Raw genomic sequence first — 44,321 nt, forward strand, 5'->3', positions numbered from 1 at the left:
GGTGGCGAACTGCGCGACTCTCCGAGTCGCAAAAGCTCGGCCCAGTTCGCCGCCCCAATTCTGTCGGGTTCGGGCTGCGGCGTCCGGCCCGGGCATCGAAGATGCCCCGCCGCAGGCCCGGCGGTTCGAAGAACCGCAAAAGCACGGCCTCTTCCTCTGCGCTATGAGGTTCGTCCTCGGCGCGCCCCCCTCGCGCCGCTAAAGCGTCGCCCGCGCCGAGGACGGCGATTCTGCGAATCGTGCTACTCGCTCTCGGCCCAAAGCTCGGCAAAAAAGCACAGCCCAACTCACCGCCCGATTCTCCGCCTCGTGTCCGCCTCACTACGGCTCCGCTATCGCCCGCCGCCTTTGGTCGCCCGCGGCAATTCTTGCCGGATTGGCCAAGTGCCAACCGGCAGAATATGCCCTCTTTAGGCGGGCGACGGATTTTTCGTGGGTGGGGTCAAGTTTTTTCGCACGTCGTTCTTTTTTCGCGCGCCTTGCGCGATTCATTCTATTTCGGCTCACCGCCGAAATGATTGAATCGCTTCTTTAGGCGACGGCGCGCGGCTTCGCCAACAGGAGGGTACTGCGCTCGGGCCGCGCGGGCCCCACGTCCCGTGGACGGGAAATGCTTACGCATTTCCACTGGCAGCCTCTACCCCAGCTTTCGGAACAGTAACCGAATCACCGTTCCGGCCAAAACAACTTGGTTCCGAAACCCAAAGTGTTGTCGGTATACTTCATATTCGAAACTTCCAACAGCCACAAATCGCTCAACATCGGCGCCGCAAACGGAAACCGTTTCAGATAGCCGCTGCGCGCCGCCGACAACCATTCGGCAGAGCTGTCCGCCCGATGCACCGTACCCTGAAGCTGAAGCCCCTGCAACCGCCCTACGACTTTCGATTCCAGGACGACAGAAGCTGCCACCCGGCCGTGAGCCGTAAACTGAGCGGCATGCCGCGTCTCGGTCGGAGAGGTAAAGACGAAAGCCCCGCCCGCAAAACCGAGCGTGCCGGGGGCCAGATAAGCATAAAAGAGATTGCAACACCACAATTCGCCCCCTGCCGAAGCGTCGGCAGTGGCCAGCGTCATCACCCGATGGCGTCCCACGAAACGGACGATCCGGGCGTCGACGACCGACAAAGCCGACTCTTTATTTTTTTGCTGCATAAGCGTCCATCACTTTCCGCACATCTCGCTTCGCCTGTTCGAAAGCGGCCTTGTTGCCCGACCGAATCGGCGTGCTGGGTTGCGAGGTGTTGGTCAGCGGATTGATATACTTGCCGTTCTTTTTCAACCGGTAGTCGAGGTGCGGGCCGGTCGAACCGCCGGAGTTTCCCGAATAACCGATCACCTGTCCCTGCGAAACCCGCTGCCCCTGCTGCACGGCGAAACGGCTCAAGTGCAGATAGGCCGACTCGTATCCCCCCGCGTGTTTGATCCATATGCGCCAACCGCCGCCGAACGGATCCCAGCCTCGTCGGGTCACCACGCCGCTCGCCACGGCATGCACCGGAGTCCCCACCGGACAAGCATAGTCCACGCCGTTATGCTGTCGCCGAATCCGCTTGATCGGATGAATCCGGGAGCCGAAACGGGAGGTGATCCGCGCGCTGAAGCTCAGCGGGGCCTTCAGCATGGCCTGCTTCAGGTTGACGCCCTTGTCGTCCCAATAGCCCCACTCGTCGTCCTGATTGAACCGGCAGGCCCAATAGCTCTTCCCGGCATGAACGAACTCCACGCCGTAGATCGTCCCCACGCCGACGCTGGCGGTGTCGATAAACTGCTCTTCGTACAAGACGCGGAACTTGTCTCCTTTCTGCAAGGCGAAGAAGTCGATCACTGACTGGTAGATTTTCGCCATCCGTTCGCCGAGCACTACCGGCAGGTTGTTCTCGTAAATGGTGGCGTACAGCGAACTGCTGATCGTCCCTTCGGCATAACGCTCTTCGGTGACGACCTCTTTCTTGTCCACCCGCACGTAGATGCTGTCGCACAAGGAGAAAGTAACGTAGTCGGTCTGGTTCCGCTCGTACACCAGGTAGCACAAGGTCTGGGCGCTATCCGGCGTCAGAAAAGCGGTGTAGGTGCGTCCGGCCCGGATATCGCGGGGCTCGAAACGCCCCTTGGAAAGGGCGAGGAGGCGATTGACGACCGCGATATTGACGTTGTAACGCTGATTAAGCAGCCGCGAGAAGGTCTCTCCGCTTTCGATCTCGCCGGTCTGGACTTCGAAGGCTTCGATGGGCAGGCCGTAGACTTTGCTTTGAGAGCGCATGACGATGGAGTCGAAACGCGCACTGGCAACGAGTGTGCCGTCCGTCTCGCCGCCGTAGCCGTTCGAGGGCCCGGAACAGCGCCGGATGGCGAGCAAAATGCCGAGCACGAAGATGACGCAGAGCAGAAAAAGAAAGACGACGACCAGAGGATGTCGACGGAAGATCTTACGGAAGATCAGACGAAAGGAGGGTGTTTGGGTCTGGGCCATCGCGCTTGTGGAGGTTCTATTTGGTTTTCAGAGCGTCGAATCCTTCGCCGAATACGCCCATGACGCTGGCCTGAGTAATGAAGGCTTTCGGATCGGTCTCTTTGATGATGCGGTAGATGTCGCTGGCTTCGCCGCGGCGGCAAATCACCATCACGACTTTCTGGGGGGATTTGGAGTAGGCTCCGGTGGCGTCAAGAATCGTCACGCCGCGGTTGACATCGCGCATAATGCGTTCGGCAATTTCGGCGTATTTCTGCGAGAAGACCATGATCTGTGACGAAGATTTGCTCCCCGACAGCACCCAATCGACGGCCGTCCCCATGGTGAACATGGTGACATACCCGTAAACGACGGCCGGCAAATCCCGCAGCACGATATACGCGCTGCCGACAATGACCACGTCCATGAGCATGATGAGTTTCCCGAGGCTGACGTTCCGGTATTTGTTGATGATCATGGCCAGAATATCGGTCCCGCCGGTTGAGCCGCCGACCGAGAAACAAAGGCCGACGCCGGCTCCGGCAATCCCCCCCCCGAGAATCGCGGAGAGGAGTTTATCATTGGCCAGCCCCATGAGGTCGGGCGGCAGCACCTCCTGTAACAAGGTGAGGGCGGCGGAGTTGAAGAGCACGCCGAAGATGGTTTTGGCGCCGAACCGCGGCCCGAGGATCCAGAAGCCGAAGGCGAGCAGGAATACGTTCACGACCATATAGGTCACCCCGAGCGGAATGCCGGTGGCGTAGAAAACCAGCGCGCCGACCCCGCCGACGCCTCCGCCGGCCACTTCGGCGGGCACGAGCAGGGCTGTCCAGGCGAACGAATAGAGCAACAGCCCGAAGATCATAATCAAATAGGCCCGTACTTCGCGTTTCACGTCGGCCGCGGTGATTCGGGGTTTCGACAGAGAGAGTTTCATGGGTTCAATCTGCTTCTTGATGGATGGATCAACATACGACGTTTATGATCTTGCCGGGCACGACGATCACTTTCCGAATGGGCCGCCCGTCGGTGTATTTGGCGGTCTGTTCGTCTGCCTGAATGGCGGCCGTGATCTCGTCCGGCGTCGAAGAGCGGTCGAAGGTGCGTTTGAACCGGGTCTTGCCGTTGAACGACACGGGATATTCGAAAGTCGATTCGACGAGGTATTTTTCGTCGCACTCCGGATAAGGGGCATCGCAAACCGACTCGTCGGCGGCATGTCCGAGCGGCCCATGCCACAGCTCTTCGGCAATATGCGGTGCAAACGGAGCCACGAGCGCCACGAGCGGTTCGAGTATCTCCCGCGAGGAGGTCTTCCGGTCGCACAGCTCGTTGAGGCAGATCATAAAGGCGCTCACGGCGGTGTTGAACGAGAAGTTTTCGATGTCTTCTCCGACCTTTTTGATGGCTTTATGCAGGGTTTTGCGTTCGGCATCGGTCGCCGGGGCATCGGCGACTCCCTCGACGAGCCGCCACAGCCGTTTCAGAAATTTGTGCACGCCGTCGATCCCGTTGGTATCCCAAGGTTTCGACTGCTCCAGCGGCCCGAGGAACATCTCGTACATCCGCAGGGTGTCGGCTCCATACGTATCGACGATAAAGTCCGGATTAACCACGTTGTACATCGATTTGCTCATCTTCTCGACGGCCCATCCGCACACGTACCGCCCGTCCGGTTCGAGCACGAATTCAGCATCCGCAAATTCCGGCCGCCAAGCCCGGAAGGCGTCGATGTCGAGCACGTCGTTCTTCACGATGTTGACGTCCACATGGATCTCCTGCGTATCGTACTGCTCCTTGAGACCCAAGCTGACGAAGCGGTTGGTTCCCTTGATGCGGTAGACGAAGTTCGACCGCCCCTGGATCATCCCCTGGTTGACGAGCTTTTTGAAGGGTTCGTCCTCGCATACATACCCCAGGTCATACAGGAATTTGTTCCAGAAGCGCGAGTAGATCAGGTGTCCGGTAGCGTGCTCGATCCCCCCGACATACAAATCCACGCTCCGCCAATAGTCATTGGCCTCTTTCGAAACCAGCGCGGTGTCGTTCTTCGGATCCATATAGCGCAGGTAGTAAGCACTCGACCCCGCAAACCCCGGCATGGTGCTGGTCTCGTAATGCCACCCGTCGATGCGGGCCAGCGGCGGCCGCCCGTCCGCGGTCGGGGTAAAGTTATCGGTCTCGGGCAGCACGAGCGGCAGCTCCGCCTCCGGCACGAGCCGGGGAATGCCCTCCGAGTCATACGAAACGGGGAACGGCTCGCCCCAATACCGCTGCCGGCTGAAAATGGCGTCCCTCAACCGGTAATTCACCTTCTTACAGCCCACACCCCTTCGCTCGATTTCGGCGAACATGGCCGGAATGGCCTCCTTGACATCGAGTCCGGTGAGAAAATCCGAGTTGATGAGCCGTCCCTCCTTGGCGTCATAAGAGCCCGCGGTCACATCGCACTCGATGATCGGAATGATCGGCAGATCAAAATGTTTGGCAAAGGCCCAGTCCCGAGAGTCATGCGCCGGAACGGCCATAATGGCACCCGTCCCATATCCGGCCAGCACATAGTCGCTCACCCAGATCGGAATCTCGACGCCGTTGAACGGATTCACCGCATACGCCCCGGTAAACACCCCGCTCACCCGACGGGTGTCGGCCATCCGTTCGCGTTCGCTCCGCTTCTTGGTCTCCGCGATATACGCCTCCACCGCCTCCCGCTGCTCCGGCGTAGTAATCTCCCGGATATATGCGTGCTCCGGCGCCAAGACCATGAAGGTCACGCCGAAAACCGTATCGGCCCGGGTGGTGAAAATCTCCAATAATTTAGCCTCGGGACCCGTAGTCGCAAAGCCTTTGATCGGGAAGTACATGGTCGCGCCGGTCGACCGCCCGATCCAGTTGCGCTGAATCTCTTTGAGCGATTCGCTCCACTCCAGTCCGTCGAGCCCGGCCAGCAGCCGTTCGGCATAAGCGGTCACCCGCAGGAGCCACTGCCGCATCCGCTTCTGCTCCACCGGAAATCCCCCCCGCACCGAGAGCCCGTCCTTCACTTCGTCGTTGGCCAATACGGTTCCCAGCCCCTCGCACCAGTTCACCACGGTATCGGCCTGGAAGGCCAGCCGGTAGTTCATCAGCACATCCGATTTCTCCTTCGGCGAATAGGCGTTCCACTCTTCGGCCGTAAACCGCAACTCCCGGCCGCACGCGGCATTCAGCCCCTCGTTTCCATACTTGCCGAACGCCTCTTCCAGCTCCGCAATGGGCCGCGCCTGCTGCGTGTCGTTGCAGTAATAGGAGTCGTACATCTTCTCGAAAGCCCACTGCGTCCATTTGTAGTACCCGGGATCACAAGTCCGCACTTCGCGCTCCCAGTCGAAACCGAAACCGATCTTGTCCAGCTGTTCGCGATATCGGGCAATATTCTGTTCGGTGGTCACCGCCGGGTGCTGGCCGGTCTGGATGGCATACTGCTCGGCCGGTAATCCAAAAGCGTCGTAGCCCATCGGGTGCAGCACGTTGAACCCTTTTTGCCGCTTGTACCGGCTGTAGATGTCCGATGCAATGTATCCCAGCGGATGCCCCACATGCAGCCCCGCTCCCGACGGATAGGGGAACATGTCGAGGACGTAGTATTTCGGTCGCGAAGAGTCGACGGCGACCCGGTACGTTCCCGCTTCGGCCCACCGCCGTTGCCATTTGCGTTCGATTTCTCTGAAATCGTATTCCATGTGCGTATGTCGTGTTATTTTTTCTCCGTGTCCTGCATCGTGACGATGCGTGTGTATGCCGGCTTGTCGAGCAGCAGCTCCGCCGCCCGCCAGACGACTTTGTCGCGCCGCAGCTGTCGGGCGATCCGTCCGGCGTCATAAAACCACCGGGTGGCCACGGCATCTCCCAGCGCCTCGCGAATCTCAGGCCCGAAAACCTGCAATTCTGTCCGTTTGTCTTCGCGTATCTTCACGGCGAGGGTATCGAGCTGCGGCGCAATCCGATCGGCATATTTCTCCCGCTCGGCCATCCGGCGCAACTGCTTCAGCAGGCGCTCGGTACCCGACTCGAAGGCGATGGGTTTGTCGTCCATAAAGTCGCAGAAAGCGGCATAGGTCGCATCGTCGACCGCGAAATCCGCCGCCGGGGCATGGGTCACCGCATACCGGTTGGCAAAATCGTCCACATATCCCAAGCCGATCAAAATGGCGGTAAACTTGCCGAGGTATTCGGCCGCGAGCCTCACGTCGGGCATAATCCCGCCTCCGTCATAGACCGTCCGGCCTCCGGCCGTGCGGAACGAGGCGATCAGCGAGTCAGGTATGGCCCCCACGCTCCCGTCTTCGTTCCGGTGGCTGTAATCGAGTGCCTGGATACACCGCCCGCTCGGGGTGTAGTATTTCGCCGAGGTGAGTTTGACGTATCCGTTCTCGCCGACCGGCCGGGTGGACTGCACGAGCCCTTTGCCGAAGCTCCGCTGGCCGATCACCACTGCGCGATCCAAGTCCTGCAACGCGCCGGCGACGATCTCGCTGGCCGAAGCCGACGAGCGGTCGATCAGCACAGCCAACGGCACGGTGGGGGCAATCGGTTCGCCGACCGTCCGGTAGGTGGAGTTCATCTGGGGCATCCGCCCGCGGGTCGTCACGACGACGGTATTCCGGGGGACGAAAAATCCGACGATCTTCACCGCTTCGCCCAGAATCCCGCCGGTATTGCCGCGCAAATCGAGCACCAGCCCCCGCATCGCTCCTCCGCTCTGCTGCTGAAGCGCGTTCAGGGCCGTCCGCACTTCGTCCGCGCACTTATCGGTAAAGCTGTTCAGCCGGATATACCCCACGGAGTCCCTCCCGACGCTGTCGGAAACCCAGCCGTAATACGGCACGGCCGGTATGGCAATCCGCTCGCGCTTAACCCGCACCGTCCGGGTCACGGTCGTATCGGCGATCGGCGCAATCACCAAGGTCGCCACCGTCCCTGCCTTGCCCCGCATCCGGTCGCTGGCGAAGGCGACTTCCCGACCGGCCATATCGACGCCGTCGACGGACAATATCCGGTCACCGGCTTTCAATCCCGCCCGATCGGACGGCGTCCCGCGATAAGGCTCGGCGATCTCGACCCACCGCCCGTCGCTGGATTTCCGGATCAAGGCGCCCAATCCGGCGTATTTCCCGGTGGTCATAGTCTCGAAATCGGCCATCTCCTCGGCCGGCAGGTATTCGGTGTAAGGATCGAGCCCCTCCAGCATGGCATCGGCGGCGGTCTTTACGATCTTCTTCGGCGAGGTGGTGTCGACGTAATAGAGATTGACTTCGCGGAAGATATTGAAGAAGGTCTCCATCGACCGTCCGATCTCCAGGTCGCGCCGCTGGGCGGCGACCGTGGCACTATCCGCCGTATTCTGCAGCGGTGCCGGCTGCTTCTTCGGTGCGGCCTGAGCGGCCGATAACATCGCACAACCGATCCCTGTCAGCAGGGAGAGCAATCTTATTTGCCGAAACAATTTCATAAAAGCCTGTTATGCAATAAATGTCCCCAAGCGAAAAGCTGCTCGCACGGCCTCTTTCCGATTCCCTTCGATATAAGAAATCCCGTTGGCATCGGTCGTAATCTCGATGCGGTCTTCCCACATCATCGTCACTTTCTTCCCGGTCCAAGCGGCGACAAAGAGTAGATCGTCGGCTCCATGGGTATCGGCTTCGATCCGACGAAAACCGCACTGGGCCATCACACGCTCCACATCTTCCACCCGCGAGGCGGCGTTAAACGTAAGCCGTCGCCGGGTAAAGCCGAAGAAGGGGTACAACAAGGCGAATACCACGACGACACCCAAAAAGAGCCACCCTCGCGAGGTGGTCCACAAGATGTTTAACGAGGCTGCCCCATACCCGAGTGCACGCATCAGGGCAAAGAGCACAAAAAAGAGAACAATTAAATAGAGGGCGTATTTGGCTGCCCGTATCGGATATCGGTTCATGTCGTTTTTCTGAATGTGGGTTTACTCGGTTTTTTTCGTATCCGGTGGTCTGTCGGCCGTTTTTTTGCAACGCCGGAAATCCTGCCCCGGGCTACCGCTATCGGGATACGGGCGCATTGAGCGGCGTCGGCGACGGCGGTTACAGCTGGGGTGCCACGGTCAGCGGTACCAATGGCCTGCACTTGCGTCTCACCATGACGTGGCTCAATCCCAGCAGCGCGGGAACCCGTGCCAGCAGTTTTCCGTTGCGTTGCCTCTCGGAATAAACGGTGCCGCGAGCCCGCGGTGGACAAGGGGCTGGAGCTGCCCCACGTAGCCGAACTTTGTGCGGACGGACGCCCGGGAGGTGCCGCAATTCTCGGCGCGCGAGCGGCGTGTTGCGGGCCGCCCGTGGGCAGGCGGCCGGCCCGCGCGACTCTGCGAGTCGCAACTACAACGCCCCATTCACCGCCTCCGTTTTGCGAGATTCGTCCTCGGCGCGCCCCCTCGCGCCGCTAAAGCGTCGCCCTTGCCGAGGACGGCGATTCCTTCCGGAATCGCGCTACTCGCTCTCAGTCTTAGCTGTTCGCTGCCAGCGGAGGCACAACAAGCTCCGTCGAGTTGCAGAAGCTTCACCCAAAGCACCGCCCCATTCTGCAAAATGCGTTTTCGGCCGCAGCCAGCGGAGAACGAAGACGGAGCGAAAGCGGAGTATTTCGGCCCTCCGCATCCGGGGGCTGCGGGCCGACCGTTGTCACGGGGACTTAGCTATTCGCTCGCGCCCCAAAACTCGCTCCAGTTCTCCGCCCCGTGTCAGCCGCACTGCGGCTACGCCGCGTTTTCGCGCGCCTGGGGAAATCTTGTCAAAACACACAAGCGAGTTTTGACGATTTCCCTCTCAAGGCGTGGCGCGCGGCTGTACCTACGGGAGGGTACTGCCCTTACGCCGGGCGGGCGGTGCCTCCCGGCACTCGGAATGGGTAGCTTCGGCCCAACCCCTCGCCCAGTTCTTTGCCCGCGCGCTGGCCGGACGAGAAATGCTACGCATTTCAACTGGTAGCCTCTACCCCATTCTCTGTCCGCACATAAATCCCAAAGTCTCCCGCTATCCCCGCCCCAACAACTCCCGCGCCTGTGTCCTGGCCGCCTCGGTCACGGCACTGCCGCTCAACATCGCGGCAATATGTTCCACACGCTCCTCAGGGGTCAGCAAACGAATATGCGTCCCTCCCGCAGCAGCGTCACCACCCCCTTTCGAGGCCTCCTTATATACATAATAATGGTGCTCGCCCTTTGACGCCACCTGCGGCAGGTGGGTGATATTCAACACCTGCATCGAATCTCCCATCCCGGCAATGATCGCCCCCATTTTATCCGCCACCGAACCCGAAACGCCGGTGTCGATCTCGTCGAATACGATGGTCGGCATCCGCATACTCTTCGCCACCAACCCCTTGAGAGCCAGCATCACTCGCGACATCTCGCCCCCCGAAGCCACCTGCTCGATCGGTTGCGGCGCACTCCCGGCATTCCCGCTGAAGAGCATCGCCACGTCATCCGCTCCGGTAACCGTCAAACCGTTCTTGGCCGGAACAATCCGCACCTCGAACGTAGCCCCTTTAATCCCCAACTCACTCAAAGTCTTGGTCACGTGTTTTTCGATCTTCGGAGCCGCTTTCCGCCGCCCTTCCGTCACCCGCCCCGCCTCCTCGATAGCCGTAGTCTCCAAGGCTGCAATCTGCTGCCTGAGTTCCCCCATCCGCTCCTCGGCCGCATCGAACTCCTGTAACTGCACATCCAGCTCCTGCTGCAACCGCAACAGCTCCGCCTCGGCATTCGCCTCGTCGATCCGGTGTTTCCGACACAAGGTATAGATATCGTCCAGCCGCTGGCTCACCACCGCCAGCCGTTCCGGATCGATCTGCACTTCGTCGCGCCGCCGTTCGCACTCTTCGGCCATATCCTTCAGTTCGAGATATGCGCTCTCCATCCGCGCTGCCAACTCTCCGGCCGCCGGATAACGCCCCGCCAATTTGCTTAAAGTCTGCTGCATAGCCCGCGCTCCGATCGTAATCCCCCCTTCGAGCGGCCCGTCGTCCGCCGTCAGCATCCCGACGCAAAAATCCAGTCCCTGAGCAATCTCCTCGGCATAGGTCAGCAGGTTCTGCTCCTCTTCCAACTGCGCCACCTCGCCCGGCTTCAACTTCAGGGCCAACAGCTGTTCCAGCTGGTACTGCAAATAGTCCCGCTCTTTCGCCGCAGCCTCGTTCGCCGCCACCACCTTATTGAGCTCGGTTTTCAAGGCATTGAGATGCCGGAAATGCCCGGTGTACGAAGCCACGAGCGGCAGGTGTCCCGCCACGGCATCCACCAGATGGGTCTGAAACCCCGTCCCAGCCAACAACAACGTCTGATGCTGGGAATGGATATCCACCAGCCTGTCGGCCACAGCCCGCAAAGCGCTCAAATTCACCGGCGTATCGGAAATAAACGCCCGGCTCTTCCCCGCAGCGGTAATCATCCGCCGCACGGTAATCACCTCTTCCCAATCCAGGTCGTTCTCTTCGAAAACCGGCAAGAGATCCTCCTTATACGGCGCCACGTCGAACTCGCCTTCGATCACGCAGGAGTTCTCGCCGTCCCGGATCATGGCGGCATCGGCTCTCGCTCCTCCCAGCAAAGACAACGCCCCCAAAAGGATAGATTTCCCGGCCCCCGTCTCCCCGGTGATGATGTTCAACCCCGGGTGAAAGTCGATGTCGAGATGGCCGATAATGGCGTAGTTTTCTATGTTCAGATGTTTCAGCATATTTCCGCGAATTTCCGCGTCATATAGTCCGCAATATCTCCCGCCACTTCCGTTTTGGATTTCAAGGGGATAGCCGTCTCCGCCACGGCCGGATTCCGGTCGATGATCGTCACCCGGTTGGTATCGGTTCCGAACCCGGCCCCCGCATCGCGCAACGAGTTGAGCACGATGGCGTCCAGATTCTTAGTCTCGAGTTTATGTCTCGCATAAGCCCCCGACTCTGTGGCCGAAGTCTCCAGCGCAAACCCGATGGTCACCTGCCCGTCCCGTTTCAGCCGCCCCATCTCGGCAGCGATATCCCGGGTGGGTTTCAGCGTGAGGACGAACGGCTCCGCAGCCGAGTGTTTATACTTCTCGGTCCACGGAGCCGCGGGTGTGTAATCGGCCACGGCGGCGCAAAAAACCGCCCCGTCCATCTCCGGAAAGCACTGCCGGCAAGCCTCGTACATCTCCGCAGCGGACAAAGCGGTGACTACGGCGATATTCCGATACCCCCGCGACAAAGTCGCGGTCGCCTGTCCGCTCACCAAGGTCACCTCGGCCCCCCGCGCAGCCAGCGCCTCGGCGATGGCGTACCCCATCTTCCCGGTGGAATAGTTGCTGACGAACCGAACCGGATCGATCGGTTCGACCGTCGCCCCGGCGGTGACCAATATTTTCTTCCCCTGCAACAAAGCATCTCTTTCGGAAAAAACGGCGCGCAGATAGTCGATGATCTCCTCCGGTTCCGCCATCCGTCCCTTGCCGACGAGGCCGCTGGCGAGCTCCCCGTCGCCCGGTTCGACAATCCCCACACCGTCCCGCGCCCGAAGCAAGGCCAAATTGGCCTGCGTGGCCGGATGCCGGTACATGTCCAGATCCATCGCCGGCGCCACGCTCACCGGACACCGCGCCGACAGATAGGAACACAACAGCAGCCCGTCGGCAATTCCTGCGGCCATCTTCGCCAGCGTATTGGCGGTGGCCGGAGCGATCAGGTAGTGATCCGCCCACTCGCCCAAGGAGATATGGGAGTTCCACGCTCCATTGGTCGGGTCGAAGTTATCGACGAGCACCGGGTGCCGGCACAAGGTGGCCAGGGTCAGCGGCGTAATAAAATCCCGCGCGGCCGGAGTCATCACGACCCGCACTTCGGCCCCTTCTTTGACCAAGGCGCGTATAAGCATAGCCGCCTTATAAGCGGCTATGCTTCCGGTAACTCCCAACAGGATATGTCTCCCTTTCAATGACATGCCTTGTCTCTGTGGATTAAAATGCGTACGAGGGGTTCTGCTCGTCCCGCCAAGCGACTATTTTTCCGCCGCCTGCGGATTCCGTTCCCGAAAAGCGACCTCCCCTTCGAGGTACTCTTCGACGGCGATCAGGGTCGGTTTCGGCAAACGTTCGTAATGCCGCGAAACTTCGATCTGTTCGCGGTTCTCGAAGGTCTCTTCCAGATTGTCCGTGGCGAACGAAAATTCCGACAACTTAGACGCCAGCTCCTGTTTCAATTCGCTGTTGATCTGGTTGGCCCGCCGCGCGATGACGTTCACCGTCTCATAAATATTCCCCGTGGCCGCATCCAGTTCGCTGAGGGTACGGGTCACCGTATTGGTCGGTATCTGCTGTCCTTTGATTTCCATATGTCTGCTTGTAAATTCTGTGTCCGAATCCGAAAATTATCGCGTGTGCTCTACTTCTCCGTCTCCACCCATATCTTTTCCTCCTCTGCCGCCTCCTCGGCAACGGCCCCCTTCTTCTCGCGCTTGCGCAGCCGGGTGTCGTTCTTTTTCAACTGTTTGGCCTCGGCCTTGATCCGCCGCTGCTGCTCTTTGAGCAGCGCCTCGTCGGCCCGCAACTTCCGTTTGGCCGCATCGCGCTCCAACTGGTCGGTGATGGTGCGGAGTTTCTCTTTCTGCACCCGAATTTCAGCCTTGAGGCTCTCGGCATCAATGCGGTTCTTTTCGATATCGACCGCAGCCTGCTGGTTCTGGTCGACATAGGCTTTCGCGTCGCGGAACATCCGGTTGAGGCTCCGCAAGGCTGCCGCGCTCTCGGGATATTCGCTCCGGAAGTTGTAGTACGAGTCGACCATCTTCATATACCGATCCAGTTTCCGCGCCGGGACGCTGTTCTTGGCATAGTTGTACCACGACTGGCAGATCAGGTACATCATCTGTTCGCGGTACGGCGTTTCGGGCATCTCCTTGAGCGAGTAGCGCAGAGCGGCGACCGATGCCGGATAACGTTGCAGTTTGAAGTACAGCGATGCGTTGATGAAAGCCTTTTCGTAGAGTTTCTGTTGCAACTCTTCGAGCATCATCCGGATATCCTCGGCTTTGATACTCTCGGGATGGCGGTTGAGGTATTCGTTGAAGGTGGTGATCGCCTTGTGGGTCTCCGCCTGGTCGCGTTCGGCCGGCCGCGAGAGGTGATAATAGCACATCGGCAGGAGATATTCGGCCTCTTCGGCGAACGGCCTCCGGCTGAAGTTCTTGCGATACTGGTCGAACCCTTCGGCCGCCAGTTCGTAGAGCCCCTGCATGTAGTATGCTTTGGAGGTGTAGAACAGCAACGTGTCGGCCCGATCGGTGCTGTACAGGTCGTTGTACGCGGCTTCGAAATAATCGGCGGCCTGCCGGTACTTTTTGTGGCGATAGGCATCGATACCGGCCTGGTATATCTTTTCGGTATCCTTGCTCTTGAGCAGTCTGTTCATCTGGCTGCACGAAGCCAGCGCAGCAACGGCTGTCAGGAGCAGAAGGGTGATCCTCAGGTATCTCATAGGAAAGATGGGGTGGTCGTATCCGTTAATTCGCAAAGGTAATAAACTTTTTTGGAACGTAGGGCGCGCCCGCCGAACGGCATTTTTCACCTTCGACGAACCGAGGGCCGGGAGACCCCCGCCCCGGGCTACCGCGACTACGGCCGCACGGACTGGGAGGGCATAGCAAGAAACGTCGGCGGCGAGGGTACGGTCTGGTCTGCATCGGTGCCCAGTGGCACCCAAGGCATGAACTTGAATTTCCACGTATCATGGCTCTATCCCAGCAACGCGAATTACCGTGGCTACGGTTTTCTGTTGCGTTGCCTCTCGGAATAAACGGTGCCGCTCGGCACTCGAATACTGGCCGGGTCTACCCTACCTCTACCCCAAGAACCAACCGCTTCTACCCGAAAGATACCCCAAATAACCGGCAGCCTCCACCGTGTCAAATTATTTTTAACTTTGTTGTTATCTAAATCGAACCGAACGTGGAGCATTACGAAGAACACCATAAAGAGACTTTCAGCGACAGCGCGCTGGCGGTGGCATCGGGCATCGAGCAGCCGCCTGCGGTCAATCCGCATTACAAGCGGCCCCGGCGGCATCGGCTGTCGGCGGATGAATACGTGGAGGGGATTCTGGCGGGCAATACGACGCTACTCAGCCAGGCGATCACGCTGACCGAGAGCCTGTTGCCGGAGCATCATGTATTGGCGCAGGAGATTATCGAGCGGTGCCTGCCTCATTCGGGGCGGTCGGTGCGGATCGGCATTACGGGGGTGCCGGGCGCCGGAAAGTCGACCTTTATCGAAGCAATGGGCGGTCGGGTGACGGGACTGGGACACAAGCTGGCCGTGCTGGCGATCGATCCGAGTTCGGAACGGACGAAAGGGTCGGTGCTGGGGGACAAGACGCGGATGGAGACGCTGGTGCACAATCCGTCGGCGTTCATTCGTCCGTCGCCGTCGGCGGGGTCGCTGGGCGGGGTGGCGCGGAAGACGCGGGAGAGCGTGATTCTGTGCGAAGCGGCGGGGTTCGATGTGATTTTCATCGAAACGGTCGGGGTCGGACAGTCGGAAACGGCCGTGCACTCGATGGTAGACCTCTTTCTGCTGATCCAGATTTCGGGAGCGGGGGACGAATTGCAGGGCATCAAGCGGGGCATTATGGAGATGGCCGACCTGGTGGCGATCAACAAAGCGGACGGCGACAATGTGCAACGGGCCGAGTTGGCACGGCGTCAGTTCCAGAACGCCCTGTCGCTGTTCCCGATGCCGGAATCGGGCTGGAAGCCGCGGGTCTACACCCTCTCTTCGACCGAAGGGCGTGGGGTGACGGAGCTGTGGAGCGGAATCGAAGATTACCTGAAGTTCACCCGGGCCAACGGCTATTTCGACCGGAACCGGAGCCGGCAGGCAAAATATTGGATGTACGAGACGATCGACGCGGAGCTGCGGGATCATTTCTATAAGTCTCCGGCCATCGAGCCGTTGCTGGGCGAGTACGAGCAACGGGTTTTGGAAGACCGGATCAGTTCGTTCGCGGCGGCCCACGAGCTGTTGGATCGCTATTACAAGAAATAACAGAGCCGGTTCTATCCTATCCCCCATAAAGAGAAGTCCTTCCCCACGATACGATCGCAAGGAAGGACTTCTCTATTTTTATGGCAGTCTGTCGCCAGACTCGCATCTTCCGAATTACATCGGATCCGCCATATTCTGAATCGGTTTGTGGTATTCGCCCGATTCCAACTTGCTGCGGCAAGCTTTGAAGGCATTCAGCGTATATTCCACATCCTCCAGCGTGTGCACCGCCGTCGGAATGATACGGAGAATAATTTCGCCCTTCGGAATCACCGGATAGACCACCACCGAGCAGAAGAGGTTGTGGTTTTCGCGCAAGTCCACCACGATATTAGTGGCATCCTCTACACCGCCCTTCATATAGACCGGCGTCACCGGCGACTGCGTCACCCCGATATCGAACCCGGCGTCTACGAATCCTTTCTGCAACGCCCGCACGATGGTCCACAGTTTTTCGCGGTATTCCGGATGCTCCTGAATCAGGTCGAGACGTTTCATCGCCCCCTTGACCATCGGCATCGGCAGCGATTTGGCGTAGAGCTGCGACCGCATGTTGTAGCGCAGGAAATTGACGATATCCGGATCCGACGCCACGAAAGCTCCGATGCCGGCAAACGATTTGGCGAAGGTACCGAAGTGGACGTCGATCTGATCCGACACGCCGAAGTGTTCCGGCGTCCCGGCTCCGGTTTTCCCCATGGTTCCCAACCCGTGCGCATCGTCGACCAGAATCCGGAAGTCGAAATCTTTCTTCATGGCGACGATCTCGTCCAGTTTGCCCAGGTCGCCTTTCATCCCGAAAACGCCTTCGGTAATCAGCAGCACGCCGCCGCCCTGCTGTTGCGCCAGTTTGGTCGCCCGACCGAGCATCAACCGGCACTTTTCCATGTCGTTATGGTGGTACACGAACCGCTTTCCGCCCTTTGCCTTGTGAATCAGGAGGCCGTCGATAATACAGGCGTGCGCTTCGGAGTCGTAAACGATCACGTCCTTAGCCGTAGCCAGACAGTCGATGATCGAGACCATTCCCTGGTAACCGAAGTTGAGCAGGAAGGCGTCGGGTTTGCCGACGAAAGCGGCCAGCCGCCGTTCGAGTTCTTCGTGGTATTTGGTCTGCCCGCTCATCATCCGGGCGCCCATCGGAGCGGCCATCCCGAATTCGCGTGCGGCTTCGGCGTCGGCGGCCATCACTTCGGGGTGGTTGGCCAGCCCGAGGTAGTTGTTGAGGCTCCAGTTGAGCATCATCTTGCCGCGGAAGACCATCCGCGGGCCGATGGGCCCTTCGAGTTTCGGGAAAGAGTAGTAGCCGTGGCTCAGTTTCTGGTACTGGCCGATGGGCCCACCCGCATCCTTTTTGATTCGTTCGAAAATATCCACTGTATGTCGATTTTAGAATGAGACGGATAAAAAATCGCGTCAAAGGTACGCTTTTTTCTGTTCGGGAGTCCGAAGGGAGGATAAGTATAAAATCGTATTTTGGGATTATGTCGGAATGAGCGGGCGGGCTCCGGAGGTTCGTCCGCGCCCCGGGCTTCCGCGCTTCAGGCAATGAGAAAGAGATGGGCCGACTGCGTTATGTCGCTTACGGGGGCTACAGTTGGTCTTCGGCGCCCGATGAGACGCAAGGCGCGCATTTGAATTTCCACACGACATGGCTCCGGCCTTGCAATAAGGGTTATCGCGACTACGCTTTTCAGTTGCGTTGCCTCTCGGAATAAACGGGGCTGAGGGCTTTCGACGGAACCGATTGGGGACTTAGAACCCGGGCTTAGGCCTATTTTCTTTTAGATTCGCAATTCGAATACTATTCGGCACCGCCCCGGGCTACCGCGATTTCGGGCGGGCTGGCTGGGAAGGTATAACTGGCGGAGTATGCAACAATGGTTTCAGTTGGGCGTCCGGGATCAATAACCCTAACGGCCTGCATCTAAGTTTTCACGCACAGTATCTAAACCCGAATTACTCCGACAGCCGCGGCCACGGTTTTCAGTTGCGGTGCCTCTCGGAATAAACGCCGCGGGCCCGCGGGAGGCAAGGGGCTGGAGCTACCCTAACAATTGGCAGCCTCTACCCTATTCTCTTTTCGCGCGCCGACGCTGCCAGCGAATTCTGAGGCCATTTACGGATGGTAAGCGGCAAGGAGGAAAACAAGCGCAGCGCAGTTAGCGAAAACCAGAAAAACTTTAGAGCGCATCCCTGAAGGGATGCGCTGGCCGGATCTACCCTACAAAACCGCAGACCCGCCGCAGGACAAGCAATCTCGGCCCGGCCACAACCCAATCTACTGCGCGACGAAGACATAAGTAATCGTCCCCCGCTGTCGATCCGCCGCACTGGCATCCGCATTGAATCGCGATGCCCGAGCCGCCTGCACCGCCCGTTCCGCGATGCAATCTCCCGGCGAAGCCTGCTCCACCGCAGCACTCGTCACCTCGCCCTCCCGGTTCACCGTAATCCCGACCACCACCGTCCCCCCTTCGCGACACTGATAAGCTGGCACATGCAGATAAGTCGCATACCGACCCGCCAAATTATACGACACCGTCACATTCCCCTGCACCTTCACCGTCTTCCGTTCAGACCCGCCCTCCAGCTTGACCTGCGACGAAGACGATTTCGGCATCCGGCTCCGTTTCGACATCTCGGCCAACTCGTCCATCCCCGACCGGAAAGCCTGCTGACCCGCCTCCAACTCCCGCTGCACCCGCTCCGCCTCCTCCATCAACTGATCCACCCGCGTCCCCCGGTCATCCCGCAACGAAGCGTCCATCTTCGCATTCTGATCCGATATGCGATTCGAAACCGGTTCGTAATTCGCCTCCAACCGACGAATCGGCTCCGGTTTCGGCTCTTCCAATTCCGGTTTCGGTTCCTCCGGCTCGTTCGGATCGACCAGGTCGATATACATCGTAGTCGTCGGATTTTCGAGCACGATGATTTTATAGGAGACGAACAGGATGGCCGCAATCAGATAGAGCACCACCGTCACCAGCAGTCCGACCCGGTGACGATAGACCCATTCGCCCGCATCCGTCCTGCGCCGACGCGGATCGAACGGCAGCGCCATCCGCTCGCGCCGTCCGCCGCCGGGCGGAACCCGACGCGGCGGAGCGGGAGGAACCGTTCCCGGCCCCCGTTTCGTCGCCTGAGAAGAGCGCTGCGGAGCCGTCGCGCGCGCAGTGCGACCGGCCCGATCGGCCGGGTGTCTGTTTGGAGGTGTAGCCATTTGAACGACAAAGTTAATCATTTTCGACAAAGCGGCGAACCGCCGGGCGAACGACAGACCGACAAGTAGAATATACGAGAATTTTTCTATCTTTGCCCGCAATAAACGAACCGAAAACGATGACGGAAAAACAACAAACGCTCGCGGGAGCCTGCTCTTTCTCCGGCAAAGGATTGCATACGGGCGCGACCGTAAACCTGACGATACTGCCGGCGGCGGAAGGACACGGAATCAAATTCTGCCGGACGGACCTCGACGGGCGGCCGGCGATCGACGCGGTGGCGGAAAACGTGGCCCAGACTTCGCGCAGCACGGTGTTGAAGAAGGGCGAGGCGACCGTTTCGACGGTCGAACACCTGATGGCGGCTTTGTGGGGATGCGGCGTGGACAACGCCCTGGTGGAGGTGGACGGCGGCGAGGTGCCGATCGCAGACGGTTCGGCGATGCCGTGGGTGAAACTCATTCGCCAGGCGGGGATCGTGGAACAGGCACAGAACCGGAAATACTACGAAATTTCGGAAAAAACCGTCCTCAGCTCCGGAGAGAATAATACGACAGAGATTATCGCTTACCCGGACGATACATTTTCGGCGGTGGTGAACGTCGATTTCGGCTCCAAAGTGGTGGGACAGCAATACGCCGTGTTTGCTGAAAACGAAGACTTTGCGGAAGTGGTAGCGCCGAGCCGGACATTCGTTTTCCTGCACGAAATCGAACCGCTGATTCAGAACAATCTGATTCGCGGAGGGGACTTGGACAACGCCATCGTCATCGTCGAACAACCCGTTTCGGCGGACAAGGCGGCGCAGATCGGCAAACTGTTCGGACGCGAGGGGATTTCGGCGGATCGGCAGGGGTATCTCAACAACCTCGACCTGCACTTCGACAACGAAATCGCCCGTCACAAACTGCTGGATCTGCTGGGCGACCTGGCATTGGTGGGGATCAGGCTCAAGGGGCGGATTTTCGCCACGCGGCCGGGACACAAAGCCAATACGGAGTTCGCCAAACTGCTGCGGAAACACATCAAACGCGACGCAGATAAACCGACCTTCAAATACAACCCGAACATCGAACCGCTGTACGACATCAATCAGATCAAAGCGATGTTGCCGCACCGGCCGCCGTTCCTGTTGGTGGACAAAATCATCCACATCACCGAAGAGTCGGTGGTGGGGATCAAGAACGTGACGATGAACGAGCCATTCTTCGTAGGGCACTTCCCGGACGAACCGGTGATGCCGGGGGTTTTGATCGTCGAAGCGATGGCCCAGTGCGGCGGGATTCTGGCCTTGAGCACCGTGCCGGATCCGGAAAATTACTCGACCTACTTCATGACGATCGACGGAGTGAAATACCGGCAAAAAGTGGTGCCGGGGGATACGCTCCAGTTCGAGCTGCGGCTCTCGGAGCCGATCCGGCGCGGGATCGTCAAGATGGACGCACGGGCATACGTGCGGGGGTCGCTGGCGACCGAGGCGCAACTCATGGCGCTCGTGACCAAAAACAAATAATCGGACACTCTTTCTTTACACCTTATGATACATCCTCTGGCCTATGTCCATCCGGACGCGAAACTGGGCGCAAATGTGACTGTAGAGCCTTTTGCCTACATCGCCGGCAAGGTGACCGTCGGAGACGGCACGTGGATCGGGCCGAACGCCGTAATCAACGACGGAGCGGTGATCGGCCGCGACTGCAAGATATTCAGCGGAGCGGTGATTGCCGGCATTCCGCAGGACCTGAAGTTCAGGGGAGAGGAGACTACGGCCGTCATCGGCGACCGGACGATGATCCGCGAATGCGCCACGGTCAACCGGGGAACGGCGGCGAAGAATACGACGATCGTGGGGAGCGACACGCTGATCATGGCCTATGCGCATGTGGGACACGACTGTGTGGTGGGCGACCACTGCATTCTGGCCAACAACGTTTCGCTGGCCGGGGAGGTCGAGCTGGACGACTGGGTCATTCTCGGAGGACATACGGCCATCCACCAGTTCTGCCGCGTCGGGAAACACGCCATGACCAGCGGCGGGACGATGGTCGGCAAGGACATTCCGCCGTTCATCAAAGCAGCACACTATCCGGCGTCGTACGTGGGGGTGAACACCATCGGACTGCGGCGGCGGGGATTCGACGCCGGACAGATCGAGGAGATTATGAACATCTGCCGGATCATGTTCCAGAACGGGTATTCGTATGGAAAAGCGTGCGGGTTGCTGGAAGAGCAGCTGCCCGATTCGGAGGCGCGGAAAGAGATGCTGAATTTCTTTGCGGGGTCGAAGCGGGGCGTTATCAAACCGTACCAGCCGCGGATGAAAGATCAGGACGAAGAGTAGCTTTTTTGCCGACTTAATTTGTTTGAACGCATAATATTGCTTACATTTGCATCGTTACGAGCGTTTTGCTCGTAGGTGAGATTTCGGAAACGGGGGTGTTTGACCTCCGTTTTCTGTTTATTATGCGGGACGAAACGAAAATGACGGATACCAGGACAGCTATACGGGAACTGATTCGCTCGACCATCGAGGGAGAGGGTTCTGCTTGGGGAGAGCGGGGATTTTTCATCGTCGAACTCGCGTGCCGGGAGAACAGTGCGGGAGGGATCGACGAAATCACCGTGACGATGGATTGCGACGGGGCGGATGACGAGGGACGGATGCGGGGGGTCGGGATCGACGACTGCGCGTTACTGAACCGGGAGGTGACGGCCCGGCTGGAGGCGGAATACGGCGAAGGATGGGACTGCCAGCTCACCGTCATGTCGGCAGGGCTGGGACAGCCGCTGAAACTGGGACGGCAATACCAGAAACTCATCCGGCAGGCATCTTTAAAGGATGGAGGCGATTTGCCGCGCGTGGATGTGCTTTTCAAAGACGGGAAAAAACTGACGGGCGCGGTTTTGTGCGGCATCGGCTACGACTCCTCGGATGATGGGGCGGATGCTCCGTCGGCGATCGAAGTGGCTTATACCGTGAAAGAGCTCGTGCCGGGGAAGAAACGGAAAACCGACGTCGAACACCGCGAACAGATCCGATTGGCAGATACGAAAGCCGTGAGCGAGCACTTCGACTTCAAATAACGATCAAGCATTCAAAAACAACCTAAATATCCCGCCGAACCGCGGCGCGGACGCAGAAAAGAGCGATGGAAACGATAAATCTGATTAACACATTCGCCGAATTCAAGGAACTCAAGAATATCGACCGCGCCACCATGGTGAGCGTGCTGGAAGACGTCTTCCGGAACATGCTGGTCAAGACCTACGGATCGGACGAAAACTTCGACATCATCATCAACACCGAAAGCGGCGACTTCGAAATCTGGCGGAATCGGCTGGTGATGGAAGACGGCGACGTGCTGGACGAAAACACCCAGATCAGCCTGACCGATGCCCGGAAGATCGACCCGACGTATGAAGTGGGGGAAGAGGTGGCTACCGAAGTCAAATTCTCGGACTTCGGACGGCGCAGCGTCCTCGCGATTCGGCAGAACCTCGCTTCGCGGATTACAGATTTGGAAAAAGCCAATTTGTTCCAGAAATATACGGAGCGGGTGGGCGAGATCATTACCGGCGAGGTGTATCAGGTTTGGAAACGCGAAATCCTGGTGCTCGATGACGAAGACAACGAACTGTTGCTGCCCAAGACGGAACAGATCCCGAGCGACTTCTTCCGCAAAGGGGATACGATTCGGGCCATTGTCTCGAAAGTCGAGATGATCAATAACAGCCCGAAGATCATTCTGTCGCGGACGGCACCGGAGTTCCTCGAACGGTTGTTCGAGCTCGAAGTGCCGGAAATCTTTGACGGTTTGATCACCATCAAGAAAATCGTGCGGATTCCGGGCGAGCGGGCCAAGGTGGCGGTGGAATCGTATGACGAACGGATCGACCCGGTGGGCGCTTGCGTGGGGGTCAAGGGATCGAGAATCTACGGGATCGTCAAAGAGTTGCGGAACGAGAACATCGACGTGGTGAGCTACACCGCTAATCCGAGCCTGATGATCCAGCGCGCGCTGAATCCGGCGAAAGTGCTCTCGATCGACATCAACGAGGAGACCAAGACGGCGGAAGTACACCTCAAACCGAGCGAAATTTCGCTCGCTATCGGGAAAGGCGGTCTGAATATCCGGTTGGCCAGCATGCTGACAGGATACGACATCGACGTCTATCGCGAAACCAGCGAGGAGGATGAAGAAGACGTCGACCTGGCCGAATTCACCGACGAAATCGAACCCTGGATCATCGACCAGTTCAAGAAGATCGGCCTTGACACCGCTAAACGGGTGCTGGCACAGAACGCGGAAGACCTGGCCAAGCGAACCGACCTCGAAATGGAGACCATTCAGGAAGTACTCCGGATTTTGCGGAGCGAATTCGAGTAATCCCCTCCCCTTCTTCGAGTCGAGCGGGATTTCGCACGCACCGAGGCGGACGGACAGAAAACGAATTTTAAGGCAGCCGGGCCGACAAGCCGGTGCACATCAAAAAGAGGAAAGACAGATACATGGCAGCAGAGAAACAGACAAAAGTCAGATTGAGCGGCGTCGCACGCGAGTATAACGTGGGGCAGGGAACCATCGTGGAATTTTTGGAAAAGAAAGGATTCAAGGTGGAACACGGGCCCAGCACCATTCTCGATCCGAAAGCCGTCGAACTCGTGCGGAACGAGTTCGGAGGGAAGAGCGTGCAGAAAATCGACATTCGCGAGAAAATCAAACCCGTGCGCGAGAGCGTATCGCTGCACGACAATGCTGCGCCCGACACGACTGCCGCAGCGGGAGACGAATCTGTCGGCGCGGAGACCAAGAAGAAAAACACGGGAGCTACGGTCTTCGCCACGCCGGTCGAGACTTTGAGCGGGCCGAAAGTGGTCGGAAAACTCGACCTGAGCGGGCCGAAGAAAAAAGCGGCGGCACCGGCGAAAAACGAATCGGCGACGACTGCTGCGGTTGAAAAACCGGCAGTGAAACAGCCGGAGCCGGAACCGGTGCCCGTTGTTAAGGCGGAGGCGGCGAAGACGCCGGCCGCTCCGGTTTCACCGGAGCCGAAACCGGTACAAACACAGGTCGAGACACCGGTCGCATCGACACCTGACGTAAAACCCACGACGAACGAAGAGAAGAAAGAGCCGGAAGTATTCCGCGCCAATGACGATGCCAATCGTCTGGCCGGGCCGAAGATCGTCGGAAAGATCGAACTGCCGACCACCTATGAGCGGGGACGCGGCGGGAAACGCAACCGGATCAAGAAAGGGAAAGTCGACGTGGCGAATACCCCGGGGACTTCGCGTCCGGCGACGGTGCATGGACAGGGAGCCAACGGTGGTCGTGGAGGGAATAATGCCGGCGGACGGTTCGGCGGGAATGCGAATGCCGGCGGCGGGCGGAAAGGCCGGGGCGGCAAGCCTGTAGTGCGGCAGGAGGTGAGCGACGAAGACGTACAGAAGCAGATCAAAGAGACCTTGGCGCGGCTCACCAGCAAAGGCAAGGGGAGCAAGAGTGCGAAGTATCGGCGCGATAAGCGCGAGGCGATCCACGGACGGATGGCCGAAGAGATGGAGCAGCAGGAACGCGAAAAATCGATCCTCAAGGTGACGGAATTCGTGACCGTGAGCGAGCTGGCGACGATGATGGACGTTTCGGTGACGGATGTCATCACCGCTTGTATGAACCTCGGGCTGATGGTCTCGATCAACCAGCGGCTGGATGCCGAGGCTTTGGTGATCGTGGCCGAAGAGTTCGGCTACAAGGTCGAATTCGTGACGGTGGATATCCAGGAAGCCATTGTCGAAGAGGAAGATAAACCGGAAGACTTGCTGCCGCGGCCGCCGATCGTCACGGTCATGGGGCACGTCGACCACGGGAAGACGTCGCTTTTGGACTACATCCGGAAAACCAACGTGATCGAGGGCGAAGCGGGGGGGATTACCCAGCATATCGGGGCATATAGTGTGAAGATGGAGGATGGACGGCGGATCACCTTCCTCGATACGCCGGGGCACGAGGCGTTTACCGCGATGCGTGCCCGGGGGGCGAAGGTGACGGACGTGGCCATCATTATCATCGCCGCGGACGACAGCGTCATGCCGCAGACGATCGAAGCGATCAACCACGCGCAGGCGGCAGGGGTGCCTATCGTATTTGCCATCAACAAGATCGACAAACCGAACGCCAATCCGGAAAAGATCAAGGAAGAGCTGGCCAACATGAACTACCTCGTCGAAGAGTGGGGCGGGAAATACCAGTCTCAGGACGTGGCGGCAAAGAAAGGGATCAATGTCGACAAATTGTTGGAAAAGGTCTTGCTGGAGGCGGAACTGCTCGACCTGAAAGCCAATCCCAACCGACGGGCATCGGGGACGGTCGTCGAATCGTCGCTCGATAAGGGGCGGGGATACGTCGCGACCGTACTGGTGAGCTCCGGAACGCTGCGCATCGGCGATGTGATGCTCTCGGGGACATACTCGGGGAGGGTCAAAGCCATGTTCAACGAACGGGGACAGAAAGTGACCGAAGCGGGGCCGGCGACACCGGTCTTAGTGTTGGGTCTCAACGGCGCGCCGCAGGCGGGCGACAACTTCAACGTCATGGAAGACGACAAAGCTGCGCGCGAGATCGCTAACAAACGTGAACAGTTGCAGCGGATGCAGGGCCTCAGGACACAGAAGCATATTACGCTGGACGAGATCGGACGACGCATTGCGGTGGGGAACTTCAAGGAGTTGAACGTCATTATCAAGGGGGACGTGGACGGCTCGATCGAGGCGCTGACCGACTCGTTGGTGAAACTTTCGACCGAGGAGGTCCAGGTGAACGTGATCCACAAGGCTGTGGGGCCGATTTCGGAGAGCGATATTTTGCTGGCTGCGGCTTCGAACGCCGTGATTATCGGGTTCCAGGTGCGTCCTTCGGCATCGGCACGGAAGCTGGCCGAGAAGGAAGAGATCGAGATTCGCCTCTACTCCATCATCTACGACGCCATCAACGAGATCAAAGATGCGATCGAGGGGATGCTGGCGCCGGAGACCCGAGAAGAGATCGTCTGCTCGGTGGAAGTCATGGAAGTCTTCAAGATTACGAAAGTGGGGACTGTCGCAGGGTGTCTGGTGCGGGAAGGAAAGATTACGCGGAATACCTTGATACGGGTGATTCGCGACGGGATCGTGGTCTACACCGGCAAACTGGGTTCGCTCAAGCGGTTCAAGGACGATGTCAAGGAGGTCGGGCCGAACATGGAGTGCGGTTTGAACATCGAGAACTACAACGACATCAAGGTGGGGGATATTATCGAAGGGTACGAGCAGGTGGAAGTGGCTCGGAAGCTTTCGTAGCGCTTCTTTTCAAAGAGGGATTGCCTCGACTCTTTTATATGCAGGCCGGCGAAAATCGTCGGCCTGCATATTTTCCAGCAAAAGAGAATAAAAGATTATCTTTTAATGCTACCCATTCGATTTTTTATTTACAATATTTATCCTTGTAAAGAGTCTATGTGCTCTTTGTATTAACAAAAACCTTTCAACCATGAAAAAGTAAAACTTTTTCTGACCATCGGCGGTGCATTATTAGTAACCGGAGTTGCCGTAGCCAATTATCTGATGGCACAGCCGAAAGAACCCGTTTCCGAACTAACTCTTGCCAATATCGAAGCTATGGCCGTTGGGAAAGATATTCAACCCAGCGTGGCAACATGCTTAGGAATATGGGGCGATTGTACTTTACCCGGAGGAACAAAAAGCAAGGCTCCCGCAGTTGAAGTAAATTTATAATTAACGAACAAACAATCGAGAGAGCGGAATAAAATACCATTCTGCTCTCTCTTTATTTAAACCCTCAACTATGAAAGTTCAATTCTCCTTACTCTACTTAGCCTTTTTTTTATGGGGATGCACACCTTCGTGTCCCAACGACGATCCCTTAGCTACTTTTAAGACTCACTTACCCACAGAATGGATTAGAGACACGGGATTATCAACCGATTCATTGGGAAATCCTGATTTTTTACATACCGTGGGAGGCCATCTGATTTTCATCGAACCAAGAGCAGAACAATTGCTATTACATTATGATCCAGAAACGAAGAGATGTACACGTTTACTCCCACATGGAAAAGCAGCAAACGAGTGCATGAATGTTCACCAAATCGGATATTATCCAGCAGCAGAAAAAGAAGCATTCTATGTCTTCGACAATTATCAAAACCGCATTTTCTTTTATACCTTACAGAATGAGCTCCCCATATTAAATCATATCAGTACGATTCTTGAAGGCATTAAAACATTTTCATTCTTAACTGCAAATAAAATCTGGGGTTGTGCAACGGATAGCAGTCGATATGTACAAGCCGATACTTGCGGCACAATTGATTATCGATTCGGCGATTATCAGGAATATGGTCTATCCATACCTATAGGATCAGGTCTATTGCAAGGTTTATCCGTTACAAATGCTCTTTCGACAAAACAAGAACGTTATGCGTGGTTCTCATTTTACGGAATTGGTTATCAAATACTTGAATGCAAACCGGACAGTTGCAAAATTATAGCCGGAACATTATATCAATTACCTAAATTTCAAGTACATTCGAATTCGGGCATCGACTATCCGACATTCGAGCAGAATACCGTTGTCGGTTACCCCGCTGTAACAACTGATGGATCGTATATCTATGCTTTATATAGTGGGCAAAAATTGCAAACATTATTTGAAGACCCTGACCGTATTTGGCGAAGTCGTTCCATTTGTATTTACGATTGGGATGGACAACCGCAAATTTTACTGCAAGCCAATCGAGACTTAAAAACTTTGGCTTACGACCAAACAAAAGATCGACTATATGCACTAAGTTTAACCGAAGAGGGACTCTACGAATTGGTTTTTCTCGACTTATCAGATTTGCGTAAAAATTACAGCCTCGATAAATGATAATTAAGTTATATAACATTTTCCATACAGCATTATTGCCGATTCTTTTTGCGCTGTGTACATGCTTCGGTTGCGGCCAGCGGACGAATTATCGTCCGCTGGCTGTGGAGCAGGCGACTCCGTTGGAAGGTGTCGTATTGGAGGACTCGATACTCACGTCACTTGTCACGAACCTGCAAATCGTCGGGGATTACCTCGCCGTGATTTATCTCGACACCTGTAAGAATCAGGGGCATCTGTATACGAAAAGAGGCGAACGGATCGTCGATTTCTGCCCCCTCGGAAAAGGGCCCGGCGAAGCGATCGCACCGAATGCCATCGTACCCGATCGGGATTCGACCACCCTTTCCTTTGGATTTACGATGCACAAGTCAAAAAAATGATTCGGTGGCGCCTCGATTCCTTGCTGGCCGAAAATCGGACTCCGATGGAAGAATTCGTGCTCGATGTACCGTTTTTTGCCGACGAAATTTTTGCCACGACCGACGGGATGGCAGGTTTTTTAAGGGCATATATCTTCCCAACCCAGCATGCCAACCGTTTACTCGGGAGGGGAAAGTAACGCACATGTACGATCGGTTTCCGGAGGCGACGGATACGATTCTGATGAAATCGGCCTGGCGCAACAGCTCGGCTGCCCTTTCGCCCGACGGCAAACGATTGGCATCGGGACTCTATTTCGGCGCGATTCTGGAGCTGTTCGACGTGGACGACGACAGCATCCGGCAACGGCATATCGAATATTTTGTCGAACCGGAATTTCCGTACGACAAATGGGGAAACCCGACCGATTTCGAGGTGATTACGTTCGGATTCGGGCCGCTCTGTGCGTCGAACGAGCGCGTCTATGCCACCTACAACGGAACGAAAGATTTCCGGAAGATGGATTATCTGGCCCTTTTCAATTGGAACGGGACACTGGAGAGGGTTTATAAAACCGATGCGAATTTCGTGCGAACCGCTTACGATGCGGCGTCGAATACCCTCTTTGCCATAGTACTCTCTCCCGAAGGCGAGTACCGCCTTATGCGGTTCGACCCTCCGATTCATCGTCTCTCCGCCGCTCTCGGAGCTTCGGATACCGCAGCCGACGGCGCAGAATAGCGAGCAGCTCGCCCGTCGGACAGACGATCCGACACCACGGCCGATAGAAAAAGAGCGACGCGCCGAGTCCGATCCCAGCCAATACGATCGACGAAGTAGCCGCCGCTCGGATCAAAAAAGCCGTGAACGGCTCGATATCGGCCAGTTCGAACCGCGGTCGGAGGATCAACAATCCGACGATAGCCGCCAACAGCAAACGTCGGCCCCACCGCGCTCCCTTCAAGACCGGTTTCGGAATCGGTCGTTTCCCGGGCCAAAGCTTTCCCGCCAACTCCTGCGCCGCGCCGAAAGGACACAGATAGGCGCAATAAAAATCCCGGTTGGTAAACAGCGGTATCAATACCGCCGTCAGCACGACCGCGAGCATCCCGAACCGCGCAATGGAAGAGGCGTCGAAAAGCAGCCAGTTGTACAACAAGCTCAACGACACGAAAGCTCCCTGCCAAATCCCCAGCACGGCCACCGAAAGCACCAGCAACGGGATTCTGATTTTCCGCGTCGTCTCGGGCGACAGAAAGCAGGCCAGCGACATGATGGTCACGAACAGCACGGCAAACTCGCCCAAATAGTTGGTTACGAAGTCCCAAGACCGGTTTTTCGGTTCCCGCCGGAGCAACGCGGCCAGGGTCTTATTCACATCGGCAATCACGGCCTGCGAGGTATGGGTAGCCCCCGACAAAGCGTCTACGTCGGGAATCCGATCATACAGATGGCGCCCGTTCCACTGCTCCAAGAACCGGGCTTCGGCCAGCCGCCGCACGAAACGCGGGGTCTCGTTATTAGGCAACATCCTCACGCCCCGGATAATCATCTCTCTGTCCAAAAAAATCACCACAGAGACCGGCCCGCCGAATCCCCGAGTCATATTATGCTCCTGCCGCCCGGCGATCAGGTAGCCGGACAAGGCATGGGGCTCTTCGGCTGTTCGCACTTCGTACATCACCGAGTCGTCGGTGGTCAATGCAACGGGGTGTTCGAAAAACCGGGCGACAAGGGTCGAGTCGAAACGGGTCGGAGCCTCAGGGGCCACCACTTCCCTCTCCTGACGACCGAACACGGCGTCCCGGTTCTCGCTCAGGGCATAAAGCACGACGAGCAAAAACAACAGCTTAGGGATTTTATTGACAATATGCTGCCAATACCGAAGGTGACCTGACATTCCTTTTTCGTAAAACAATTCCTTTTTCGCCCACATTTTTTGAGCTGGACGGAACCGTACCTTTCTTTCAAGAAAGGTACCCAAAGAACTTTTGCAGAGGTCGTCCCGGTGGGACGACCTCGGGTTCTCTCCGCCTTGTTCGTTAGGCTGTGGTTTTCCGGCGCGGGCGCATTGGGGTAATACTCGCATTATAGCGCCCCGCCGAGAAAACCCAGCCCAACCAATCGGGTAGACACGGTCAGAGCATCCCGCAGGGATGCGCTCTAAAGTTTTTTTGTTCTTTTTGTTCACAACCGACGCAGCCAGCGAGAGCAATGCAAACGCAGTTTGCAAATTGCCGAGCTGGCGAGGAGGAAAACGAGCGGAGCGAAGTTAAAGAGAACAGTACCCTCCTACACAAAGAACTACGCACGATAAGCAATCGCTATATTGACAAATGTAATGATTTTTCGGCAGCATTTCGTTCCCCGGAAATGGAATAAAGTTTGTATTTTCGTGAGTCGAAAAAAGAAAAATCCAGCTATGAACGACAGACCAGTGCGAGTTCGTTTCGCCCCCAGCCCCACCGGGCCATTGCATATGGGCGGCGTGCGCACCGCCTTGTACAACTACCTTTTCGCCCGTCAGCACGGCGGCTCTTTTTTGTTGCGGATCGAAGATACCGACTCTCATCGGTTCGTGCCCGGCGCCGAAGCATACATCATCGAATCACTGAAATGGTGCGGCATCGAGATCGACGAAGGAGTGAGCGTCGGCGGGCCGCACGCCCCCTACCGGCAGAGCGAACGGCGCGAAATCTACCTCCAATACGCCGAACAGTTAGTCAAAGACGGGTGGGCCTACTATGCCTTCGACACCCCGGAAGAGCTGGAAGCCATTCGGAAAGAGTACGAAGAACGGGGCGAGACCTTCGCCTACAATCATGCCGTCCGGACGAAATTAGCCACCTCGATCGCCCTGCCTGAGGAGGCGGTAAAGGCACGTATCGCGCGGGGCGACCAGTGGACGATCCGGTTCAAAATGCCGGAGGGAGAGACCATCGAGATGGACGACATGATCCGGGGGCATGTGACGGTCAACAGTTCGACCTTGGACGACAAAGTGCTGTACAAATCGGCCGACGCGCTGCCCACCTACCACCTGGCCAATATCGTGGACGACTACCTGATGGAGATCACCCACGTGATCCGAGGCGAAGAGTGGCTGCCGTCGCTGCCGCTGCACGTGATGCTCTACCGGGCATTCGGCTGGGAGGAACGGATGCCGCGGTTCGCCCACCTGCCGCTGTTGCTGAAGCCGACCGGCGGGGGCAAACTCAGCAAGCGGGACGGGGACAAGTTGGGATTTCCGGTCTTCCCGCTGCAATGGAAACCGCAGGACGGCGGCGAAGGGGCACGGGGATATCGTGAAGACGGCTATTTCCCGGAAGCATTCGTCAACCTGCTGGCCCTGCTGGGGTGGAATCCGGGGAACGACCACTCGGAAATCCTCTCGATGCCGGAGTTGATCGATCTCTTCTCGCTCGAACGCGTGAGCAAGTCGGGAGCGCGGTTCGACCCGGAAAAGGCCCGGTGGTTCAACGCGCAATACCTCCATCACAAGTCGGACGCGGAACTGGCGGCGCCCTTTCTGCCCGTGCTGGCGGCACACGGTCATCGGGATATCCCGGTGGCGAAAGTGGAACGCATTATGGGATTGATCAAGGAGCGGGCGACGTTCATCGGCGATCTGTGGCCGCTGGCCGCCTACTTCTTCGAGGCTCCGCAGGAGTACGACCCGAAAGCGGTGGCGAAATTCTGGAAAGACGACAATCCGGAACACCTCCAGAACCTGCGGCGGCAGTTAGAGGTGGTTGAAGACTTCACGGCTCCGAACCTCGAAGCGAAAGCGCACGCGTGGATCGAGGAGCAGGGATTGCCGATGGGTAAAGTAATGAATACCCTGCGGCTGGCTTTGGTGGGAAGCAGCACGGGGGCGAACCTCTTCGACATCGCGGAGTTGATCGGTCGGGAAGAGTTCCTGCGTCGGATCGAACGGGCACACGAGATACTTGGATAGCATCCGTCCGACTGACCGATAGGGTCTGACTTTACGCGGGACGCGGATGTGCCTTTGAACGGGACTTTCCCGTACTACTCGGATGGGGTTGTCGGAGAATCTTATGGATCAGGAGACTACAAAGCCACCAACGGTCGTCTCTACAAGGTAACGGACGACGGCACCGCGGGAACCCCGCTCGCCTGGTACCCCGCACCGGGCTACCGCGGTCATGCGGATGGCGTGCAGCGTAACGTCGGCAGCGAGGGTACGGTCTGGTCTGCGTCGGTGCCCGACGGCAGCACGGGCGCCTGGCGTTTGTTGTTCGGCACACCGGGCATGCTTCCTTCATATGCGACCTATCGCGGCAACGGTTTTCTGTTGCGTTGCCTCTCGGAATAAACGGAAGAACGACAAGTACGAACCGGTCAAAAACGCAAGAAGCGGGGGTGCAACTGTTGTTACAGTTGTACCCCCGCTTCTCTTATACCTCGGCGCTGTTTAGTTCGAGAAGGTCAAGCCCGCCTCCGAAGCGTCCACCAACACCGGTTTCTCCTTGTTCACCTTGCCGCCCAGAATCTGTTTGGACAGCTCGTTCACCAAGTTCCGCTGCAACGACCGCTTGATGGGCCGTGCCCCGAACTGCGGATCGAACCCGTCCTCGGCCAGCCAGTCCACCGCCCGATCGCTCACCGCCAGCTCGATGCCGCTCTGGGCCAGCATCCGCGTCAGGGAGTTGATCTGGAGCGTCACGATCTGACGCACATCGGTCAGCGTCAGCGGCAGGAACATGATGATCTCGTCGATCCGGTTCAGAAACTCCGGACGGATCGTCTGTTTCAGCAGATCCATCAGTTCGTTTTTCGTCGATTCGACAATCCCGTCCCGTTTCTCTTCCGTCATCTCCTTGTCGTTCAGCCCGTCGAACCGCTCATTGATGATGTGCGACCCGATGTTCGACGTCATGATGATGATCGTGTTGCGGAAATCGACCGTCCGCCCCTTGTTGTCGGTCAGCCGGCCGTCGTCCAGCACCTGAAGCAGGATGTTGAAGACATCCGGATGAGCCTTTTCGATCTCGTCGAGCAGCACCACCGAATAGGGTTTGCGCCGCACCGCCTCGGTCAGCTGTCCCCCTTCGTCGTAGCCCACGTATCCCGGAGGCGCCCCGATCAACCGCGACACGCTGTGCCGCTCCTGGTATTCACTCATATCGATACGGGTCATCAGGTTGGCATCGTTGAAGAGGAATTCCGCCAACGCCTTGGCCAGCTCGGTCTTCCCCACCCCGGTCGTCCCGAGGAAGATAAACGAACCGATCGGTTTGTGCGGATCCTGCAACCCGGCCCGCGAACGCCGTACGGCATCCGAAATGGCCCGAATCGCCTCGTCCTGACCGATCACCCGTTTGTGGAGCTCGTCCTCCATGAAGAGGAGCTTTTCCCGTTCGCTGGCCAGCATCCGACTCACCGGAATCCCCGTCCAACGCGATACCACGCCGGCGATATCCTCGGCATCGACCTCCTCTTTGATCATCGGATTGTCGTTCTGGTTCTCGCCCAGCTGCGCCTGCAACCGTTCGATCTCCTTCTCCGACTCCTGAATCTTGCCGTACCGCAGCTCGGCCACCCGACCGTAGTCGCCGCGCCGTTCCGCATCGGCCGCCTCCATCTTGAAGTTGTCGATCGCCTCTTTCTCTTTCTGAATCCCCTCGATGATGTCGCGCTCGCCCTGCCACTTGGCCCGCAGCGAGTTCCGCTGCGCATTGAGCTCTTCGATCTGCTGGGTCAGCTCTTCCACCTTCTTGTCGTCGTTCTCCCGGCGAATCGCCTCGCGTTCGATTTCGAGCTGCCGCACCCGCCGGTCGAGCTCGTCGATCTCTTCGGGCACAGAGTTCATCTCGGTACGGAGCTTGGCAGCCGCCTCGTCGATCAGGTCGATCGCCTTGTCCGGCAGGAACCGAGAGGTGATATAGCGGTGCGAAAGCTCGACCGAAGCGATGATCGCCTCGTCTTTGATCCGCACCTTGTGGTGATTTTCGTAACGCTCCTTCAGCCCGCGGAGGATCGAAATGGCATCGGGCACACTCGGCTCGTCGACCATCACCTTCTGGAACCGCCGTTCCAGCGCCTTATCCTTTTCGAAATACTTCTGGTATTCGTCCAAGGTCGTCGCTCCGATCGAGCGCAGTTCGCCCCGCGCCAACGCCGGTTTCAGGATGTTGGCGGCGTCCATCGCCCCCTCGCCGCCGCCAGCACCGACCAAGGTATGGATTTCGTCGATGAAGAGGATGATTTGGCCGTCGGAATCGGTCACCTCTTTGACCACCGCTTTGAGCCGCTCTTCGAACTCGCCTTTGTACTTGGCCCCGGCGATCAGGGCCCCCATATCGAGCGAAAAGAGCTGTTTGTCTTTCAGGTTTTCCGGTACGTCGCCCTCCACGATCCGATGGGCCAGCCCCTCGGCGATGGCGGTCTTCCCGACCCCCGGCTCGCCGACCAGAATCGGGTTGTTCTTCGTGCGCCGGGTCAGAATCTGGAGCACGCGCCGGATCTCTTCGTCGCGCCCGATCACCGGGTCGAGTTTCCCTTTGCGCACCTGTTCGATCAGGTTGATGGCATACTTGCCCAGCGCGTCGAACTGCTGTTCGTTGGTCTGGCTGTCGACAGTCGTCCCTTTGCGAAGCTCCTTAATCGCCGCGGAGAGCTCTTTGGCGGTCACGCCGGCGTCCTTGAGCAGTCGCCCCACTTCGGCCAGCCCCAGCAGAATGTGTTCCGGCGTAACGTATTTATCGCCGAACTGCGTGGTAGCCTGCATGGCTCTCTGCATCACCTGATTGCTCTCCGAGGAGAGATAGGGCTCGCCGCCCTGCACTTTGGGCAGACGCGAGAGATCGTTCTGCACAGCCGTTCGAAGGGCGGTCATATTGGCCCCCACTTTGCCCAACAGGTAGACGCCGATGGAGTCCTCCTCGCGAAGCATGGCGCTCAGGATGTGGGCCGGTTCGACAGCCTGCTGCCCGCCGGCGACGGCGAGGTTCACGGTCTGTTGGAGCAGCTCCTGCGCCTTGATGGTTAAATTACTGGTTGTCATAATGGTGTTTATAGATTTTATAATTATTTCCGGTGATTTGCCCGTTAAATCCTGCAAACTTCCTGCCAAAAAAGGGGTGCCTGACATTTTGTCAAGCACCCCTTCCGTCAGTCGCCGAACCAGCGGTTCTACCGTTTCAGTTCGTAATACGGAATGCGGCCGAGCGGCACGGAAATCTCCATCACCAACGGCCCTTTGAAGCGTTTCCCCTGATCGTCCACCCATGTTCCGCGCGGCAGACGCACGGTGCGTTTGCCTTCGGCCGTCACCACAGGCGCCACGAGGTATTTCGCCCCGAGCATATATTGGTCGCGACAGTCCCAGAACCCTTTGTTGGGATACATGTACTCCATGCTCCGCACCATCGGTTCGCCGGTCTTGGCCGCCTGTGCGGCGGTTTCGAGCAGGTAGGGGGCCATTTTTTCGTGCAGTTTCGCCGCTTCGCGGCAGTAGCCGAGGTGTTCGGCGTCGAGCACGCGCCACGGCGCGACCGAGAACTGCATCATCGGCATCAGGGCATGCAGCTGGGCCGACCGGACGATCAGATCCTGATCCAGCCGCTCCTGCGCTTCGGCGGAGAAGTCGGCCACTTGACCGCCTCCGACCATGTCGGGACAGGTGTAGGGATAGCCCAGAATCCCCGCATTGATCATCTCGGGCACGAGTTGTTGCAAAGCTTCCCAGCTGTGGTTCTTGTCGGCGAGCCGCTGCACGAGGGGCAACCCCTGCAATCCCCACGCGGCACGATATTCGTTGTACGGGAACCGGTTGCCCAGTTCGCCCCACCGCTGCAAGTGATCGACCGCCCGGGCATTCTTGTCGTGATAATCCTGGGTGGCAGGGTCGTAAAAATAGGTGTCTCCGGCATCGAATTTGAAGCCGTCCACGCCATATTCCCGCTGCATGCGTTCAAGCTGACGCTGCAAATGAGCAAACGCCGCCGGGTTGGTCAGGTCGTAACAAGCGCTGTAACCGTTCCACCACGGTATGATCGCGGCTTTGTTCGTTCCTTTTTGTTTGATAAGGAACCCTTTGGACTGTAATTCGCGAAATTCCGGACTGTCCGGACTCACGAACGGCGATATCCACAACATCACGTTGAACCCTTTGGCGTGCAACCGGTCGACCATCGCTTTCGGATCGGGAAAGCGCTCGGCTTTGAAGTCGAAGTTGCCGTAGTACCGCTGCCAGTTGTCGTCCACCATCAGTATCCCGGCAGGAAAGCCGTGGGCCAGAATGTCGTCCGCGTAGCGTTTGATGGCCTCCTGGCTCTGGTCGTATTGCAGTTCGATCCAGGTATTATATTGCGGCCGGCTGAAAAAGAGTTCGGGCGGGGTCTGTCCGTTCGAGCGGAACCGGGCGTTTTTGCCGAGAATCACGGCTTCGCGCAAGGTTTTCCCGGCTTTCACAGCCCGAACGTCTCCGACGGGCGAGTCGATGAGGAATTTCCGCCCGTCGAACCGAAAGGTGAACGGCGCGTCGCTCCAAATATACCGTCCGAGGCTGGAGACGAGGAACGGAGCGGACTGGTTTTGGAGGTTATCCGCGCCTAACCGATAGCTCCGGTCGGCGGCCTCGAAAGGCATGGCGGCACCGAGAGCCGTATAAGCTCCCCACCACCGCTCTCCGGCGAGCACCGGGATTTCGCTCTTATGCTGTGCGGAGGCGGTGCGGCACACCGTCAACAAAACGATCGAGGTCAGAAAAATCGAGAGATATCGGTTCTTTTTCATCGGATTGGCTATAATTTGACTGATCAAAGGACTATTTTCTTGAGTAACGAGGTGAAATACAAGGTTTGCTCGCCGAACAGCGGGCCGGTGATGGAGGCGTATTCACCGATCATTTCAGTCATGAATCGCTGGTATTCGGCCGTGTCGGGCACGTCGACCTGCAAGGAGTAGGTGTAATGCGGATCGCCGTGATCGGTCAGCACTCGGGTGAAAACCATCCGTGTTTGGTCGCTGCCGAACCCACCGGCGCGCAAAAAAGGTACGAACTGCCTCACAAAGAGGTCGTACCACCGTTCATGCACGGCGGGCTCGACAATAAAGGTGGTATTTACGATATACATGGTTTCTCGAAATCTGTCTGGTTTCAGGGTTTCGGGCAGTATATGGCCGATTTCGAACGCCGGGCGGGCAGTGCCTTCCGACACTCGGAAGGGGGCAGCCTCTACCCCTATTCTTTGTCCGCGCGCCTGACGCAAACACATGGCTACAGCTGTCCTGTCTGAAACAATTGCCCCCGATCAATTCCGATTCGGGAGGAATGAGTATTCCGACGAGTAGGTCAACATTTGATCCACATAATCCGTCGGGTACTCGATCCGGACATCCGTCATGGCTCCTGCCTCGTCCAGCACCGGCACATACCGCGGATTCACAAAACCCGAGTAAGGAGCTATATTCAACGCCGCATACCGTTTCAACACCTCGCCGTGCAACGTCGGATCGACCTTCACGCCGTACCGTTCGACCAGCTCCATCCCCGCCTTGAAATCGCCCTCCGACTTGATGCGCTGAATCTCGCGCAGCAGCTCGCCGAACAGCTCCCGCAACTTATCGTAATCGTTCACCACCACATACGTTTTCCCCGCTTCGGTAACAAACTCCACCACCCGATCCGCCTTGCCCCGCTCGTAGACCCAACCGGCGATCAACGCCCGGTTACGCATGTGCGCCTCTTCGATATTCTTGCCCGGCTCGATCCGCGTCAGCTGCGTCATCAGACCGTTCATCATGTAGTTGTTGTACTCGGCCTTCGCCACGTCGAGCGTCGGAATCACCCCCAGCTCGACCAGCTTCGGATCGTTCATGTAGTAGAGCGCGAACAGATCCGCCCGGGCCTCTTCGAGCGTCGAGCCGTAGTTTTTCAACTCGTCGCCCCGCACCCCTTCTGCCAATTGTCCCGAAGCGTGTCCCAGACACTCGTGCAGGTCGGTATGCAGGTTATTCCCCACCGTTCCCCACTTCGCGCGCAACTCACGGTCTTCGGGCCGCAGGATGAACTCTTCGGCAAAGCCGTTCCCGGCCGCAGCCGCATCGTAAGCCGCCGTAATGTTGGCGATGGTCACCGATTTCGAACCGTGGTCGCGCCGGATCCAGTCCGCATTGGGCAGGTTGATCCCGATCGGCGTCGCGGGATAGCAGTCGCCGCCCAGCATCGCCACGGTAATCACCTTGGCCGAAACTCCTTTGACGTGCGGTTTTCGGTACTGCGGGTCGATCGGCGAGTGGTCTTCGAACCACTGGGCATTGTCGCTGATAATCTGCGTCGTCTTGGTCGCTTCGAGGTTCTTGAAGTTCACGGTCGACTCCCATGAAGCCTTGTACCCCAGCGGATCTCCGTAGTTTTCGATAAACCCGTTCACGTAGTCCACCGTCGACTTCGTGTCCTGCACCCAGGCCACGTTGTAGTCGTCGAAACGCTTCAGGTCGCCGGTCTTGTAGTAGTCGATCAGCGTCCGGGTATAGGCCTCCTGCTCCGGCGTATCGGCCACCGCAGCGGCCCGTTCCAGCCATTTGACGATCTCGCGGATCGCCGGCCCGTACATCCCGTCGGCCGACCAGACCCGTTCGACAATCTTCCCGTCCGCCCCCTTGACCAGCTGGCTGTTCAGCCCGTAAGAGACCGGCTGCCGGTCGGTGGTATCGGTCAGGGCGGTGTAGAACGCCTCGGCCTCCTGCTGGGTCACGCCGTTGTAGTAGTTGCAGGCCGATGCGGCGATCATATCCACGCCGGCGGTCTGATCGACCCGTTTCGGATAGAGCGTCGGGTCGAAAATCACGGCTTTCACGGTGTCGAGCAGCGTCCCCTGAATATCTCCGAACTTATCCGCAGGCGTAGCGGCAAGCAGGGTGTCAAAATACTCGGCACTGAACTCCGGGGTGAACTTGTCGCCGGAATAGTGGTGGTGCACGCCATTGGCGAACCAGACTTTTTTGAGGTATTTTTCGAAAGCGAGCCACTGGTCGGCGGTCTTATCGCCGTCGTAGGTCGTATAAATGGCTTCGAGCGTCCGCCGTACCGGGAGGTTGTATTTGCAGTTCTGGTCGTAGAGAATATCCCGTCCGCAGAGCGCAGCCTGACCGAGATAGTAGATAAACTGTTTCTGCCGCGGGGTGAGGCTGTCGAAATCGGGTACCCGATAGCGCAGCACGTTGATGTCGTCGAATCGGTCGATGTGCCATTGGAAGTTCTCCGCCTGCGCATCCTTTGCGTTGCGGTCGGCTCCGCAACCGGTGGTCAATAGTGTGGTCATAAGCAAAGCGGCCGCCAGGCCGGTCTTCTGTTTCATCGTCTGTATTTTGAGTTCGTTATATTTTGTTTCCAGTCGGCTCTGCCCCGCCTTCGAGGTCACTCGTTCCAGATTTCCCAGCTGCGCTCCGCCTGGAGCACCAGCATCTCCAGCCCGCACTTCACCCACGCCCCGCGCCGACGTCCCTCGCGCAGAAAAGCGGTCTCGGCCGGATTGTAAATCAGATCGTAGAGGTAATGCCCCGCCCCGATACGCTCATAAGGCAGAGCCGGCCGGGCATCCTGATTGGGGTACATCCCCAAAGGCGTGGTATTGACGATCAGCCGGTGTTCCGCGACGATCTCCGGTGTCAATTGTTCATAGGCCAGCCGAGCCGCTCCCGCTGCCGTCCGCGATACTTCGACGTAAGCAATCCCGAGCTTATTCAACACGTAATGCACCGCCTGGGCCGCGCCTCCCGTCCCCAACACCAGTGCCTTCAGCGACGAAAGCTCGCCCGGAAAAGTCCGCAGCATCTCTCGCAACGACATCTCGAAACCGTACACATCCGTATTATAACCCCGGAACGCGCCGTCGGCCCCCACCCGCACACAGTTCACCGCCCCCACCTCCCGCGCCTCCGGGTCGATCTCCGCCAACAGCGGCAGGATATGTTGCTTGTGCGGAATGGTGATGTTGAATCCGCAGATATCCTCCGGCAAAACCCGCCTCAACTCCTCGATCCGCTCCACCGGAAAATTTTCATACGTACACTCCCCCTTCAACCCCTCCGCCGCGAACTTCGCTGCGAAATACCCAGCCGAAAAGGAGTGTCCGAGCGGAAAACCTATCAACCCGTATCTTTTCATCGTCTCTTAATGCTTTTCGGCCTCCTGTTCCGCCGCCCGCCGCCGCGACAACACGGCCGCTCCCCGCTCGATCCCCCAGATCAGCAGAAAGCCCGCCGCCATAAACACGATCGCCCAGCCCAACAACGCCGGCTGCCCGGTCAGCTGCTCGTATCCCCCCGGCAGGACATTCCGCTCCACCAGCGGCAAGACCTCGCCGTGGCTGTTGGTATAGGTCTCCATCACCTCTTTCCAGGGCCATATCTTGTTGAGCGACCCCACCATAAAACCGGTCAGCAAAGCCACCGTCACCCCGTGATACTTGGCCAGCAGCCACGAAAGGAGGTGCGAGAAGCTGACGATCCCCACCACGGCTCCCACCGCAAAGAGCAACAGCACCGGTACATTAAAGGTCGATACCGCCCCGATAATATAGGCGTACTTGCCCAGCAAAAGCAAGATGAAAGCCCCCGAAATCCCGGGCAGAATCATGGCGCAGATCGCCACCGCCCCCGAGAGCACGATAAACCACCACGCATCCGGCGTCGACGCCGGGCTCAGCACCGTAATCACATAGGCGGCCACCGCTCCGGCCGCCAAGGCGACGACGGTGCCGATCCCCCACCGTTTCACCTCGCGCGCCACGAGCCACGACGAGGCGATAATCAGTCCGAAGAAGAACGACCAGACGAAGATCGGATAGCTCTCCAAAAGGTATTTCATCAGCTTGGCGAGCGAGAAGACCGAGATGGCGATCCCGGCCAGCACCGAAAAGAGAAACCCGCCGTGAATATGTCGCCAGAACCCGCGCAGGTCGAACCGCCCCAAGAGCCGCAAGGCCGTGAGGTCGAACGATCGGATCGCTCCGACCAACTCTTCGTAAATCCCCGTAATAAAAGCGATCGTCCCGCCCGAGACGCCTGGAATCACATCGGCGGCCCCCATCCCGATGCCCTTGAGCACCAGCAGGGGATAGTTTCTTTTCGATTTCATAGAGAAGAAGTATTCGAATTACCGGAAAAGACAAAGATATCTTTTTTCAAGCAATTTCCCTCTCGCCGCCCCCACCGAATCCCTCGGCAAGCTTGCCATCCAAAAAGCGGGCTCGGAAAAGATTCCGAGCCCGCTTGATTTTTCGTTGCGAGAAAGCAATCCTCGCCTACAACGAGCGGATCACCTTCATCATCTGCTCGCCCAGCCCGATCCGGTAGCCCTGCGAAACGAACACCACCCGACCGAACGTATCGGCCACCACAAAGACCGGCAGATCGTTCATATTCGTCAACTCCAGCGACTGCCGAAGCATCCCGGCCACCTCGCCGCCTTTGTCGACGCCATAGGTAATGGTACTCGGCAGCTTGCCGAACTCCGACGCATCGAATGCCGCCAACTGTTCCGCCGTCGGGAAGAGGAACACCAGCCCCCTGCCCCACTGTTCCAACTCGGTCTTGAGAGCGGCGATGTCGCGCAACGCATGGTTAGTCGGCTCTTTCTTCACCTCCAACAAAGCCAGCACAAAGTACCCCCGACCGGTGGTCGAAAGAATCGACTGCGGCTCGGTCGCCCCCTGGGCCAGAAATTTAGACTCCGGATTCATCGTGCCGATCACCTGCACGGCGTTGTCGTCCTCGCGCATCGTCATATCGAGCGTCGTCTGCCGCCCCGCTTCGATCGGGAAGAAGCGCACCTCGCTCAGCACTGTCCCGTCCGCCATCCGCGTGCCGCTCGTGAGCATGTAGTCGCCCGCCTCCAGCACCACCGGCTTCCGGAAAATCGCCGACAATGACCCCGCAGCTCCCATATCCGCGTCCGGATCGCTCAGTTCGATCGTCTCGTAACGCCCGTTCCGGAAACGCGCCACCGTAAAGTGGCTGTAATATTTCGGATCGTCATTGTGTTTGCTCGGCACGTAGTTCACCATCAACGTCCCGCGCGGCACGGCACTCGCCACAGCCGCCGAAGCCGCTTCGCCGTCGAAATCAACGTTCCGCCAAGCATCCACACCGCACGTCGCCGACAGATCGTAGTATTGCAACCGTCCCGTCACCGGTTCATGCCGCGCCGGAATCCCCTTGCTGCGCGCCATGGCGATGAAATAACGGTCGCGAGCCGCCCGGTCGCCCATCCCCGAACGCTGTACCCCGAGGGCCGAGATCGGCAGCCGGCTCGGGTTGAGGCTGTCCACCAGCTCCACCCCCTTCGCCTTAAGGATAATCTCCTCGATGGTCGCCGGTTCGGAGGCCATCGCCGACCGATACGATACGAGCAGCTCCCGTCCTACCCGCGGGTTGAGGATATACTCCTTAAAATACGGCCGGTCTTTATAAGCCACCGCCCCCGTCAGGTGGTCGGCGAGCACCGCCGCCGGCGTGTCCTGCAAGTCTTTGGTCGAAACCACATCCAGCAGGTCAAAAGCTGTAATCAGCTCGCCCAGCTTCGCCGCCTCGGAGAGGAATTTCGCGATCTCCGCCCAGTTCCCGCGGCTCGTCGAAATCGCGTTCCACACCCGAGCGGTATCGGCACCGATCCGCTGCGCCAGCGCAAAGGCATCCTCCTTGGACATCCAGCCGGAGATATAGGCATTCCGGATCGAGTCCTCCTGTGCCAGCCGCAGCCCGTTGGCAGCCCGTTGTTCCGGCGTCACACGATCCGCGGTTTTGCCCTCCGCCGGCGGAACGATGTCGAACGCAGCGGCATAGCTTTCGCCCGCTCCGCCCCGACGATTCAGAACGATCACCAGCGTATCCTGCTTCCCGAACGAGAGTTTTTCGTATCCGAAGTCAGCCCCGTCGGTCGCCCAGACGAGCATGTCGCCCAACCCGGCGGTCATCGTGGTTTTCCCCTCGGCATCGGTCTTTTTACGCACAGCAGGATAAAACTCGGCATAATTATAAATCCCGAAATCCACCGATGCCCCCGGCACCACCGCACCGGTCGTATCGCGCACCACAATGGTCGCGGTCGCCACCGGAGCGTAGTTGTGGGTGACGTTGATTTCGGTATGGAGCGGGGTGCGGCCGATCACATCTTCGTCGCCGAGATAATCGCCGAAAACTTTCGTGTGCATCAGCATCCCGCGCTTGCTGGGGCCGTCAAACCACCCCATATCGAGCACCGGTTCCGGTTCGCAGGCTCCGAAGTAGTACCACTTCCCATCGGCCCACGCTTCGACCCAGGCGTGGTTGTCGTCGGTATGCGCCCACCGCGGGGTATAGACCTGCCGCGCGGGAATCCCCACGGCCCGCAGAGCGGCCACGGTAAAGGTAGACTCCTCGCCGCACCGCCCCTGGGCATTCCGCACGGCTGCCGACGGCGACATGGTACGGCCGTCGCTCGGCGTGTAGATCACCTTCTCGTGGCACCAGTGGTTCACCTCCAGAATGGCCTCTTCCATACTGAGCCCCTTGACGCGCTCTTTCAACTCGTCGTAGAAGGTCACGCGAGAGGTATCCAGATTCTCATTATTAATACGTACCGGCAGTACGTAGTGCAGGAACAGATCGTTCGGCACCGTCCGTCCCCAGGGCATCTCTTCGGCAGCCCGAAGCGAGGCGCGCACGTTGGCCAGATAAAGTTCCGGTGCATAATCGGTGGCATCGCCGACGGGCATGTAGGCATAGAGAAATTCCATTCCGTCCCGTTCTTTCGGGGTGGCTTCGGCGGGCAGTTCGGGAAGCCAGTCCGCACGTTCGGCGACTCGTTCGGCGACACGTTGCCGGGTCTGCGCCTGCTCCACCAGCCGGTCGCTGCCGCCGCAGGCGGTCAGCAAGGCGAGGGCCCATGCGGCAAAAAGTGTTTTCTTCATGGTGTTTGGGTATAATGTTTTTAGGTATGTTCAACATGTCTCTCCGAGCGCCGAACTCTCGGGATTCGGGTATCGTTCGTCCCCGCCCCGGGCTACCGCGACTTCGGTCGCGCGGGCTGGGAGGGCATAGCAAGGGGTATCGGCAACGGCGGGTACAGTTGGTCTTCCTCCTTTAGCGGGACTAGCGGCGTGTTCATGGACTTCGCCACGCAGGGTCTCCACCCCAACAACGCGCCCGATCGCGCCCACGGTTGTCAGTTGCGTTGCCTCTCGGAATAAACGGACGCTAAGCGTCTCTTACTGGCTGTGTCTACCCCAATACCTGCACCCTATTTGTACTCCTGCGGCTCGTA

The 44,321-nt window shown here is 58.2% G+C and carries 34 protein-coding genes; 14 read left to right on the top strand and 20 right to left on the bottom strand.

Annotated elements, in window-relative coordinates:
• Positions 1-666: 666 nt before the first annotated feature.
• The 6 genes from QZ302_RS01325 to QZ302_RS01350 all read right to left on the bottom strand — a co-directional run bounded on the left by QZ302_RS01325 (position 667) and on the right by QZ302_RS01350 (position 8,411).
• On the bottom strand, positions 667-1,155 hold the full coding sequence (locus tag QZ302_RS01325; protein WP_294591618.1) for a pyridoxamine 5'-phosphate oxidase family protein: 489 nt from the start codon (positions 1,153-1,155) through the stop codon (positions 667-669).
• Positions 1,139-2,473 carry a M23 family metallopeptidase gene (locus QZ302_RS01330; RefSeq protein ID WP_294591620.1) on the bottom strand — a complete coding sequence of 445 codons (1,335 nt, stop codon included), beginning with the start codon at positions 2,471-2,473 and terminating at the stop codon, positions 1,139-1,141. The genes QZ302_RS01325 and QZ302_RS01330 overlap by 17 nt, the downstream gene beginning before the upstream one ends.
• A gap of 16 nt (positions 2,474-2,489) precedes the next feature.
• Positions 2,490-3,389, bottom strand: coding sequence for a YitT family protein (locus tag QZ302_RS01335; protein WP_294591622.1), 900 nt, complete (start codon positions 3,387-3,389; stop codon positions 2,490-2,492).
• 28 nt (positions 3,390-3,417) lie between these two features.
• Positions 3,418-6,174 (bottom strand): leucine--tRNA ligase, encoded by a 2,757-nt coding sequence (gene leuS / locus QZ302_RS01340; RefSeq protein ID WP_294591624.1) that lies wholly within the window; start codon positions 6,172-6,174, stop codon positions 3,418-3,420.
• Between the two features lie 14 nt (positions 6,175-6,188).
• Positions 6,189-7,886, bottom strand: coding sequence for a S41 family peptidase (locus tag QZ302_RS01345; RefSeq protein WP_294591626.1), 1,698 nt, complete (start codon positions 7,884-7,886; stop codon positions 6,189-6,191).
• A 66-nt stretch (positions 7,887-7,952) separates the two neighbouring features.
• Complete coding sequence (locus QZ302_RS01350; RefSeq protein WP_294591628.1) at positions 7,953-8,411, bottom strand: hypothetical protein; 459 nt, start codon at positions 8,409-8,411, stop codon at positions 7,953-7,955.
• Between the two features lie 116 nt (positions 8,412-8,527).
• On the opposite strand from QZ302_RS01350, the gene QZ302_RS01355 reads away from it, so the two are divergent.
• Positions 8,528-8,677: a hypothetical protein gene (locus QZ302_RS01355; RefSeq protein ID WP_294591630.1), complete on the top strand. Its 150-nt coding sequence runs from the start codon at positions 8,528-8,530 to the stop codon at positions 8,675-8,677.
• 818 nt (positions 8,678-9,495) lie between these two features.
• Here the strand turns inward: QZ302_RS01355 and recN are convergent.
• Genes recN through bamD form a run of 4 tightly spaced genes read right to left on the bottom strand, consistent with a single transcriptional unit; the run spans position 9,496 to position 13,963 of the window.
• On the bottom strand, positions 9,496-11,199 hold the full coding sequence (gene recN, locus QZ302_RS01360) for a DNA repair protein RecN (protein ID WP_294591632.1): 1,704 nt from the start codon (positions 11,197-11,199) through the stop codon (positions 9,496-9,498).
• Positions 11,193-12,431: a bifunctional phosphopantothenoylcysteine decarboxylase/phosphopantothenate--cysteine ligase CoaBC gene (gene coaBC, locus QZ302_RS01365; RefSeq protein WP_294591635.1), complete on the bottom strand. Its 1,239-nt coding sequence runs from the start codon at positions 12,429-12,431 to the stop codon at positions 11,193-11,195. The genes recN and coaBC overlap by 7 nt, the downstream gene beginning before the upstream one ends.
• A gap of 57 nt (positions 12,432-12,488) precedes the next feature.
• Positions 12,489-12,821, bottom strand: coding sequence for a DNA-directed RNA polymerase subunit omega (locus QZ302_RS01370; protein ID WP_294591637.1), 333 nt, complete (start codon positions 12,819-12,821; stop codon positions 12,489-12,491).
• Positions 12,822-12,871: 50 nt separating this feature from the next.
• Entirely contained in the window at positions 12,872-13,963 is a 1,092-nt protein-coding gene (gene bamD / locus QZ302_RS01375; protein ID WP_294591639.1) for an outer membrane protein assembly factor BamD, read from the bottom strand.
• Between the two features lie 470 nt (positions 13,964-14,433).
• On the opposite strand from bamD, the gene meaB reads away from it, so the two are divergent.
• The gene (meaB, locus tag QZ302_RS01380; RefSeq protein ID WP_294591641.1) at positions 14,434-15,528 is read left to right on the top strand and encodes a methylmalonyl Co-A mutase-associated GTPase MeaB; all 1,095 of its coding nucleotides are present in this window, start codon (positions 14,434-14,436) and stop codon (positions 15,526-15,528) included.
• 114 nt (positions 15,529-15,642) lie between these two features.
• Here meaB and QZ302_RS01385 read toward each other — a convergent pair whose 3' ends face one another.
• Complete coding sequence (locus QZ302_RS01385; protein WP_294591643.1) at positions 15,643-16,905, bottom strand: pyridoxal phosphate-dependent aminotransferase family protein; 1,263 nt, start codon at positions 16,903-16,905, stop codon at positions 15,643-15,645.
• A gap of 182 nt (positions 16,906-17,087) precedes the next feature.
• Between QZ302_RS01385 and QZ302_RS01390 the strand changes: the two genes are divergently transcribed.
• The gene (locus QZ302_RS01390; protein ID WP_294591646.1) at positions 17,088-17,246 is read left to right on the top strand and encodes a hypothetical protein; all 159 of its coding nucleotides are present in this window, start codon (positions 17,088-17,090) and stop codon (positions 17,244-17,246) included.
• A 563-nt stretch (positions 17,247-17,809) separates the two neighbouring features.
• On the opposite strand, the gene QZ302_RS01395 is transcribed toward QZ302_RS01390, so the two are convergent.
• The gene (locus QZ302_RS01395; RefSeq protein ID WP_294591649.1) at positions 17,810-18,754 is read right to left on the bottom strand and encodes an energy transducer TonB; all 945 of its coding nucleotides are present in this window, start codon (positions 18,752-18,754) and stop codon (positions 17,810-17,812) included.
• Positions 18,755-18,873: 119 nt separating this feature from the next.
• Here QZ302_RS01395 and QZ302_RS01400 point away from each other — a divergent pair, with 119 nt between their 5' ends.
• The 9 genes from QZ302_RS01400 (at position 18,874) to QZ302_RS01440 (ending at position 28,786) form a co-directional block, all read left to right on the top strand.
• Positions 18,874-20,268 carry a bifunctional UDP-3-O-[3-hydroxymyristoyl] N-acetylglucosamine deacetylase/3-hydroxyacyl-ACP dehydratase gene (locus tag QZ302_RS01400; RefSeq protein WP_294591651.1) on the top strand — a complete coding sequence of 465 codons (1,395 nt, stop codon included), beginning with the start codon at positions 18,874-18,876 and terminating at the stop codon, positions 20,266-20,268.
• 24 nt (positions 20,269-20,292) lie between these two features.
• Positions 20,293-21,096 (top strand): acyl-ACP--UDP-N-acetylglucosamine O-acyltransferase, encoded by an 804-nt coding sequence (lpxA, locus tag QZ302_RS01405; protein ID WP_294591653.1) that lies wholly within the window; start codon positions 20,293-20,295, stop codon positions 21,094-21,096.
• Positions 21,097-21,236: 140 nt separating this feature from the next.
• Positions 21,237-21,839 carry a hypothetical protein gene (locus QZ302_RS01410; protein ID WP_294591655.1) on the top strand — a complete coding sequence of 201 codons (603 nt, stop codon included), beginning with the start codon at positions 21,237-21,239 and terminating at the stop codon, positions 21,837-21,839.
• Positions 21,840-21,904: 65 nt separating this feature from the next.
• Positions 21,905-23,143 carry a transcription termination factor NusA gene (nusA, locus tag QZ302_RS01415; RefSeq protein WP_294591657.1) on the top strand — a complete coding sequence of 413 codons (1,239 nt, stop codon included), beginning with the start codon at positions 21,905-21,907 and terminating at the stop codon, positions 23,141-23,143.
• 122 nt (positions 23,144-23,265) lie between these two features.
• On the top strand, positions 23,266-26,091 hold the full coding sequence (infB, locus tag QZ302_RS01420) for a translation initiation factor IF-2 (protein ID WP_294591659.1): 2,826 nt from the start codon (positions 23,266-23,268) through the stop codon (positions 26,089-26,091).
• A gap of 505 nt (positions 26,092-26,596) precedes the next feature.
• On the top strand, positions 26,597-27,682 hold the full coding sequence (locus QZ302_RS01425; RefSeq protein ID WP_294591661.1) for a hypothetical protein: 1,086 nt from the start codon (positions 26,597-26,599) through the stop codon (positions 27,680-27,682).
• Positions 27,679-28,065 (top strand): hypothetical protein, encoded by a 387-nt coding sequence (locus QZ302_RS01430; protein WP_294591663.1) that lies wholly within the window; start codon positions 27,679-27,681, stop codon positions 28,063-28,065. The genes QZ302_RS01425 and QZ302_RS01430 overlap by 4 nt, the downstream gene beginning before the upstream one ends.
• A 44-nt stretch (positions 28,066-28,109) precedes the next feature.
• Positions 28,110-28,244, top strand: a complete 135-nt coding sequence (locus QZ302_RS01435; RefSeq protein ID WP_294591665.1) for a hypothetical protein — start codon at positions 28,110-28,112, stop codon at positions 28,242-28,244.
• A gap of 5 nt (positions 28,245-28,249) precedes the next feature.
• Positions 28,250-28,786 carry a hypothetical protein gene (locus tag QZ302_RS01440; RefSeq protein WP_294591666.1) on the top strand — a complete coding sequence of 179 codons (537 nt, stop codon included), beginning with the start codon at positions 28,250-28,252 and terminating at the stop codon, positions 28,784-28,786.
• Here the strand turns inward: QZ302_RS01440 and QZ302_RS01445 are convergent.
• Complete coding sequence (locus QZ302_RS01445; RefSeq protein ID WP_294591667.1) at positions 28,707-29,945, bottom strand: 4Fe-4S binding protein; 1,239 nt, start codon at positions 29,943-29,945, stop codon at positions 28,707-28,709. The two genes, QZ302_RS01440 and QZ302_RS01445, sit on opposite strands and share 80 nt — an antisense overlap.
• A gap of 522 nt (positions 29,946-30,467) precedes the next feature.
• Here QZ302_RS01445 and gltX point away from each other — a divergent pair.
• Together gltX and QZ302_RS01455 are read left to right on the top strand one after the other, a co-directional pair.
• Positions 30,468-32,003 carry a glutamate--tRNA ligase gene (gene gltX / locus QZ302_RS01450; RefSeq protein ID WP_294591668.1) on the top strand — a complete coding sequence of 512 codons (1,536 nt, stop codon included), beginning with the start codon at positions 30,468-30,470 and terminating at the stop codon, positions 32,001-32,003.
• Between the two features lie 54 nt (positions 32,004-32,057).
• The gene (locus QZ302_RS01455; protein ID WP_294591669.1) at positions 32,058-32,384 is read left to right on the top strand and encodes a hypothetical protein; all 327 of its coding nucleotides are present in this window, start codon (positions 32,058-32,060) and stop codon (positions 32,382-32,384) included.
• 99 nt (positions 32,385-32,483) lie between these two features.
• Here QZ302_RS01455 and clpB read toward each other — a convergent pair whose 3' ends face one another.
• From clpB to QZ302_RS01490, 7 genes are all read right to left on the bottom strand, one after another.
• Complete coding sequence (clpB, locus tag QZ302_RS01460) at positions 32,484-35,075, bottom strand: ATP-dependent chaperone ClpB (protein ID WP_294591670.1); 2,592 nt, start codon at positions 35,073-35,075, stop codon at positions 32,484-32,486.
• Positions 35,076-35,203: 128 nt separating this feature from the next.
• On the bottom strand, positions 35,204-36,808 hold the full coding sequence (locus tag QZ302_RS01465) for a glycoside hydrolase family 31 protein (RefSeq protein WP_294591671.1): 1,605 nt from the start codon (positions 36,806-36,808) through the stop codon (positions 35,204-35,206).
• Between the two features lie 23 nt (positions 36,809-36,831).
• Positions 36,832-37,149, bottom strand: a complete 318-nt coding sequence (locus QZ302_RS01470) for a DUF4286 family protein (protein WP_294591673.1) — start codon at positions 37,147-37,149, stop codon at positions 36,832-36,834.
• A gap of 177 nt (positions 37,150-37,326) precedes the next feature.
• Positions 37,327-39,339 (bottom strand): dihydrofolate reductase, encoded by a 2,013-nt coding sequence (locus QZ302_RS01475; protein ID WP_294591684.1) that lies wholly within the window; start codon positions 39,337-39,339, stop codon positions 37,327-37,329.
• Between the two features lie 95 nt (positions 39,340-39,434).
• Positions 39,435-40,184 (bottom strand): shikimate dehydrogenase, encoded by a 750-nt coding sequence (locus QZ302_RS01480; RefSeq protein WP_294591674.1) that lies wholly within the window; start codon positions 40,182-40,184, stop codon positions 39,435-39,437.
• Between the two features lie 6 nt (positions 40,185-40,190).
• Positions 40,191-41,156 carry a DUF368 domain-containing protein gene (locus QZ302_RS01485; RefSeq protein ID WP_294591680.1) on the bottom strand — a complete coding sequence of 322 codons (966 nt, stop codon included), beginning with the start codon at positions 41,154-41,156 and terminating at the stop codon, positions 40,191-40,193.
• A gap of 166 nt (positions 41,157-41,322) precedes the next feature.
• Positions 41,323-43,968 carry a transglutaminase-like domain-containing protein gene (locus QZ302_RS01490; protein ID WP_294591682.1) on the bottom strand — a complete coding sequence of 882 codons (2,646 nt, stop codon included), beginning with the start codon at positions 43,966-43,968 and terminating at the stop codon, positions 41,323-41,325.
• Positions 43,969-44,321 lie beyond the last annotated feature (353 nt).

The sequence above is a fragment of the uncultured Rikenella sp. genome (assembly GCF_910579375.1).
Lineage (GTDB): Bacteria > Bacteroidota > Bacteroidia > Bacteroidales > Rikenellaceae > Rikenella.

Bases quoted from the DNA above. Each gene is read 5' to 3' on its own strand.
- QZ302_RS01325 (WP_294591618.1), bottom strand. From the start codon at position 1,155: ATGCAGCAAAAAAATAAAGAGTCGGCTTTGTCGGTCGTCGACGCCCGG.
- QZ302_RS01330 (WP_294591620.1), bottom strand. From the start codon at position 2,473: ATGGCCCAGACCCAAACACCCTCCTTTCGTCTGATCTTCCGTAAGATC.
- QZ302_RS01335 (WP_294591622.1), bottom strand. From the start codon at position 3,389: ATGAAACTCTCTCTGTCGAAACCCCGAATCACCGCGGCCGACGTGAAA.
- leuS (WP_294591624.1), bottom strand. From the start codon at position 6,174: ATGGAATACGATTTCAGAGAAATCGAACGCAAATGGCAACGGCGGTGG.
- QZ302_RS01345 (WP_294591626.1), bottom strand. From the start codon at position 7,886: ATGTTATCGGCCGCTCAGGCCGCACCGAAGAAGCAGCCGGCACCGCTG.
- QZ302_RS01350 (WP_294591628.1), bottom strand. From the start codon at position 8,411: ATGAACCGATATCCGATACGGGCAGCCAAATACGCCCTCTATTTAATT.
- recN (WP_294591632.1), bottom strand. From the start codon at position 11,199: ATGCTGAAACATCTGAACATAGAAAACTACGCCATTATCGGCCATCTC.
- coaBC (WP_294591635.1), bottom strand. From the start codon at position 12,431: ATGTCATTGAAAGGGAGACATATCCTGTTGGGAGTTACCGGAAGCATA.
- QZ302_RS01370 (WP_294591637.1), bottom strand. From the start codon at position 12,821: ATGGAAATCAAAGGACAGCAGATACCGACCAATACGGTGACCCGTACC.
- bamD (WP_294591639.1), bottom strand. From the start codon at position 13,963: ATGAGATACCTGAGGATCACCCTTCTGCTCCTGACAGCCGTTGCTGCG.
- QZ302_RS01390 (WP_294591646.1), top strand. From the start codon at position 17,088: ATGGGCCGACTGCGTTATGTCGCTTACGGGGGCTACAGTTGGTCTTCG.
- QZ302_RS01395 (WP_294591649.1), bottom strand. From the start codon at position 18,754: ATGGCTACACCTCCAAACAGACACCCGGCCGATCGGGCCGGTCGCACT.
- QZ302_RS01400 (WP_294591651.1), top strand. From the start codon at position 18,874: ATGACGGAAAAACAACAAACGCTCGCGGGAGCCTGCTCTTTCTCCGGC.
- lpxA (WP_294591653.1), top strand. From the start codon at position 20,293: ATGATACATCCTCTGGCCTATGTCCATCCGGACGCGAAACTGGGCGCA.
- QZ302_RS01410 (WP_294591655.1), top strand. From the start codon at position 21,237: ATGACGGATACCAGGACAGCTATACGGGAACTGATTCGCTCGACCATC.
- nusA (WP_294591657.1), top strand. From the start codon at position 21,905: ATGGAAACGATAAATCTGATTAACACATTCGCCGAATTCAAGGAACTC.
- infB (WP_294591659.1), top strand. From the start codon at position 23,266: ATGGCAGCAGAGAAACAGACAAAAGTCAGATTGAGCGGCGTCGCACGC.
- QZ302_RS01425 (WP_294591661.1), top strand. From the start codon at position 26,597: ATGAAAGTTCAATTCTCCTTACTCTACTTAGCCTTTTTTTTATGGGGA.
- QZ302_RS01430 (WP_294591663.1), top strand. From the start codon at position 27,679: ATGATAATTAAGTTATATAACATTTTCCATACAGCATTATTGCCGATT.
- QZ302_RS01435 (WP_294591665.1), top strand. From the start codon at position 28,110: ATGGAAGAATTCGTGCTCGATGTACCGTTTTTTGCCGACGAAATTTTT.
- QZ302_RS01440 (WP_294591666.1), top strand. From the start codon at position 28,250: ATGTACGATCGGTTTCCGGAGGCGACGGATACGATTCTGATGAAATCG.
- QZ302_RS01445 (WP_294591667.1), bottom strand. From the start codon at position 29,945: ATGTCAGGTCACCTTCGGTATTGGCAGCATATTGTCAATAAAATCCCT.
- gltX (WP_294591668.1), top strand. From the start codon at position 30,468: ATGAACGACAGACCAGTGCGAGTTCGTTTCGCCCCCAGCCCCACCGGG.
- clpB (WP_294591670.1), bottom strand. From the start codon at position 35,075: ATGACAACCAGTAATTTAACCATCAAGGCGCAGGAGCTGCTCCAACAG.
- QZ302_RS01465 (WP_294591671.1), bottom strand. From the start codon at position 36,808: ATGAAAAAGAACCGATATCTCTCGATTTTTCTGACCTCGATCGTTTTG.
- QZ302_RS01470 (WP_294591673.1), bottom strand. From the start codon at position 37,149: ATGTATATCGTAAATACCACCTTTATTGTCGAGCCCGCCGTGCATGAA.
- QZ302_RS01475 (WP_294591684.1), bottom strand. From the start codon at position 39,339: ATGACCACACTATTGACCACCGGTTGCGGAGCCGACCGCAACGCAAAG.
- QZ302_RS01480 (WP_294591674.1), bottom strand. From the start codon at position 40,184: ATGAAAAGATACGGGTTGATAGGTTTTCCGCTCGGACACTCCTTTTCG.
- QZ302_RS01485 (WP_294591680.1), bottom strand. From the start codon at position 41,156: ATGAAATCGAAAAGAAACTATCCCCTGCTGGTGCTCAAGGGCATCGGG.
- QZ302_RS01490 (WP_294591682.1), bottom strand. From the start codon at position 43,968: ATGAAGAAAACACTTTTTGCCGCATGGGCCCTCGCCTTGCTGACCGCC.